The organism is Amaricoccus tamworthensis (assembly GCF_049800875.1).
In the GTDB taxonomy this organism is placed as follows: Bacteria; Pseudomonadota; Alphaproteobacteria; order Rhodobacterales; family Rhodobacteraceae; genus Amaricoccus; species Amaricoccus tamworthensis.
The window spans coordinates 112073-167058 of record NZ_JBNAFV010000005.1 but is presented as its reverse complement, the minus strand read 5'-3'; the positions used below and the strand labels follow the sequence as shown (position 1 = coordinate 167058).

General features: G+C 63.2%; 54 protein-coding genes (2 of these 54 running past the window's edge). 30 read left to right on the top strand and 24 right to left on the bottom strand.

The features are described 5' to 3' along the window. On the top strand, positions 1 to 900 hold the 3' portion of the coding sequence (locus ACP15P_RS11200) for a type II restriction endonuclease (RefSeq protein ID WP_424928545.1). 381 nt of this gene lie to the left of the window's left edge; only the last 900 of its 1281 coding nucleotides appear in the window; its start codon lies beyond the left edge, outside the window; it ends in the stop codon at positions 898 to 900. A gap of 169 nt (positions 901 to 1069) precedes the next feature. On the opposite strand, the gene ACP15P_RS11195 is transcribed toward ACP15P_RS11200, so the two are convergent. Further along, positions 1070 to 1522: a DUF302 domain-containing protein gene (locus ACP15P_RS11195; RefSeq protein ID WP_424928544.1), complete on the bottom strand. Its 453-nt coding sequence runs from the start codon at positions 1520 to 1522 to the stop codon at positions 1070 to 1072. Positions 1523 to 1591: 69 nt separating this feature from the next. Further along, the gene (locus ACP15P_RS11190) at positions 1592 to 2008 is read right to left on the bottom strand and encodes a YchJ family protein (protein ID WP_424928543.1); all 417 of its coding nucleotides are present in this window, start codon (positions 2006 to 2008) and stop codon (positions 1592 to 1594) included. 109 nt (positions 2009 to 2117) lie between these two features. Here ACP15P_RS11190 and ACP15P_RS11185 point away from each other — a divergent pair, with 109 nt between their 5' ends. Further along, positions 2118 to 2294, top strand: a complete 177-nt coding sequence (locus ACP15P_RS11185; RefSeq protein ID WP_424928542.1) for a hypothetical protein — start codon at positions 2118 to 2120, stop codon at positions 2292 to 2294. Positions 2295 to 2401: 107 nt separating this feature from the next. Here ACP15P_RS11185 and ACP15P_RS11180 read toward each other — a convergent pair whose 3' ends face one another. After that, positions 2402 to 2728, bottom strand: a complete 327-nt coding sequence (locus tag ACP15P_RS11180; protein ID WP_424928541.1) for a hypothetical protein — start codon at positions 2726 to 2728, stop codon at positions 2402 to 2404. Between the two features lie 416 nt (positions 2729 to 3144). Between ACP15P_RS11180 and rplM the strand changes: the two genes are divergently transcribed. Both rplM and rpsI read left to right on the top strand, forming a co-directional pair. Then, positions 3145 to 3609 (top strand): 50S ribosomal protein L13, encoded by a 465-nt coding sequence (gene rplM / locus ACP15P_RS11175; RefSeq protein ID WP_424928540.1) that lies wholly within the window; start codon positions 3145 to 3147, stop codon positions 3607 to 3609. 2 nt (positions 3610 to 3611) lie between these two features. Then, entirely contained in the window at positions 3612 to 4094 is a 483-nt protein-coding gene (rpsI, locus tag ACP15P_RS11170) for a 30S ribosomal protein S9 (RefSeq protein ID WP_424928539.1), read from the top strand. Between the two features lie 216 nt (positions 4095 to 4310). On the opposite strand, the gene ACP15P_RS11165 is transcribed toward rpsI, so the two are convergent. The 4 genes from ACP15P_RS11165 to ACP15P_RS11150 form a co-directional block, all read right to left on the bottom strand. Then, positions 4311 to 5708 carry an FAD-binding oxidoreductase gene (locus ACP15P_RS11165; RefSeq protein ID WP_424928538.1) on the bottom strand — a complete coding sequence of 466 codons (1398 nt, stop codon included), beginning with the start codon at positions 5706 to 5708 and terminating at the stop codon, positions 4311 to 4313. Between the two features lie 29 nt (positions 5709 to 5737). After that, complete coding sequence (locus ACP15P_RS11160) at positions 5738 to 7255, bottom strand: heme biosynthesis protein HemY (protein WP_424928537.1); 1518 nt, start codon at positions 7253 to 7255, stop codon at positions 5738 to 5740. Positions 7256 to 7270: 15 nt separating this feature from the next. Next, positions 7271 to 8845, bottom strand: a complete 1575-nt coding sequence (locus tag ACP15P_RS11155; protein ID WP_424928536.1) for a COG4223 family protein — start codon at positions 8843 to 8845, stop codon at positions 7271 to 7273. A 76-nt stretch (positions 8846 to 8921) separates the two neighbouring features. Then, entirely contained in the window at positions 8922 to 9644 is a 723-nt protein-coding gene (locus tag ACP15P_RS11150; protein WP_424928535.1) for a uroporphyrinogen-III synthase, read from the bottom strand. 80 nt (positions 9645 to 9724) lie between these two features. Here ACP15P_RS11150 and tsaD point away from each other — a divergent pair, with 80 nt between their 5' ends. Continuing rightward, positions 9725 to 10822 (top strand): tRNA (adenosine(37)-N6)-threonylcarbamoyltransferase complex transferase subunit TsaD, encoded by a 1098-nt coding sequence (gene tsaD, locus ACP15P_RS11145; RefSeq protein WP_424928534.1) that lies wholly within the window; start codon positions 9725 to 9727, stop codon positions 10820 to 10822. Next, positions 10819 to 11775: an NAD(P)H-dependent glycerol-3-phosphate dehydrogenase gene (locus ACP15P_RS11140; RefSeq protein WP_424928533.1), complete on the top strand. Its 957-nt coding sequence runs from the start codon at positions 10819 to 10821 to the stop codon at positions 11773 to 11775. The genes tsaD and ACP15P_RS11140 overlap by 4 nt, the downstream gene beginning before the upstream one ends. Before the next feature lie 190 nt (positions 11776 to 11965). Here the strand turns inward: ACP15P_RS11140 and ACP15P_RS11135 are convergent, their stop codons facing one another. Then, a complete protein-coding gene (locus tag ACP15P_RS11135) occupies positions 11966 to 12226 on the bottom strand; it encodes a DUF6552 family protein (RefSeq protein ID WP_424928532.1) in 261 nt (86 codons plus the stop codon). Positions 12227 to 12334: 108 nt separating this feature from the next. Here ACP15P_RS11135 and ACP15P_RS11130 point away from each other — a divergent pair, with 108 nt between their 5' ends. The 3 genes from ACP15P_RS11130 to ACP15P_RS11120 all read left to right on the top strand — a co-directional run bounded on the left by ACP15P_RS11130 (position 12335) and on the right by ACP15P_RS11120 (position 15650). Continuing rightward, positions 12335 to 13213 (top strand): LysR substrate-binding domain-containing protein, encoded by an 879-nt coding sequence (locus ACP15P_RS11130; RefSeq protein WP_424928531.1) that lies wholly within the window; start codon positions 12335 to 12337, stop codon positions 13211 to 13213. Positions 13214 to 13386: 173 nt separating this feature from the next. Next, positions 13387 to 15114, top strand: coding sequence for a gamma-glutamyltransferase (ggt, locus tag ACP15P_RS11125; RefSeq protein WP_424928530.1), 1728 nt, complete (start codon positions 13387 to 13389; stop codon positions 15112 to 15114). Positions 15115 to 15230: 116 nt separating this feature from the next. Then, positions 15231 to 15650 carry an EVE domain-containing protein gene (locus ACP15P_RS11120; RefSeq protein WP_424928529.1) on the top strand — a complete coding sequence of 140 codons (420 nt, stop codon included), beginning with the start codon at positions 15231 to 15233 and terminating at the stop codon, positions 15648 to 15650. Positions 15651 to 15858: 208 nt separating this feature from the next. On the opposite strand, the gene ACP15P_RS11115 is transcribed toward ACP15P_RS11120, so the two are convergent. Beyond that, positions 15859 to 16341: a hypothetical protein gene (locus ACP15P_RS11115; protein WP_424928528.1), complete on the bottom strand. Its 483-nt coding sequence runs from the start codon at positions 16339 to 16341 to the stop codon at positions 15859 to 15861. 569 nt (positions 16342 to 16910) lie between these two features. On the opposite strand from ACP15P_RS11115, the gene ACP15P_RS11110 reads away from it, so the two are divergent. Continuing rightward, positions 16911 to 18923 (top strand): putative bifunctional diguanylate cyclase/phosphodiesterase, encoded by a 2013-nt coding sequence (locus ACP15P_RS11110; RefSeq protein ID WP_424928527.1) that lies wholly within the window; start codon positions 16911 to 16913, stop codon positions 18921 to 18923. 31 nt (positions 18924 to 18954) lie between these two features. On the opposite strand, the gene ahcY is transcribed toward ACP15P_RS11110, so the two are convergent. Then, a complete protein-coding gene (ahcY, locus tag ACP15P_RS11105) occupies positions 18955 to 20346 on the bottom strand; it encodes an adenosylhomocysteinase (RefSeq protein WP_424928526.1) in 1392 nt (463 codons plus the stop codon). 118 nt (positions 20347 to 20464) lie between these two features. Next, complete coding sequence (locus tag ACP15P_RS11100) at positions 20465 to 22024, bottom strand: globin-coupled sensor protein (RefSeq protein ID WP_424928525.1); 1560 nt, start codon at positions 22022 to 22024, stop codon at positions 20465 to 20467. Between the two features lie 237 nt (positions 22025 to 22261). On the opposite strand from ACP15P_RS11100, the gene ACP15P_RS11095 reads away from it, so the two are divergent. The 4 genes from ACP15P_RS11095 to ACP15P_RS11080 all read left to right on the top strand — a co-directional run bounded on the left by ACP15P_RS11095 (position 22262) and on the right by ACP15P_RS11080 (position 24769). Further along, on the top strand, positions 22262 to 22843 hold the full coding sequence (locus ACP15P_RS11095; RefSeq protein ID WP_424928661.1) for an HD domain-containing protein: 582 nt from the start codon (positions 22262 to 22264) through the stop codon (positions 22841 to 22843). A gap of 111 nt (positions 22844 to 22954) precedes the next feature. Continuing rightward, positions 22955 to 23860, top strand: a complete 906-nt coding sequence (gene trxA / locus ACP15P_RS11090; protein WP_424928524.1) for a thioredoxin — start codon at positions 22955 to 22957, stop codon at positions 23858 to 23860. 37 nt (positions 23861 to 23897) lie between these two features. Continuing rightward, a complete protein-coding gene (locus tag ACP15P_RS11085; RefSeq protein ID WP_424928523.1) occupies positions 23898 to 24554 on the top strand; it encodes an LON peptidase substrate-binding domain-containing protein in 657 nt (218 codons plus the stop codon). After that, on the top strand, positions 24551 to 24769 hold the full coding sequence (locus ACP15P_RS11080) for a Trm112 family protein (protein ID WP_424928522.1): 219 nt from the start codon (positions 24551 to 24553) through the stop codon (positions 24767 to 24769). Before ACP15P_RS11085 ends, ACP15P_RS11080 begins: the two co-directional genes overlap by 4 nt. Positions 24770 to 24813: 44 nt before the next feature. Here the strand turns inward: ACP15P_RS11080 and ACP15P_RS11075 are convergent, their stop codons facing one another. From ACP15P_RS11075 to ACP15P_RS11060, 4 genes are all read right to left on the bottom strand, one after another. After that, positions 24814 to 26730: a methyl-accepting chemotaxis protein gene (locus ACP15P_RS11075; RefSeq protein ID WP_424928521.1), complete on the bottom strand. Its 1917-nt coding sequence runs from the start codon at positions 26728 to 26730 to the stop codon at positions 24814 to 24816. Between the two features lie 21 nt (positions 26731 to 26751). Continuing rightward, entirely contained in the window at positions 26752 to 27333 is a 582-nt protein-coding gene (locus ACP15P_RS11070) for a hypothetical protein (RefSeq protein WP_424928520.1), read from the bottom strand. Between the two features lie 280 nt (positions 27334 to 27613). Next, positions 27614 to 28195, bottom strand: a complete 582-nt coding sequence (locus ACP15P_RS11065; RefSeq protein WP_424928519.1) for a hypothetical protein — start codon at positions 28193 to 28195, stop codon at positions 27614 to 27616. Positions 28196 to 28346: 151 nt separating this feature from the next. Then, on the bottom strand, positions 28347 to 28943 hold the full coding sequence (locus ACP15P_RS11060) for a TlpA disulfide reductase family protein (RefSeq protein WP_424928518.1): 597 nt from the start codon (positions 28941 to 28943) through the stop codon (positions 28347 to 28349). A gap of 31 nt (positions 28944 to 28974) precedes the next feature. On the opposite strand from ACP15P_RS11060, the gene argH reads away from it, so the two are divergent. The 4 genes from argH to ACP15P_RS11040 all read left to right on the top strand — a co-directional run bounded on the left by argH (position 28975) and on the right by ACP15P_RS11040 (position 34993). After that, positions 28975 to 30369, top strand: coding sequence for an argininosuccinate lyase (gene argH, locus ACP15P_RS11055; RefSeq protein WP_424928517.1), 1395 nt, complete (start codon positions 28975 to 28977; stop codon positions 30367 to 30369). A gap of 172 nt (positions 30370 to 30541) precedes the next feature. Beyond that, complete coding sequence (locus ACP15P_RS11050; protein ID WP_424928516.1) at positions 30542 to 31093, top strand: putative pterin-binding protein; 552 nt, start codon at positions 30542 to 30544, stop codon at positions 31091 to 31093. A 60-nt stretch (positions 31094 to 31153) separates the two neighbouring features. Continuing rightward, on the top strand, positions 31154 to 32437 hold the full coding sequence (gene lysA / locus ACP15P_RS11045) for a diaminopimelate decarboxylase (protein WP_424928515.1): 1284 nt from the start codon (positions 31154 to 31156) through the stop codon (positions 32435 to 32437). 18 nt (positions 32438 to 32455) lie between these two features. Further along, the gene (locus ACP15P_RS11040; protein WP_424928514.1) at positions 32456 to 34993 is read left to right on the top strand and encodes a TIGR02302 family protein; all 2538 of its coding nucleotides are present in this window, start codon (positions 32456 to 32458) and stop codon (positions 34991 to 34993) included. A gap of 12 nt (positions 34994 to 35005) precedes the next feature. Here ACP15P_RS11040 and ACP15P_RS11035 read toward each other — a convergent pair whose 3' ends face one another. Further along, positions 35006 to 36142, bottom strand: a complete 1137-nt coding sequence (locus ACP15P_RS11035) for a zinc-ribbon domain-containing protein (RefSeq protein WP_424928513.1) — start codon at positions 36140 to 36142, stop codon at positions 35006 to 35008. 159 nt (positions 36143 to 36301) lie between these two features. Here ACP15P_RS11035 and ACP15P_RS11030 point away from each other — a divergent pair, with 159 nt between their 5' ends. Genes ACP15P_RS11030 through ACP15P_RS11020 form a run of 3 tightly spaced genes read left to right on the top strand, consistent with a single transcriptional unit; the run spans position 36302 to position 38653 of the window. Continuing rightward, a complete protein-coding gene (locus ACP15P_RS11030; RefSeq protein ID WP_424928512.1) occupies positions 36302 to 36979 on the top strand; it encodes a cell division ATP-binding protein FtsE in 678 nt (225 codons plus the stop codon). Then, entirely contained in the window at positions 36976 to 37869 is an 894-nt protein-coding gene (locus ACP15P_RS11025) for a cell division protein FtsX (protein WP_424928511.1), read from the top strand. The genes ACP15P_RS11030 and ACP15P_RS11025 overlap by 4 nt, the downstream gene beginning before the upstream one ends. A gap of 16 nt (positions 37870 to 37885) precedes the next feature. Then, on the top strand, positions 37886 to 38653 hold the full coding sequence (locus tag ACP15P_RS11020) for a lysophospholipid acyltransferase family protein (protein WP_424928510.1): 768 nt from the start codon (positions 37886 to 37888) through the stop codon (positions 38651 to 38653). On the opposite strand, the gene ACP15P_RS11015 is transcribed toward ACP15P_RS11020, so the two are convergent. Then, a complete protein-coding gene (locus ACP15P_RS11015; protein WP_424928509.1) occupies positions 38621 to 39580 on the bottom strand; it encodes an acetyl-CoA carboxylase carboxyltransferase subunit alpha in 960 nt (319 codons plus the stop codon). The genes ACP15P_RS11020 and ACP15P_RS11015 overlap by 33 nt on opposite strands. Positions 39581 to 40028: 448 nt before the next feature. On the opposite strand from ACP15P_RS11015, the gene ACP15P_RS11010 reads away from it, so the two are divergent. Next, a complete protein-coding gene (locus tag ACP15P_RS11010; RefSeq protein ID WP_424928508.1) occupies positions 40029 to 40262 on the top strand; it encodes a hypothetical protein in 234 nt (77 codons plus the stop codon). Positions 40263 to 40517: 255 nt separating this feature from the next. After that, positions 40518 to 41177 carry a TetR/AcrR family transcriptional regulator gene (locus ACP15P_RS11005; RefSeq protein ID WP_424928507.1) on the top strand — a complete coding sequence of 220 codons (660 nt, stop codon included), beginning with the start codon at positions 40518 to 40520 and terminating at the stop codon, positions 41175 to 41177. Here ACP15P_RS11005 and ACP15P_RS11000 read toward each other — a convergent pair. Continuing rightward, on the bottom strand, positions 41142 to 43019 hold the full coding sequence (locus tag ACP15P_RS11000) for an SLC13 family permease (RefSeq protein WP_424928660.1): 1878 nt from the start codon (positions 43017 to 43019) through the stop codon (positions 41142 to 41144). The two genes, ACP15P_RS11005 and ACP15P_RS11000, sit on opposite strands and share 36 nt — an antisense overlap. Positions 43020 to 43173: 154 nt before the next feature. Between ACP15P_RS11000 and ACP15P_RS10995 the strand changes: the two genes are divergently transcribed. Next, the gene (locus ACP15P_RS10995; protein ID WP_424928506.1) at positions 43174 to 44679 is read left to right on the top strand and encodes an exopolysaccharide biosynthesis polyprenyl glycosylphosphotransferase; all 1506 of its coding nucleotides are present in this window, start codon (positions 43174 to 43176) and stop codon (positions 44677 to 44679) included. Positions 44680 to 44772: 93 nt separating this feature from the next. Further along, positions 44773 to 45684 (top strand): DMT family transporter, encoded by a 912-nt coding sequence (locus ACP15P_RS10990; protein WP_424928505.1) that lies wholly within the window; start codon positions 44773 to 44775, stop codon positions 45682 to 45684. Between the two features lies 1 nt (position 45685). On the opposite strand, the gene plsY is transcribed toward ACP15P_RS10990, so the two are convergent. From plsY to ilvD, 6 genes are all read right to left on the bottom strand, one after another. Further along, entirely contained in the window at positions 45686 to 46279 is a 594-nt protein-coding gene (gene plsY / locus ACP15P_RS10985; RefSeq protein ID WP_424928504.1) for a glycerol-3-phosphate 1-O-acyltransferase PlsY, read from the bottom strand. Continuing rightward, positions 46276 to 47574 carry a dihydroorotase gene (gene pyrC, locus ACP15P_RS10980; protein ID WP_424928503.1) on the bottom strand — a complete coding sequence of 433 codons (1299 nt, stop codon included), beginning with the start codon at positions 47572 to 47574 and terminating at the stop codon, positions 46276 to 46278. The genes plsY and pyrC overlap by 4 nt, the downstream gene beginning before the upstream one ends. Positions 47575 to 47586: 12 nt before the next feature. Continuing rightward, positions 47587 to 48039 (bottom strand): hypothetical protein, encoded by a 453-nt coding sequence (locus ACP15P_RS10975; RefSeq protein WP_424928502.1) that lies wholly within the window; start codon positions 48037 to 48039, stop codon positions 47587 to 47589. Then, positions 48036 to 48482 (bottom strand): hypothetical protein, encoded by a 447-nt coding sequence (locus ACP15P_RS10970; RefSeq protein ID WP_424928501.1) that lies wholly within the window; start codon positions 48480 to 48482, stop codon positions 48036 to 48038. The genes ACP15P_RS10975 and ACP15P_RS10970 overlap by 4 nt, the downstream gene beginning before the upstream one ends. Further along, positions 48479 to 49453: an aspartate carbamoyltransferase catalytic subunit gene (locus ACP15P_RS10965; protein ID WP_424928500.1), complete on the bottom strand. Its 975-nt coding sequence runs from the start codon at positions 49451 to 49453 to the stop codon at positions 48479 to 48481. The genes ACP15P_RS10970 and ACP15P_RS10965 overlap by 4 nt, the downstream gene beginning before the upstream one ends. 134 nt (positions 49454 to 49587) lie before the next feature. Next, positions 49588 to 51429: a dihydroxy-acid dehydratase gene (gene ilvD / locus ACP15P_RS10960; RefSeq protein WP_424928499.1), complete on the bottom strand. Its 1842-nt coding sequence runs from the start codon at positions 51427 to 51429 to the stop codon at positions 49588 to 49590. 390 nt (positions 51430 to 51819) lie between these two features. On the opposite strand from ilvD, the gene ACP15P_RS10955 reads away from it, so the two are divergent. The 5 genes in view from ACP15P_RS10955 to ACP15P_RS10935 are tightly spaced (at most 6 nt apart) and all read left to right on the top strand, a layout consistent with a single transcriptional unit that may run on beyond the window. Beyond that, on the top strand, positions 51820 to 52485 hold the full coding sequence (locus tag ACP15P_RS10955) for a glutathione S-transferase family protein (RefSeq protein WP_424928498.1): 666 nt from the start codon (positions 51820 to 51822) through the stop codon (positions 52483 to 52485). Further along, entirely contained in the window at positions 52482 to 53249 is a 768-nt protein-coding gene (locus ACP15P_RS10950; RefSeq protein WP_424928497.1) for a uracil-DNA glycosylase, read from the top strand. Before ACP15P_RS10955 ends, ACP15P_RS10950 begins: the two co-directional genes overlap by 4 nt. Next, positions 53249 to 53872: a LysE family translocator gene (locus tag ACP15P_RS10945; RefSeq protein ID WP_424928659.1), complete on the top strand. Its 624-nt coding sequence runs from the start codon at positions 53249 to 53251 to the stop codon at positions 53870 to 53872. Before ACP15P_RS10950 ends, ACP15P_RS10945 begins: the two co-directional genes overlap by 1 nt. A gap of 6 nt (positions 53873 to 53878) precedes the next feature. Beyond that, a complete protein-coding gene (gene moaB, locus ACP15P_RS10940) occupies positions 53879 to 54412 on the top strand; it encodes a molybdenum cofactor biosynthesis protein B (RefSeq protein ID WP_424928496.1) in 534 nt (177 codons plus the stop codon). A gap of 3 nt (positions 54413 to 54415) precedes the next feature. Further along, positions 54416 to 54986, top strand: partial view of a DUF2161 domain-containing phosphodiesterase gene (locus ACP15P_RS10935; protein ID WP_424928495.1) — the 5' portion only. The gene runs 134 nt beyond the window's last position; the window shows 571 of its 705 coding nt (coding positions 1-571); it begins with the start codon at positions 54416 to 54418; its stop codon lies off the right edge, out of view.

Below are 54986 nucleotides of genomic sequence, written 5' to 3'. Positions count from 1 at the left end.
GCGCCGAACGGGTCGACGGTGGAACAGCAGTTGCAGTGGCTGTTCGGTGTTGAGGCAACCCATTCAATTGAAACGCTTTTTGGCGATGATCTCGAAACCGGGCCGCTCGATCATCAGGTGCGGGGCATTCTTGAGGATTTGGGGATCGAGGTTTTGCCGGAGGATTCCGGATGGCTCGATCGGATGGTGGAGACGTTCCACGGGGCGTTTCCGTCGACGGCCAGGTTCTCGGATTTCGCGCGTGCAACATTGCCCGAAATGGATGCCAAAGCCGACCCGGATGGGGCGCTTTTGGCGTGGTTTGAGCGGGAGGATGTGCTGTTTCGCGAGCTGGAGCAGCATGTGGTGTCGCAGAGAATCCGTGAGGGTTTTCAATCCGGTAACCGGACGGACGTGGCGTCCTTCGTGCGGTTTTCGCTCAGCGTGAACAACCGTCGCAAGTCGCGCGCGGGATACGCCTTTGCGCATCATGTGCGGGAGGTCTTTTTGCGGTGCGGGATCGCTTTTGAGGCGGAAGTTGTGACGGAGATGAAGAAGCGGCTGGATTTTATGCTGCCGTCGGGGAGCCTGTATCACCGGGAGGATGTGGCGCGGGAGAGGCTGATTGCGCTGGGGGTCAAGACGACCTGCAAGGACCGGTGGCGGCAGGTGCTCTCGGAGGCGGAACACATCCCGCAGAAGTATCTCCTGACGCTCGAAACACGTATATCTTTCAGTCAGTTACAGGAAATGGCCTCGGATGGTCTGCGCCTCGTCATTCCCAAAGCACGGCACTGGGATTTCGGGGGGATGGCGCCGGGGACCGAGCCGATGAGCGTGGCGGAGTTCATTGAAATGGCGCGGGAGCGGCAGACGGAGTTCGGGATTCTGCCTGGTCAGATGGCGTTTGAGGTGTTCTGAGTGGCGCAGTTTGGTGTCAAAGTGGCACAGATTGAGAGTCAAATGGCACAGATTGTGAATCAAATGGCGCAGATTGCACGGGGTTTGGTCAAAAACGGGGGGTTTTTGCTGGGCATTTGGGGGAAACCGCTTCCGTCGCCGACTTCCCCCACCTGCAGGTCGCGTTAACCTATTCCTCGGCAATGGCCGCGTCGGTCAGCTTACCCAGAGCGCCGTTCATGGTGGCGAGATAGGGCGCGTCCGCGTCGATGCCGTGGGTCGCGGCGAGGTCGGCCGGTTCGTGATAGGACAGGCTGACGGAACCGTCGGCGTTTTCGTAGACCACCACGCGGAGCGGCAGGTCGAGACCGGCGGTCGGGGCGGCCTCGATGGCGGGGGTGCCGATTTTGGGATTGCCGAACATGAGCATCCGGGTGGGGCTCAGCCGGGTGCCGATCTGTTCGGCGCCGGCGGCGTGGTCGACATCGGCGAAGACGGTGGCGCCGGCTTCCTCGGCGGCGAGCGCGAGACGGTTGACGGTGTGGTCAACGGAATAGGGGCTCGTCTTGGTGATGAGATCGGCAAGTGCCGGGCTGGCCGTGGCCGTGAGCAGCGCGATGGTGGCTGCGGTTACCGGTTTCATGTGTACCCTCCTGGTTTGGTGACACAGTTCTACCCCCATGAACCAGGGAAGGTTCCAGACAAGTTTTTGTTAACCGCGGATTTTGGCCTGGACGGCGTCCACATAATACCAGCGCCCGTCGATCCGGCGAAACAGGCTGTTTTCGCGATGGGTGCCGGGACCGGCGGGGGTGTAGTAGCTGGCCTTGAAGAGGACGGTGCCCTCGTCATCCTGGGCACGGCCGCGGCGGGTTTTGAGGATTTTGAGGCCGGTCCACTGGTTTTGTGTGGCCCATTCGGCGGTGGCGATGGGGTCGAACGTGGATTGCCGGTCGGGGGCGAGGGTTTTGCGCAGCCAGGCGATGTCGCCACGGCAATGGGCGGTGTAGCGGGAACGCATGAGTTCCTCCGCCGTTTCGGGGCTGGCGGTGCCGTCGAGGAACCGGCCGCAGCAGGCGGGGTAGGGGCGTTTGCTGCCGCAGGGGCAGTTTTGCGGTGTGTCGCTCATGGCGGTGAGCTTTGCCCGAGCCGCAAACGGTCCGCAAGCGCGTTACGGTTTGACAAACGCCGGTGGGCGAAGGATTGAGGTAGACAGGGGATCAGGCTGGGGTGAGACGGTGCTGAGATACATTTTTCTGTTTGTTGCGGTTGTGGCCGTAATTGCGCTCTTTACCCGTAAACCCGGTCCGCGTCGCGTGCTTTATGTGACCATTGGCTTGATGGTGGTCTATACGGTGCTGAAGCTGACCGGGGTTGTGGACGGCATGCGGCCGGACCGGATGAGTGTTTTTTGAAGCGTTGTGCGAAAAACCTGAATCACCCAACGCTGCCTGAAATCGAGGATTTCAACGCGTTGGGTGATGAGAGATTTATCCGGTAATTCGCCAAACGCTGTAGGGAGTCAGGTTTCCCAGGACATGACCGCCACGGACATGATGGCGAGCGTGCCGCCGATAATTTCGCGCAGGCCCAGAGGTTCGCGAAAGACTACATGGCCGAGGGCCGCCATCAGAAGCAGGGTTGAGGCGGAGTAGAAAACCGCGACGGCGGCGAGCGAGTGGCTGCGCATCAGGAAAAACCAGCCGAAGGCGGGCAGGCCGTAGAGCAGGGCGCCGGTGACGAACATGACGGAATTCAGCCCGTCCGGGCGGCTGGAGGCCAGTTTGATGAAATAATCCCCGGCAAGGGTCATCAGCGAGACGGCAACCAGCAGCAGAACGGTGTTCATGGAAGACCCCGCCAGTTGATGGGGCGGAGTATTGGGCAAACCTCTTCCGTTTTCCGGGCATGCCGGAAGTAATCCCGTAAAGGACGCATGTGTGACTACTCTTTTTGAAATATTGGATTGTATGACTGAGAGTATATCCGATTTTTGCTCAATTTTCAATCAGACCGGCGGTAGGGGGCGTGGGCCTGTCCGCAGGATACAGGTGTCTGTAGAGCGGGTGAGGGCGGAGGGAATCGCATCGAATTGTGGGGTACTATAATACCGTATTTTTAACACGATGATTTTGTTTGATTATTTCTGACGAAAGGGTGTTGACGTGGATGCGATTCCGGCTAAAACACGCGCTCGTTCGGTTGACGGGTCGTGGGAATACGCCTGCACCCCGGACCCTGAGCTTAAAAAGATCGGACCTGACAATGAAAACATATTCCGCCAAACCGGCAGATATTGAAAAGAAGTGGGTCATCATCGACGCCGAGGGCGTGGTGCTTGGCCGTCTCGCAACCCATGTGGCCATGCGTCTGCGTGGCAAGCACAAGGCGACGTTTACGCCGCATATGGACATGGGCGACAACGTGATCGTCATCAACGCCGACAAGGTGCAGATGACCGGTAACAAGCGTACTGACAAGAAATACTACTGGCACACCGGTCACCCGGGCGGCATCAAGCACCGCACTGCCGGTCAGATCCTTGAGGGCGCACATCCCGAGCGTGTCGTGATGAAAGCCGTTGAGCGCATGCTGCCCGGTGGACCGCTGAGCCGTGCCCAGATGTCGAACCTGCGCGTTTACGCCGGTGCCGAGCATCCCCATGAAGCGCAGTCGCCGGAAGTGGTCGACGTTGCCTCGATGAATCCCAAAAACACCCGGAGCGCATGAACATGGCTGACCTTTCCTCGCTCGAAGAGCTCCAGAGCGCCGTTGCCGACGCTCCCGCCGCTGATGCGGCTCCCGCGCGTGAGCCGGTTCGTGACGAACTTGGCCGCTCCTATGCCACCGGCAAGCGGAAGGACGCGGTTGCCCGTGTCTGGATCCGTCCGGGTTCCGGCAAGGTGACCGTAAACGGCAAGGACATGAACACCTATTTCGCACGTCCCGTGCTGCAGATGGTGATCGGTCAGGCGTTCAGCGTCGCCGGTGTTTCCGGTCAGTTCGACGTGATGGCGACCGTCAAGGGCGGTGGTCTGTCCGGTCAGGCCGGTGCGGTGAAGCACGGCATTTCCAAGGCGCTGACGCTTTATGAGCCGTCCCTGCGTCCCGCTCTGAAAGCCGCCGGCTTCCTGACCCGCGACAGCCGCGTGGTTGAGCGTAAGAAATACGGTAAGCGCAAGGCGCGCCGGAGCTTCCAGTTCTCCAAGCGTTAATTCGCCTCGGACCATTTGGATTTGGAAAGGGCTGCGGTTTCGCGGCCCTTTTTTTGTGTTTAGAGAGTCGTAATCTTTAGGCGGAGAGGGCAGGGACAACCGCGGGCGAAGCGGAGCGCCGCCCATGGGGGCGGTTGGCGCTGCCCGGCGTTCCCGCCGGGCGGGACGGTTTATTGGGGCATTCCTTGGTTCCGACCGGGCGCGTGAGCCGACACGCTAGATTTCGAAAATCTTCCCGGGGTTCAGGATGTTCTGCGGGTCGAGGGCTTTTTTGATGGCGATCATCACGTCGACCGTGTCGCCGAGTTCGCGGCGGAGGTAGGGCTGTTTGCCCTGGCCGATGCCGTGTTCGCCGGTGCAGGTGCCTTCCATGGAGATGGCGAGGTCGTTGAGCCAGCCGATGAAATCCTTTGCCCGCTCGTATTCCGCCGGGTCGTCCGGCATCACGAGCAGGGAGAAGTGGAAATTGCCGTCGCCCACATGGCCTACGATGGGGGCGGGGAAGCCGAGTTTGTCGGCCTCGCGTTCGGCCTCTGTCACGCAGTCGGCGAGGCGGGAGACCGGGACACACACATCCGTAGCGATGGGCCGGGCGCCGGGGCGCAGGGGCAGGACGGAGAAATAGGCGTCGTGGCGGGCTTTCCAGAGGCGGTTGCGTTCCTCGGTGCTGCTCGTCCAGGCGAAGGCGCTGCCGCTGAATTCGGAGGCGACCTCCCCGAAGGTTTCGGCCTGTTCGGCGACGGAGGCCTCGGTGCCGTGAAATTCCAGCAGCAGAAGTGGTGTCGGTGGCAGATCGAGTTTGGAATAGGCGTTGCAGGCCTGGACCTGAAGCGCGTTCAGAAGCTCGATGCGGGCAATGGGCAGGCCCATCTGAATGGCCGTGGTCACGGAGCGGCACGCGGAATGCACGTCCGGGAAGGAGCAGGTGGCGGCCGAGATTTTCTCCGGGATGCCGTGCAGGCGGAGCGTGATGCCGGTGATGATGCCCAGTGTGCCCTCGGCGCCGATAAGGAGCCGGGTGATGTCGTAGCCGGCGGAGGTTTTGCGGGCGCGGGTGCCGGTTTTGACGATGCGGCCATCGGCCAGCACGGCGGTGAGGCCCAGGATGTTGTCCTTCATGGTGCCGTAGCGCACGGCGTTGGTGCCGGAGGCGCGGGTGGCGGCCATGCCGCCGATGCTGGCATTGGCGCCGGGATCGACGGGGAAGAACAGGCCCTGGTCGCGCAGGGCGTGGTTGAGGTCTTCGCGGGTGATGCCGGGCTCAACCACGCAGTCGAGATCCTCGGAATTGATGCTGAGGACGCGGTTCATGCGCGAAAAATCGAGGCTGATGCCGCCATTGGGCGCGTTGACCTGGCCCTCGAGCGAGGTGCCGGTGCCAAAGGGAATGACCGGGATGGCGTTGCGGGCGCAGATGCGGACGGTTTCCGCGACTTCCTCAGTCGTCTGGGGGAAGACAACCGCGTCGGGCGGCTGGTTTGGAATGGGGGTGGTGGTGTGCGCGTGCTGTTCGCGGATGGAGCGGCCGGTCTGGATCCGGTCGCCATAGAGGTTTTGGAGATCGGCAATGGCCGCGTCGAGGCCGGTTGCGGTGATGGTATCGGACGCGGTCATTGCCGTCTGGTATCCTCGGATGCCTGGGATCAGGCGTTGGTCATGCGTGCGCCGTCGCCGTCGGGACGGGGCGGTGCTTCGACGGTGGTGGTGTCGTCTTCCTCAGCCGGGGCTGCGGTTTCGGCGTCCTCCGTCGTGTCGTCGTCCTCCGATGCGTCCTCGATGCCGTCGGTCTGAAGCGGGCCGAGGATGAGGGGCAGGGCGGCGGACTGGTCGCTGATGACCTCGTTTTCCGGGGTCTTCCACGTGAGGGTGTCGAATGCGCCGCAGGCGTCGCAGACCGGGGTCCAGTCGGCATGGACCTGGTTGCATTTGCTGCAGACCCACTGCGGACCGCGGGAGGCCTCGAGCGCCTTGGCAAGCCAGCCGCGGACCACGGCTTCGGGCGAGCCCTCGCCGCGCTCGATGGCGGCCATGAGCGAGAGGCTGCGGGTGGTGGGCTCGGTCTCCGCGAGGTCGCCCAGAGCCTTGCGGGCGGCGGGGAAGTCCTCGGCGGTGAGCGCCAGTTCGGTGCGCAGAAGTTTGCTCTCGATGTGGTTGGGGTTGGAAGCGATCAGCACCTCGAACCGCTTGCGGCGCTGCTCCGGGGTTTCGTCCGGAACGATGGCGGCGAAGGCGGCGGCGAGATCCGGGTGCGGATTGACCGACCAGGCCTTGGTCAGGACCTTGTTGGCCTTGCGCTTGGATCCGGCCTCGGCATGGACATGGGCGGCCATGGCGGCGGCGGGCACGAGCGTGGGCGCCAGCTTGATCGCCTGAAGCGCCGCGTCGTTGCGCCGCGCGGTGTTGCCGGCGGCCTGGGCGGCGCGGGCGTCCGCGAGCGACAGGACGGCATCCCGGCGGTTGCCCACGTCGCGGGGCAGAAGGCGGGTGTGCATGGAGGCGTTGAGGGTTTCGCGGGCGCCGGACCAGTCCTCCTCACGCGACTGCAGCTCAAAGAGCTGGGTCAGGAGCGCGGGGTTGCCGGGCTGGATCGCGAAGGCCTTTTTGGCGAGGGCCAGGGCCTTCTCGGTGTCGCCTTCCTCAAGTTGCTGCTGCATCAGGCCCTTGATACCGACGAAGCGCGTGCGGTCGTTTTCGAGCAGGGCCTTGTACTGGGCGGTCGCCTTTTTTCTGTCTCCGGCGAGTTCCGCGGACTGTGCGGCGAGAAGACCGGTCAACTCGGGACGGTTGAGCAGTTTGTCAGCCTTGGTGGCTTTTTTCTGGGCAAGTTTGGCGTCGCCGGAGGCCAGTGCGATCATGCCGTCGGAAAGCGCGTCATAGCCGCGTTTTTCGCGGTTGCGGCCGAAATAGCGGCTGATTGCGGTCTCGTCGCCCAACAGGAAGCGGAAGGTCGCGAGCAGAAGCCCCGCGATTTTCAGCAGGAGCCAAGCGGCGAGCAGGAAAACCACAAGCGCGATGATCGCGCCCATGGGCGAGAGGAACCACTCGCGGCCCGCGACGGCGATTGCGATTTCGCCGGGGGTTTCCAGCACGATGCTGAGGCCGAAGGCGAGGGCGATGGCCAGGCCAAGGAACAGGAATATTTTGATGAGCTGCCAGATCATGTCGGTGCCCCCCTCTTAATTTACGGCCGGAAGGCTGCTGCGAAGCTCGGCGAGCCCCTGATCAGCCGCCGCGCGCGCCTCGGCCCGCTGGAGCCAGCCGCTCATGGCATCAAGCGCCTCGGTGGGCAGTTTTTCGGCCTCGGCCAGTGCGCCGGCGAGATCGTCATTGCGCAGCCGGTCCTCCATGCGGGAGAGAACGGCGTCGGGGTCCATGCCATCCTGCGGCGTCAGGGAGCGGGTTGCCACCTGGGCCTCAAGATAGGCTTTGGAGCGTCCGATGAAGCCCTCTTCCGCTGCGGTGGCCATGATGGTCGCGCGGATGGCGTCATGGGCCGCGTCCGGGAAGCTTTCGCGCAGCATCAGAAGCGTGGGTGCGCCGGTTTCGGCCGCACCAGCCAGACCCTCGGGCACGGTGATGCCGCCCGCCTCAAGCCGGCTGACCGGTTCGGCGAAGGGCTGGGCCGATGACAGGGCGGCGGCGACCTGGGCCGCGTCGGCCTCAATGGCGGCGGCGCTGAGTGCCTCGGTGGCGTCGGACTGGATCTCATCGACCTTTGCCTGGGCCGCGTTGATCGAGCGGTCGGCGGTGGCCGCGACCTCGTCAATGCGGGAGGCAAGGGCGCTGACCTGGTCGGAGAGTGAGCCAAGTTCGCCGCGAAGCCCCTCAAGCTCGGCGCGGTAGACGTCGATCTGGGCCACGGCCTCGGAGGACAGCTCGCTCGATTCGGCGATGCCACCGGAGAGCTGCTCCTTCATGGCGCCAAGTTCGGAGATCTGACCCTCGACGGTGCTTTCCAGCCGCGCCAGCGTCTGACGGGTGCTGACGATGTCGAGATCGGCCATTGTGGCCTCAAGCTCGGCGATTTTTGCGTCGGTTTCCGTGGCGAGACCGGCGATGGCGGAGGCCACGACGCCCTCGATGTCGACTTCCTCGACGGCGACGAGTTCCGCGACCTCGGTGGTGACGGCATTGAGCTCGCTGTCGACACGGGCCTCAAGTTCGGCAATGCGGTCGAGCGTGGAATTGGTGCCCGGTGTCAGCCAGTTGGCCACGGGCGCCATACCCGAGGGCAGATGCGGCGCGATTTTAGGTGCGCCCCAGATGCCGATGGCCGCACCAATGAGCAGCAGAACCAGGAATTTCAGCGCGCGGGAGGCGAAGCTGGGCTGGTGAACCTCCTCGTACTCGTCGTGATGCGCGTCGTGCTCGGGCTGTGCGGATGGTTCCTCCACCGGCTCGGGCTCGGACGTTTCGGGCTCCTCGACAGGCGCGGGCGTGTCGTCCTCGACGAGGGCAATCGGGTCCTCGGAGTGTTCGAGCTCGTCAATAATGGAATCGTCCGTGTCGCCGGTGACGGTATCGTTGGTCGCGTCCGGCGTGTCGTCGCCCGGTGTCCCGTCCGGGTCGTCGAGGCTGTCGGTGAAAATGTTTTCGCCGTCGGTATCGGAGCCGTCCGCGCCATCGGCGGTATCGTCCGATTCCCCAAAAATATCGTTGGCGGAAGTGGTTTCCACCGTATCCTCAGAGGTCTCCCCGGTGGTGTTTTTGTCCTCTGTGTCGTCCCCAGTTTCGGTTTTTTTACTTACCATAGACCTCTTCCCCACGTGCGGCACCGCACAAACATTTACCAGGCGAATGAAAAATTGTGAACCGGCAATGCCAGTTTCAAACGGGGCCGGGCCAAAAGTCCAGCAGAATCCGGAGAATCCCCTCACGGTCAGGGTGTTTGGCCGTGAGCCTGTCGGCAAGGGTGAGGTCTCCCAGTGCCGAATCCGCGGCCGGACTCAGGGAAACCGCGGTGCTGTGGCTCAAATCCCAGTCATTTTCGCGCGCCAGGTCCGCGAAAACCGCAGCCGTGCGAGGGGAGAAAAAGGTCAGAATGTCGATTTGGCGCGTGGCGAGCATTCGGGCCGTGTGGCTGTCGGGACGGGCGGGTCCCTGGCTGTAGATCTCCGCGGCGCGGGCGGGAATGCCCTGTGCTTTCAATGCGCCGGTGAGGTCGCCCGCGGCGTGCCTGCCGCGCACATGCAGCATTTCGCCGGCTGTGTGCTCGGTGACGGCCAGGCGGGTCAGGGCGTGGACGTCGCCATCGGCGGATTTGGCGGAGAAACCGGCCCTGCGGGCGGCGGCGGCGGTCATGGCGCCAACGCAGAGCGCGGGGATGCTGCGGTCCGGGGTGCGGGCCGCGAACTGCTCAACGCCGTTGGCGGAGGTGAAGAGAAGGTGTGTGATGCCGGTGAGGTCGAGTTCCCCGGGGACCGGTGCGATGGTCAGGAGGGGGGCGGTGACGATGCGGAACCGGCCGGGCGCCTCGGCCTCAAGCACGTCCGCGAAGGCGCGGGACTGGCGTTCGGGCCGGGTCAGGAGCAGGGTCGGGGGCTGCCGCACGGGGGCGTCCTTTGCGTTGCGCGGGGGTCTTATCCGGTGTTACCTGCGCCCGTGTTCAGGTGCAATCGGTTGGGAGTGGCATGGCGCGGGCGGTAACGGTTCTGGGTCTGGAAAGCAGTTGTGACGACACGGCCGCGGCGGTTGTGCGCGGCGTGCCGGGGCACACCGTGGGAGAGATTCTGGCCTCCGAGGTCTGGGGTCAGGACGGGCTGCACGCGGAGTTTGGCGGCGTGGTGCCGGAGATCGCGGCGCGCGCCCATGCGGAGCGGCTCGACGTGGTTGCGATGCGCGCGATGGAGGCCGCGGGTGTCGGCTTGAATGACATGGACGCGATTGCGGTGACGGCGGGGCCGGGGCTGATCGGTGGTGTGATGTCCGGCGTGATGTTCGCCAAGGGGTTGAGCGCGGGGTCGGGGTTGCCGCTCTATGGGATCAACCATCTGGCGGGGCATGTTCTCACGCCGCGGCTGGTGGAGGATGTGGCCTATCCGTATCTGATGCTGCTGGTCTCCGGGGGGCACTGCCAGTTTCTGGCGGTTGAGGGCCCGGACCGGTTTCGGCGCATGGGCGGGACGATTGACGATGCACCCGGTGAGGCGTTTGACAAGATTGCGCGGCTGCTGGGCCTGGCGCAGCCGGGTGGACCGGCGGTGGAGGCTGAGGCGAAGTCGGGTGACGGGGCGCGGTTTGGGTTTCCGCGACCCCTGCTGGACCGGCCGGGATGTGACCTCTCGTTTTCGGGGCTGAAGACCGCGGTGCGGCGGGCGCGGGATGCCCTGGTCGAGGAAAAGGGCGGGATCACGCGGGCGGACCGGGCGGATATCTGCGCCGGGTTTCAGGGCGCGGTGGTGGATGTTCTGGCGAAGAAAACCGCGCGGGCGCTCGATGCCTTTGCGGAGACACACGGGCCACGGGTTTTGGCGGTGGCTGGCGGTGTGGCGGCGAATGCGGCCATTCGCGGCGCGTTGCAGGAGATCGCGGCGGCAAAAGGGTTTGGCTGGTCGGCGCCGCCCCTGCGGCTCTGTACGGATAACGGCGCGATGATCGCCTGGGCGGCGGTGGAACGCATGGCGGTGAGCGGGCCGGATGATCTGACGCTGGCGGCGCGGCCGCGCTGGCCGCTTGATACGGAGGCGGTGCCGATGCTGGGCTCGGGCAAAAGGGGGGCCAAGGCATGATCGGGGTGATCGGTGCGGGCGCGTTTGGCACGGCCCTGGCGGCGGTGCAGGCCCAGGCGGGGCGCGACGTGGTTCTGTGGGGCCGGGATGGCGCGGTGCTGGAGACGGCGCGGGGCGATGGCGTGTCACCGAAGCTGCCCGGTGTGACCCTGCCGGAGGGGCTGCGGTTCAGCGATGATCTGGCGGACCTGGCCGGGGCGGAGGTTCTGCTCCTGGTGGTGCCGGCGCAGCAGACGCGGGTGTTCCTGGCAGAGCATGGCCTGGCCCTGCCGGACGTGCCGCTGGTTCTGTGTGCCAAGGGGATCGATGCGGAGAGCCTGCGGCTGCAGTCGGATGTGGCGGAGGAGGTTCTGCCCGGGCGGGTGCTGGCGGTTCTGACCGGACCTGGGTTTGCGGGCGAGATCGCGCGGGGTCTGCCCACGGCGCTGACGCTGGCCTGTGGCGAGCATGGGCTTGGGCCGGCGTTGCAGCATGATTTGTCGACGCCCCGGATGCGGCTTTACCTGACCGATGACGTGGTTGGCGCGCAGATTGGTGGCGCGCTGAAGAACGTGGTGGCGATTGCATGTGGCATGGTCGAGGGCGCGGGGCTGGGGGCCTCGGCCCAGGCGGCATTGATGACGCGGGGCTTCGCGGAGATGACGCGGCTTGCGGTGGCGATGGGGGCGGAGGCCACGACGCTCGCGGGGCTGTCGGGTCTGGGGGATCTGTCGCTGACGTGCAACTCGCGGCAGTCGCGGAATTTCTCGGCCGGTTATGCGATCGGCGCGGGCGAGGTTGTCGGTGACGGTACGGTCGAGGGTGTGGCTACGGCGCGGGCGGCACGGGATCTGGCCGGACGGTTTGGGGTCGAGATGCCGATTGCCGCGGCGGTTGCGGATGTCCTGGGTGGCGCGATGACGATGGAGGCCGCGATGGACGGGCTTCTGGCGCGGCCCTTGAAGGAGGAGTAAGGGTTTCTTCGCGCGATAAGCCGTGCCGACGGCGGGCCGGGGGGCGGCGCGGTTTTATGGTGGGGTTTGCTTCTTTGGGTGTCGGTAGGCGGTGACGTTGGAGGAGCGACGGCTCTGTGGGGCCGGTCCGTCGCTGGCACGGCGGGGTTTCACCCCTTGATTCCGTGCCGGTGGGATCGGGACGTTTTCGTTACCCCTGGGTCATGCCGGCGATCATGGCGGCGAGGGCTACGGCGTGGATGAGCATGATGGCGCGGTCATTCCAGAGGATGCCGACGGCGAACCAGCCTAGGACGCCGGCGAGGAAGAGGTAAAGGTTCCAGGGCGTGAGGCTGAAGGCGGTGGCCGCGTAGCCCAGGATCTGGATTACGGAGGCTATCCATTTCACGGCGAAGGTGATGCGGTCCCGGGTGGGCCGTGCGGCGGTGACGTTGGTGGTGTGGGACGACATGCTGTGGCCTCCGTTTGTGCGGTGTGGTGTTGAGGCCGATATACGCGCGGGCGGCGCGGTTTGCGCTTCAGAATTGATGTTTCGTGACTGCAGGAATACTACTGTCACATGGACAGACTTCCTCCCCTGAACGGATTGCGGGCCTTTGATGCAGCCGGGCGGTACCTGAATTTTCGGGCGGCGGCCGACCGGCTGGGGGTGACCCAGGGGGCGGTGGCGCAGCAGGTGCGGCAGCTGGAGGCGCATCTGGGAATGCCGCTGTTTGAGCGGTTGCCGAAGGGGCTTGCGTTTACCTCCGCGGGGCGGAGCTATCACGCGCGGGTGGCGGCGGCGTTTGAGGATCTGCGCATGGCGACCGAAGGGGTGATGGCCGAGCCCGACCGGGTGTCGGTCAGTCTGCCGCCCACATTTGCGGCGCGGTGGATGGTGCCAAATCTGGGCGAGTTTGCGGCGGCGCATCCGAATATCGAGCTGCGGGTGCTGTCCACGGAAAAGCTGTTGAGTTTTCATGCGGATGGCGTGGATGTGGTGGTGCGGCTGGGCCTGCCGCCGGCGGCGGCGACGCTGGATGTGGTGCGGCTGTTTCGTCAGAACGTGATTGTGGTGTGTTCGCCCAAAATCCTGGAGGGGCGGGGGTTGCCGCTGAGTGGTGAGGAACTGTTAGAGCTTCCGCGTCTGCATGACAGCCATGATGCCTGGCCGGAGTTTTTTGAGCGGCTTGGCCTGCGGGACCGGGGGCGGCGGGGGCTGCGCTTCAGCCAGGCGGCTCTGGCGGTGGATGCGGCCGTGGCGGGGCAGGGCGTGGCGCTGATCAGCCGGTTTCTGGTGGCACGGGAGCTTGCGGAGGGCAGTCTGGTGCAGGTGATGCCGCAGATCCTGGAGAGGCAGCAGAATTACTATCTGTTGGCGCAAAAGGGCCCGTCGCGCCGTCCGGCGGTCGAGGCGGTGTTTCAGTGGCTGAAATCGCGGGCTGAACCGGAGGCGTGAGGCGGTGCGCCCGCCGCGTCGGGAAATGTTCACCGGGGGGCGATTGACACTTTCACGATCAACCGATTGACTGACCCCATGACGCCGGCAGGGCGGGGAAAGGGCCAGGAGCCCGGTGACTGCCGGGGTCTGAAGATGGACGATTGAATCCTGACTTTACTGGAGGAAGAACCTTGAAACATCTGATTGGGAAGACCCTCGCGGGGGCGCTTGCCGTGGCACCGGTTGCGGTGACCGCGCAGGAGGCCGCGATTTATTCCGGGTCGGACCGGCATCACCCGGTCTGGGCGGAGAATGGCATGGTTGCGGCCCAGGAGGCTCTGGCGGCGCAGATCGGGCTCGATATTCTGGAGCAGGGGGGCAACGCGATGGATGCGGGTGTCGCGGTGGCTCTGGCGCTGGCGGTGACGTTGCCGCGGGCGGGCAACCTCGGGGGTGGCGGGTTCATGATCGTCCATGACGCCGAAAGCGGCGAGACCCGGGCGATTGACTACCGCGAGATGGCCCCCGCGACGGCGGACCGGGACATGTACCTGGATGAAAACGGCGACGCGGTGTCGGAACTGTCGCGCTTCCACGGCAAGGCCGTTGGCGTGCCGGGAACGGTTGCGGGCATGCAGATGGTGCTGGAGAAATATGGCACCATGACCCTGGCCGAGGTCATTCAGCCCGCGATTGATCTGGCGGAGAACGGGATCACGGTGACGGCGGACCTGGCCGACAGTCTGATCAACCTGGAAAGCCGTCTAAAGAAATGGCCGTCCTCGGAGGCGATCTTCTACAAGGAGGATGGCAGCTTCTATCAGCCCGGTGACACGCTGGTCCAGGCCGACCTGGCCGCGACCATGAAGCGGATTGCCGAGCAGGGCGTGGACGGGTTTTACACCGGTGAGACGGCCGAGAAGATCGCGGCCGCGGTGCAGGCCGGAGGCGGCGGCATGACCGTTGAGGACCTCGGCAATTACAAAGCCGTGGACCGGGAGCCGGTGACGGGTACGTACCGGGGCTATGAGATTGTCTCCATGCCGCCGCCGTCCTCGGGGGGTGTGCATATCGTGCAGATGCTCAACATCCTTGAGGAGTATCCAATCGGGTATCTGGGGCATAATTCCTCCGACACGATCCATCTGATGGCTGAGGCGATGAAATACGCCTATGCGGACCGGTCCGAGTATCTGGGCGATCCGGACTACGTGGATGTGCCGGTGGATGAGCTGACCTCGAAGGACTATGCGGCGTTCCTGCGCGGTCAGATCAGCCGCAACCACGCCATGCCGTCGAGCGGGATCAAGCCGGGTGATCTGGCGCCCTATGAGAGCGACCAGACCACGCATTTCTCGGTGGTGGACAAGGACGGCAACGCGGTCTCGAACACCTATACCATCAACTTCTCCTATGGTTCGGGCATGGTGGCCGATGGCACCGGGGTGTTGATGAACAACGAGATGGATGACTTCGCGGCCAAGCCGGGTGTGCCGAATGCCTATGGTCTGATCGGTGGCGACGCCAATGCGGTTGAGGCGGGCAAGCGGCCTCTGTCGTCCATGAGCCCGACCATCGTGAAGAAAGATGGTGAGGTGTTCCTGGTGACCGGTTCGCCCGGTGGTTCGCGGATCATCACGACCACGATGCAGGTGATCATGAACATGATCGACCATGGCATGAACGTGGCCGAGGCGACCCATGCGCCGCGCATCCATCACCAGTGGCTGCCCGATGAGATCCGTATTGAGGAAGGCATCAGCAACGACACCATCGCGAACCTGGAGGCGAAGGGTCACACGATCAGCCTTCAGGACGTCATGGGCTCGACCCAGTCGATCATGGTTGATGGTGAGGCCGGTCTGTTGCTTGGCTCGTCCGATCCGCGTCGCACGGGGGCTGCGACGGTCGGGTACTGATCCTGACGCTGTGATTTCCGGCCGCCGCTGTGGTGGCCGGGTGACGGACCGGGGTGCGATTGCGGCCCCGGTCCGAATCGTTCTAGATGGCGCGGAATTTTTTCCGGAGCACATGAATGAACTACTGGCTTTTCAAATCGGAAGCGTCGACCTGGAGCTGGGAACAGCAGATCGCCAAGGGCGAGGAGGGCGAGGAATGGGACGGGGTGCGGAACTACCAGGCCCGGAACAACATGCGTCAGATGAAGCTGGGGGATCTGGGGTTTTTCTATCTGTCTCAGAAGGAAAAATCGGTTGTGGGCGTGGTCGAGGTCTGTGCCGAGGCGCATCCGGACAGCACCACCGATGACGAGCGTTGGGAATGCGTGGACATCAAGGCGGTGGGGTCGTTTGAGCGGCCGGTCAGCCTGGATGACTGCAAGGGTGATCCGCGGCTGAGCGACATGGTTCTGGTCAACAACACCCGTCTTTCCGTTCAGCCGGTGACGCCGGAGGAGTGGAAGGTCGTGTGTGAGCTGGGTGGGTATAAGGGGTGAGGGTGTGTCCCTAATGTTAGGGACGGGTCTGTTTACGCGGGCGTCGACGTTTCCGCTTTTGAAACGAGGGCATCGCTGACCTCGGGGGGCGCGATAGCGCCTCCCATGGGGGAGGTCGGCGCTGCCCGGCGGTGCCGCCGGGCGGGAAGATTGAAGCGGCGCGACCTCTTTTCATAGCTTTGCCAACCACCCGGCCAGGGAGTCTGGTTCAGGCCAGCGCTGATGCCAAGCGGTCGAGGGTGGCTTTTTCGGCGTCGGAGACCTTAACGCCGCCGAAGCCAAGGAAACCGCCCTCGGTGCCGGCCTCGGCCACGTTGTTGGCAAGTTCATTGATCCAGGCGCGGAAGGCCTCGATCTCATCAGGGGTTTTCTGTGCCACGAGAGTCGAGATGGCGGCGAGTTCGAGCAGGGCGGCTTCGACAATTTCCTCGGGCTTCTTGCCCTTTACCTCGGAATGAAGGGCGTTTTTGGCCATGGTGCGGCCTTCGGAGGTCTGAAATTCGGCGATAATTTCGCCCACGAGGCCGCCGGGGGCGTTTTTATCGGTGATGGAACCCGCAACGGCGGTGCTTTCCTTGATGGCGCCCCAGAGTCCGCCTGGGTCGGCGGCGGTGACGGCGATGCCCGCGAGCATGGGTGCGCCAACGACGCGGGACCATTCCTCTTCAGTAAAGTTTTCACGTGACGTCATAATTCTCTCCCGGTACGCAGCGCTGAAAATTGCGCCGGACATCAAGACTATCCCAGGATTGCAATGATACAAACCACTGCGCGTTTGGTGTGAAATGAAAAATGGTCGGAAGAACGCCCCCCTCAAAGAGTTCTTCCGACCAATGTGTGCGGCCCGATAACCAATACCCGGGGTCGAAAAATACGGAACCACTGGAGGACCCCACCTCCACAATGGGTTCCGCTCTACGCCGATCATTTTCCGAGATCCCGAAGGCGCGCACTACCGCAGGTCCGAAGACCTTTGGTGCAACACAATCCACTGAAGGGGAATGCCAAGGGGGAAACGATGGTGATAAGCGGGCGTTTCTTGCCACAGCCATCGATTGGGCCAATATGGACGATTGGTCGTGAAAGTCAAGAATTTGATCCTGATAATTGTATGAAAATCAGAAGGTTAATCGGGCTTAACCACGATTGCTATTTTCCGGGTGACGGGGGCACCGTCATGTTGGCGCGGAAAGGGAATTTTAGTTTGTTCCTTCTACGTTCCCCGTTGGTGGGCACACAGGGTGTCGTGGGGAAATTCGAATGGTACTGCCGGATTACTTTGGGCGCGTGCGTGACGTGCTCCTGGAAATTCCTGGGGTCGAGGACGTTAAAGCCGTCCTCAAAAAGTCCCGTGCGGGTTCCGTTGTGAGTTCGGTCAATGCCGTGACGCTCGCGGTTGCGGTCTGGGGGAACCTCGGCAGCCCGTACCTGATGCTCTGGTGCCTGTTTACGCTTTCGATCAGCTATGTCTCCTACTACAGCACCAAACGGGCGCTGGCGCGTGAGGTCCGTGCGGTTTCGGCGCGTGGTACGCGGAAGATCGTGCTCTACACTTTTTGTGGTGGGCTGCCCTGGGGGATCATCGCATGTGGCGCGATCATCCATGGTGACGGGTATGATCAGATGATCACGTTCAGCGCCGCCACGGGAATGACCGCCGGTGCGACCTTCATGCTTCACAGGGTCACTTCGGCCTGTGTGAGCTATGCTGCCGGGGCCGTGCTGCCGCCGGTTTTGACCGGGCTGTTTGTCGCCTACTCCGCATACTGGCCCATTGCGGTCTTTGCCGTGATGTTTGTGGTGTACCTTACCATAGCCGCTCGAAAGTCCGGGAACACGGCGCGGGAGCGGGACCGGTCGGTGCACAGCCTGTCCGGTGCTTTGGACGAGGTGAAGGCGACCAAGGCGCGTATGACGCATATGGTCTATGTGGATCACACGACCGGAATGCCCAACCGCACGGCCTTTGTGGAGCGTCTGGCGGAAGAGGTCGCGAATGCGGAGAAAAACGCCTCCTGGTTTGCGGTTTTCATGCTCGATCTGGACCGGTTCAAGAACGTCAATGACACGCTGGGCCATGCGACCGGGGATCTGCTGTTGGCGGTGATCAGTTCCCGTCTGCGGGAGGTTTTGGCGGAGGAGATTTTCGTGGCCCGTCTGGGCGGTGACGAGTTTGCGGTGATCATTCCCGATGGGCCGACCGATGTTGATCTGGATACGACAGCCAGAAGCATAATCGACAAGGTCTGCGAGGTGGCGCAGCTTGAGGGGCGGCAGGTGTTCCCGGCGACGTCGGTGGGTGGCGCGCGCTATCCGGAGGATGGTGTGGATGCCGAGGAGATCCTGAAACGCGCGGACACGGCGCTCAAACGGGCCAAGGAGCTGGGGCGGGGGCAGTTTGTGCTGTTCAGCCCGGAGTTGAACCAGGAGATGGAGCGTACCACCTGGCTGGAAAGCGAGCTGCGCAAGGCGATCGACCGGGATGAGATTGAGGTGTTTTACCAGCCGAAGGTCGATATTTTCGCGGGACGGCTTGCCGGGGTGGAGGCTCTGGCGCGGTGGAACCACGAGGATGGGCGCATCTCGCCGGACGTGTTTTTCCCGGTGGCGGCCGATTGCGGCCTGTTGCCGCAGCTGACGCGGTCAATTCTGGCGCGCATCGCCGATGACATGCGGGCCTGGGACGAGGACGGTGTGAATGTGGGCCGGGTGGCGATCAACGTGCATCCGCTGGACCTGAAGACGCCCAATGAGCTGCTGGCCAATCTGCGCACGCTGATGGAGGCGGGGATTGATCCCAGATCCGTTGTGCTGGAAGTGACCGAGGGGTGCTTCGTCGGGCGCGGGACGGATTCGGCGCCGGTGGTGCTCGACACGATCAACGAGCTTGGTTTTGAGCTGTCGCTGGATGATTTCGGGACGGGGTATGCGTCCCTGTCGCATCTGCGCAAGCTGCCGGTGGCGGAGATCAAGATCGACAAGAGTTTTGTGGCCGGCATCTGCCGCAACCGTCCGGACCGGGCGATCGTGGCCGCGACCGTGGAACTGGCGCGGGGGATGGATCTGCGGGTTGTGGCCGAAGGTGTCGAGACCCGCGACCAGCTGGTGCAGCTGCGCGCCTTTGGGGTCGAGGTCGGTCAGGGCTATTACTGGTCACGGCCGGTGACGGCGAAAGAACTTGTGAGCGAGGCGCGTCACGGCATCTATTGCGGCGGCCAGCCGGTGCGAAAGGCCGCCGGAGGTGAGGACCACCACTGGTCCGGCCTGCCCTGACCCCTGGGTCAGGACCGGCCGTTTTGATGGGTCAGTACCGGTAGTGTTCCGGTTTGAAGGGGCCTTCGGGGGTGACGCCGATGTAGCTGGCCTGTTCCTCGCTGAGGGTTGAGAGCTTCACGCCGATTTTGGCGAGGTGCAGGCGGGCGACCTTTTCGTCCAGGTGTTTGGGCAGGACGTAGACCTCGTTTTTGTATTCGTCGCCTTTGGTGAACAGCTCGATCTGCGCCAGGACCTGGTTGGTGAAGGATGCTGACATCACGAAGGACGGGTGGCCGGTGGCGTTGCCGAGGTTGAGCAGGCGGCCTTCGGAGAGCAGGATGATGCGTTTCCCGTCGGGGAAGCCGATCATGTCCACCTGGTCCTTGATGTTGGTCCATTTGTGGTTTTTCAGCGACGCCACCTGAATTTCGTTGTCGAAATGGCCGATATTGCCGACGATGGCCATGTCTTTCATCTGACGCATGTGGTCGATGGTGATGACGTCGCGGTTGCCGGTGCAGGTGATGAAGATGTCGGCCTTTGAGCAGGCCTCGTTCATGTCCACGACCTCGAAGCCGTCCATTGCGGCCTGAAGGGCGCAGATGGGATCGACCTCGGTGACCTGGACGCGGGCGCCGGCGCCGCGCAGGGAGGCGGCGGAGCCTTTGCCCACATCGCCATAGCCAAGCACGACGGCGGTTTTGCCGGCCATCATGGTGTCGGTGGCGCGGCGGATGCCGTCCACGAGGGATTCCTTGCAGCCGTATTTGTTGTCAAATTTCGACTTGGTGACGCTGTCGTTCACGTTGATGGCCGGGAAGGGCAGGCGGCCGGCTTCCATGAGCTGGTAGAGGCGGTGGACGCCGGTGGTGGTTTCCTCGGAGACACCCTGGATTTTCTCGCGCTGCGCGACGAACCAGCCGGGGGAGCGGGCGAGGCGTTTGCGGATCTGGGCGAAGAAGGCGATTTCCTCGTCGGAGCCGGGGTTTTCGAGAAGTTCGGTTTCGCCTTCCTCGACCCGTGCGCCGATCAGGATGTACATGGTCGCGTCGCCGCCGTCGTCGAGGATCATGTTTGCACCCTCGTCGAAGTCGAAGATGCGGTCGGCGTAGTCCCAGTATTCCTCGAGCGTCTCGCCCTTCACGGCGAAGACCGGGACGCCGGAGGCGGCGATGGCGGCGGCGGCATGGTCCTGGGTGGAGAAGATGTTGCAGGACGCCCAGCGGACCTGAGCACCAAGCGCGGTGAGTGTCTCAATGAGCACAGCGGTCTGAATGGTCATGTGGAGCGAGCCCGCGATGCGCGCACCGGTCAGGGGTTTGCTGTCGCCAAACTCCTCGCGGAGGGCCATGAGGCCGGGCATTTCGGATTCGGCAATGTCCAGTTCCTTGCGTCCGAAGTCTGCAAGGGAAATGTCTTTGACGATATAATCTGCGGTCATGCGAGGTGCTCCATCGGGCAGCTACGGTGCGTTGCCGGTGGGCTTTATCAGTGCCGTATCAAAACGACAACCTACACGGTACCGGCCGGAGTCGGGAGCGCGTGCAGGTGTTTTTCCCTCAACTGGCCCGGCGCAGGGGCTCGGGCCCAGCGGTGGCGGTGTTCCTGCCGGTGTCGAATTCCTCAAGCAGGGCGGAGATGTGGCGCACCTGTTCGACGAGGGACACAGTGGCCTCGCTGGTGTCGTTGGCCATGTTGGCGTTGTGCTGGTTGCCGCGGTCGATTTCGGTGACGGAACCGTTGATCGCATCGAGGGTCAGGGCCTGTTCGCGGGTGGCCGTGACGATGGAGCCGATATGTTCGTTTATTTCGAGCACGCGGCCGGAGATGGTGCTGAGCGCGGTGCCGGTTGCGTCGACGAGGCCGACGCCGCTCTGGATCTGTTCGACGGAGCTGGAGATCAAGCTGCTGATTTCGCGGGAGGCGTCGGCGGCGCGTTGTGCAAGGTTGCGGACCTCCTGGGCGACCACGGCGAAACCGCGTCCGGCCTCACCGGCGCGGGCGGCCTCGACGCCCGCATTGAGGGCGAGAAGATTGGTCTGAAACGCGATGTCGTTGATGACCGTGATGATCTTGGAGATCTCGTTCGAGGAGGTGGTGATTTTCTCCATCGCTTCGATGGCGTCCCTGACCACGGCGCCGGATTTTTCGGCGTCGGTTTTTGTGCCGCTGACGAGTGAGCCCGCCTCGTCGGCGCGCTGGCTGGTTTCGCGGACGGTCTGGGTGATTTCCTCAAGGGCCGCGGCGGTGTTTTCGAGCGAGGCGACCTGCTCGGCGGAGCGGGAGGCAAGGCCGTCGGCGGATGAGCTGATTGTGGCGAGCTGGGCGTTGATGGTTTCAACCGACGAATCGATGCCGTCGATGGTGGAGGCCAGTTCCCCGAGAGCACCGTTAAAGTCGTCGCGGAGCTTGTGATAGGCTGGCGGCAGGTCGTCCGTGATGCGGAAGCCCAGCTGTTTGTGTGCGATGGCGTCGAGGGCCGCGCCGAAGCAGGATGTGACCTGTTCCTGTTCGCGGGCCTTGGCCTCGGCCTCGGCGCGTTTGGCTTTTTCGGCCTCCTCCGCGTAGACGGAGATCGCAATGTCCATGTCGAGGAACGCGGCCTTGACCACATTGGCAAGGGCGTAGGCGAAGTCGGCCGGACTGGAGGTGTCCGCGTGAGTGTCCTTACGCAGGAAGCCCTGTTTGGCGGGCTTTGCCGGTTTGGCGAAATGTTCCTCGATGGCTGAGCGGATCAGATGTTCGACGATGAGGGAGTACCCCTCGATGTACCAGCGGGGCTCGAGGCCGATTTTGGCGTGGACCTCTCCGATTTTGGTGACGTTTCTGAGGTAGTCGTCGCCGAAATCACCGTTGAGGATGTTGGTCCAGTGGCTGGCCTGGGCCCGTTGCGCGCGACCGATCTGGGCGTCGCCGGCGAAGAAGCGGCTGACCTCGGGGGTGGCGCGAAGGGTTTCGTAGAATTTTTCGAGGCCGCGCGGGACTTCCCGCCCCAACAGAGGGGCAAGCGTGCGGATGGATGCGCTGGCCCGTTCGTCGATACCCATGAATTCGAGACGTTTTTCCATACCACCGGAACGCTGTTTGAAGTCGGACTCACTGTTGGTACTCGTGGACATGGTCGCCTCTGCGGTTGCTGCGGTTCTGGAACGACGTTTGGTTTAATATGTAATGGACTGTGGAAAACCTATTGAGCTTATTGGTGGATTTTTTCTTAAGGGCTCAAATTAGATACCGGTTCATTACGGTTTCGCGCAGGGTGCCGCGGTACTGGACAACCCGGCGGGTGTCGGTCTAGTCAGCCTTCTGCGGACATTTTCGAGGGATGTATCTTGGCGAAGCGGGCCTGGCAGCGGATGTTATCGGGACGGCGGCTGGATCTGTTGGATCCGTCACCGCTGGACGTGGAAATTGAGGACATCGCCCATGGCCTCGCCTTTGTGGCGCGGTGGAACGGGCAGACATCGGGGGAGTATCCCTATTCGGTGGCGGAGCATTCGCTGCTGGTTGAGGAGATTTTCCGGGCCGCGAACCCGACGGCGGGGCCGCGATGGTGTCTGGCGGCGTTGCTGCATGACGCGCCGGAATACGTGATCGGCGACATGATCTCGCCGGTGAAGGCGGCGGTGGGCGCGGATTATGCCGAGCTCGATGACCGGTTGACGGCGGCGGTGCATGTGCGCTTCGGGCTGCCACCGGTTCTGCCCAAGGGGATCAAGGCGAAGATCAAGCGGGCGGACCGGATGTCCGCGTGGATGGAGGCGGTGCAGATTGCGGGCTTTACCCATGCGGAGGCCAACCGGTTCTTCACCGCGCCGAAGCCCGAGGAGATCGCGGCAATGCCACTCAGGCTGCGGGCGCCGTCCGAGACGCGGGCGGGGTTTGTAGCGCGTCATGGTGAGCTGTTGGCGGAGATTGAGGCGGCATCGGGGGCCTGAGCGCCGCCGCTTTGCCCTTGACCTGCGCGTGAGGCTGCACCACCTGTAGCACGAAACCGGCGCGGGTGTTAGTTTGCCGCGCCATGAGAACGCTGACGGGGACCGATTCACATGGAAATCAATCTGACACCGCCTGATACGGCCGATCTGATCAAGGACAGCAGTGAGGCGACATTCATGGCTGATGTTGTCGAGGCGTCCCGTGAGGTTCCGGTCATCGTTGATTTCTGGGCGCCGTGGTGTGGCCCGTGCAAAACGCTTGGTCCCGCGCTTGAGGCGGCGGTGACGGCGGCGCGGGGCAAGGTGAAGATGGTCAAGGTCGATGTGGACCAGAACCAGCGCATCGCCGCGCAGATGCAGATCCAGTCAATTCCGGCCGTGTTTGCCTTTGTCAACGGTCAGCCTGTGGACGGTTTTATGGGCGCGAAGAGCCCGGCGGAACTGAAGGCGTTTGTCGAGAAGCTCGCATCCATGAGCAATGGCGGCGGTGGCGGTCTGGAAGAGGCCGTGGAGGCCGCGGATGAGATGCTGGCCGAGGGTGCGATTGCGGATGCGGCGCAGACCTATTCGGCCATTCTGGCGGAAGACAAGGAAAACCTCGGCGCGATTTCGGGCATGGCGAAAGCGTATATCGCCATGGAGGACCTGGAGCGGGCGAAATCCATTCTGGAGATGGCGCCGGCGGACAAGCAGGGTGATCCGCTGATCGCGGGTGTTCTGGCACAGATCGAACTGGCCGAAGCCGGGGCCGATGCCGGAGAGACGGCGGAGCTGGAGCGGGCGCTGGAAGCTGATCCGAACAACCACCAGGCGCGGTTTGATCTGGCGATTGCCTATATGGCGAAGGACAAACCGGAAGAGGCGGTTGAGGCTCTGCTCGAACTGTTCCGGCGGGATCGCGAGTGGAATGACGCGGCGGCCAAGGAACAGCTGTTCAAGATATTTGACAGTCTGGGGCCAAAAAGCGACCTTGCGAAGAACGGGCGGCGGAAACTGTCCTCACTGATTTTCGCCTGACCGGACCGAAACACCGACCCGGAGGACACCGTTCCGTATGGTAAAAACGTTCAGCTTGGCCGATCTGCCCGCGACCATTCCGGTTTTTCCCCTGCCTGGGGCGCTTCTTCTGCCCCATGCCAGACTGCCGCTGAACATTTTTGAGCCGCGTTACCTCGCGTTGCTGGAGGACACGTTCAAGACGGATGACCGTCTGATCGGGATGGTTCAGCCGCTGGCCCATCAGAAGGAGGGGTCAACGCCGGCCCTGCACCGGATTGGATGTGCAGGGCGGGTGACGGCGATGCAGGAAACCGAGGACGGGCGGTATCTGGTGACGCTGGCGGGCATTTCGCGGTTTCGCATCCGGGAAGTTGAGGACGGGTTTCGCCCCTATCTGCGCTCGAGTGTCGACTGGTCGGATTTTGAGCGCGATCTGGGGCGGGAGCCGCCGGATGAGGGGTTTGACCGTCCGGCGTTTTTGCGGTCGCTGTCGAAGTATTTTGAGAAGAACCGGCTGTCGTCCGACTGGGACGCCATGAAGGAGGCGGATGAGGAGTTGCTGATCAACTCCCTCGCCATCATGTGCCCGTTTGAGCTTGAGGAAAAGCAGGCGCTGCTGGAGGCGCCGACGCTCGCGGACCGGCGGGAGATCCTGGTGACGCTGATGGAATTTGCCGTGCGCGGCGGTGGGGATGACGGGAAGGTTCAGTGAGCGAAACGGACGACGACGTGCCGGCGGAAACGCGGGTGGGGAACAGGATTGACCGGAAGCTTTTGGAGTTTCTGGTGTGTCCGCTGACCCGTGGGCCTCTGGTCTATGATTTTGAGAACCAGGAATTGATTTCCAAGGGCGCCAACCGGGCGTTTCCCATTCGCAACGGTATTCCCGTGATGCTGGTCGAGGAGGCCAGGATTCTCGACGACTGAGTGGTGCGGCCTGCCGCCCGCGTGGCCGGCGGCAGGTGGCGTGATCAGGCGGAGAGTTTGAAGTCTTCCGCGTCGTCGTCCTGTTCGGTTTCGACCGTTTCCATCTCCGTTTCCGGTTCCTCTGCGACGAGACCGGCGGCGCAGGTGAAGTAGGCGACGAGCTGGGTCAGTTCCTCAAGCTGGCGGTTGAGGTGTTTGGCCTGGCTTGAGCTTTCCTCGGCGATCTGGGCGTTGCGCTGGGTGGTTTCATCGAGGTGGCCGACGGCGGAAGAGATTTCCTTGACCTTGTCGGACTGGTCGATGGTCTGTTCCGAGATCTGTTTGACGGCGCCGGTTACGATTTCGATGGTCTCGATGATGCCGTCGAGGGATTCACCGGCCTGTTTAACGAGGCTGCTGCCCTCGTCCACGCTGGCGGTGTTGTTGCCGATGACGGTTTTGATGTCGCTGGCGGCCTCGGCCGAGCGCTGGGCGAGGGCCCGGACCTCGGAGGCGACCACGGCGAAGCCCTTGCCGCTTTCACCGGCGCGGGCGGCCTCGACGGAGGCGTTGAGAGCGAGCAGATTGGTCTGGAAGGCGATGTTGTCGATCATCGAAATGATGTCGGCGATTTTGTTGGAGCCTTCCTGAATGTTGTCCATGGCGCTGACGGCGCGCGCCACGACGCCCTTGCCGTTCTCGGCTTTCTGCTGGGCCTCATTGGCGCGTTCGGCGGAGGTGGCGACGTTTTTGGCGTTGGCCGTGACCGCGTCGGAGAAGTCGCGCATGGTGGCGTTGGTTTCCTCGAGCGAGGCCGCCTGCATTTCGGCGCGGTTGGCGAGGTCGGTGGAGGCGTGGTTCACGTTGGAGACCGCGGTTCCGATCTCGTCATTGACGATGCTCAGGCGCCCGATGGTGGAGTTGAGGGTTTTCACGGTGGAGGTCAGAGCCTGCTTCACCACCGCGTACTGGCCGTTGAACTGGCCGTCAAAGGTCACGGTGAGGTCACCGCGGGCGACGGACTGGGCGACCTTTTCGGTTTCATCGAGGAAGCTTGAGACCTTCTCGCAGACGGTGTTGAGCGTTTCCGCGAGGCTGTTGAGGACAGGTTCGCTGAAATTGGCCTCAACCCGTTTGGAGAAGTCGCCCACGAGGATGGCCTTGGCGACGTTGCCGGCGCCGGTGTCGAGGGTGTTTAGCATTTTCTCCCGCTCGGCGGCGGCCTGTTCGATGGCTGCGCGTTCGCGGGCCTCGGCGGCTTTGGCGTCGTCGAGTTTTTTGCGGAAGGCCTCGGTCTGGCGGGCCATGGAGCCGATTTCGTTGCCGCTGGAGAGGTGGGGGACATCGACGTCATAGTGGCCCGCGCCCATTTCCTGCATGACGCCGTTCAGGTCGTTCACGGGTTTTACGACGAGGCGGTTGACGAGGGGCATGGAGACCGCCGCCGCGACGGCCGCGATGATCAGGCCGCCGATTGTCAGGGCGATGATCTGTTTCACGCTCTGTGCGTTCATTGCGGCTTTGGACCACTGGACGGAGACCATGCCGACCGTGTCGTTGTTTTTGCCGAAGGTGGCGGGGGCTACGACGAGGGTCGTGTCGCCTGCTGCCGCTTCAGGGCTGGTGGGGATCACGGTGCCCTCGGGCAGATCGGCGGGGAGGTGGGCAACCACGTTGCCCTCGGCGTCGGTGGCGGCGATCCAGGTGACATCCTCCCCGAAGCTGCCGGCGAAGCTCTCAAACGAGCCCAGAAGGTCTTCGGACTTGCGGAACTTGACCGCGCCGCCAACCGTGCTGGCGAGCAGTTCGGTGGAGACGCTGGAGCGGCTGTCGAAGGCCGCGCCAATTGCCTGGCGTTCCTGCCATGAGGAATAGGCGGTGAGAGTAACGACGGACGTCAGTATCGCGGATACGATCACGAGGATCAGCGTCTTTCCGAGGCCGAACCCGGCGTCACTCCGTTTCCTGGGTAGTCTAACCATGGTACTCTCTCCGTACTTGGATTACTCGAGCAGTTCGAGGTTGATGCCGAAGGTGGCCGCGCCGATGACCTCGGCGGTGTCGGGGTCGGTTATCGCGACCGAGACGGTTCTCTGGAAAGCGAGCGAGCTTTCGTCGAGTTCAACCTGACCGATGTAGATTGAGTCCGCTCCGTTGCCGAAGCTTTGCGTGAAATGGACCTCGTCACCCTGCCAGTAGTCGGTGGTGACCGCGCTTTGGGCGACGTTGAGGCCGCGTTTGTCCATGATGAAGGCTTCGGTCACGAGACCGCGGCTTGAGGCCTGGAGTTCCGCGAGATGGATCGAGGCGGAGCGTTTCAGCACGTCCTGGATCAGGTCGTTTTCCGGGGCGTCAATGCCGGAGCGCCATTTGCGGTCGAGTGCCGCGATGTCCTCTTCGGTCAGGTTGAGGGTGGCCGCGTTCTGGTGTCTGAGTGTCTCGATGACGCTTTCGTCGTAAACCCAGTCGAGAAGTTCGGTTGTGACGAGGTCCTCAAGACGTTCGCCATAGGCGTCCGCGTGGGCGGTGTACACCGTGGCAAGGGCGCAGGCTGCCGCCAGGGAGGCAAACAAACCGAATTTCATGTGGGTCTCCTGATCATCCGTGACTTAACCGCATGGAACCGTCTAAGTATGGTTAGTGGTCCGTGTGCGTTAAGTATCAATAAACCGTGTTATGTTTTCTGCCCAAAAATTGTCTAAAATCTGGGCGAATTCCGGTTTTTAGGGGGTGTGTTGGCCGGTTTTTCGGAGTTTGGTTACTTTAGTATTTCCAAAATACAGGCAGGTATTTCCAGGCCACGGGCGTTTGTGCCGGTGGATTGCCCGCGGACGCACTCGCCCACGGGCTTTGGATGGTGTGATCTTACTCGAGCATTTCGAGATTGATGCCGAAGGTGGCCGCGCCGATGACCTCGTTGCTGTCGGGGTCGGCGATGGCGACGGAAACCTGGCTCTGGTAGGTCTGCGAGCTCTCGTCGAGTTCGACCTCACCGATATGGATGGCGCCGGCGCCGTTGCCGAAGCTCTGCTGGAACTTGTCCTCGTCACCCTGCCAGTAGTCGGAGGTGACGGCGCTCTGGGCGACGTTCAGGCCACGGTTGTCCATAACGAAGACCTCGGTGACGAGGCCCTGGCTGGCTTCCTGTTTCTCGGCGAGGTGGACGGAAGCGGTGCGGGAGAGAACGCCGTCGATCATCGTGGTGCTGGACGAGCCGACCTCGGCGCGCCAGGTCTGGTCCATGCCGTCGATGTCGCTCTGCGTGAGGCCGGCGTGCTCCTCGTTCTGGGCTTTCAGGGCGCTGATGAGTTCGGGGTCATTCAGCCAGCCGAGCAGTTCGGCCTCAACAAGGGATTTCAGCTGGTCGTCATACTCACTGGCGTTTGCCATGGGGCTGAATGCCGCGATGCAGGCGGTGGCTGCGGCGGCTACCAAGCGAAACTTCATTGGGTGTCTCCTGATCCTTGAGGGGGAAGCAAAGGCGTTTTTGCCGGTATTGCCCGCAGGTAAAGGTCAGGTCCGTTAAGTATCCTTGAATCAGAACATTTGTAATTACATGAGTTTGACTAAAAAACGAGCATAAGCGTACTCGCCGGTTCTACCCGGTCTGACCCTCCAGTTCGGTCAGGTAGGTGATGATTGCCTTTGCGCTGTCGGAATTCCAGTCGGCACCACCGGTGAGGCGGCCGATTTCCTGGCCCTCGCGGTTGACGAGAATGGTGACGGGAAGGCCGCGCACATGGGTGGCCTGGGCCAGTTTGCTTTTGGGGTCGAGCCGGGTGGCCAGTGCGGTGATGCCGTATTCCTCGTTGAAGCGGTCGATCCCGGCGAGGTCGTTGCGGCCGGTGGCGATGGCGATGACCTCAAACTCGGGCCCGCCCATGTCCTGCTGGAGCGCGTCGAGGGAGGGTTTTTCGACGCGGCAGGGGGCGCACCAGGTCGCCCAGAAGTTTACGAGACGGATGCTGCCGTTGGACTCGGAGATCCGGATCTCGCCGCCATCCTTGTCGAGGTAGGGCTCGGCGGGCAGGTCCTCGGGTTCCGAATGCACGATGAGTTTGCGCATTTCGCCCTCGCGCAGGGCCTCGACCTCGGTTTTCTGATCGGGGGTCAGCACCTGTGCCGTGGCAGGGTTTGCGAAGGCGGCCAGCCCGGTGTAGAGCATGGCGCAAATCAGGGTGGACAGACGGTTCATTCGGACTTTCCCGGATCTGGCGGATTGAGGCATGACTGACAACAAGACTTCCAACGCAATGTGGGGCGGCCGTTTCGCTGCCGGACCGGACGCCATCATGGAGGCGATTAACGCGTCCATTGATTACGACAAACGTCTTGCGGCCCAGGACATTACGGCGAGCCGCGCACATGCGCGGATGCTCGCAGCCACCGGAATTATCACTGATAGCGACGCCACCGCCATTCGGGAAGGCCTGCTCACGGTGTTGTCAGAGATCGAGGAGGGCGGCTTTCCCTACTCGAAGGCGCTGGAGGACATTCACATGAATGTCGAGGCGCGGCTCAAGGAGATCATTGGCGAGCCTGCCGGTCGGCTGCACACCGGACGGTCGCGCAATGACCAGGTGGCCACGGATTTCCGGCTGTGGGTGCGGGACCAGTGTGATGCGGCGGCCAACGGGCTGGAGGCGCTGATGCGGGCGCTGGTCGAGCAGGCCGAGGCTGGCGCGGACATGGTGATGCCGGGTTTCACCCATTTGCAGGTGGCGCAGCCGGTAACCTGGGGCCATCACATGATGGCCTATGTTGAGATGTTTGGCCGCGATCTGGGGCGTATGCGGGATGCGCGGGTGCGCATGAACGAGAGCCCGCTGGGTGCGGCGGCGCTGGCCGGGACGTCCTTCCCGATTGACCGCTATGCCACGGCGGAGGCGCTTGGCTTTAAGCGGCCGATGGCGAACAGCCTGGATGCGGTGAGTGACCGGGATTTCGCGCTGGAGTTTCTGTCGGCGTCGAGCATCTGTGCCACGCATCTGTCGCGGTTTGCCGAGGAACTGGTGATCTGGTCCTCGGCGCAGTTCCGGTTTGTGACGCTGTCCGACCGGTTCTCCACCGGCTCGTCGATCATGCCGCAGAAGAAGAACCCGGATGCGGCGGAACTGATCCGGGCCAAGGTCGGGCGGATCAACGGGGCGCTGGTGGCTCTGTTGACGGTGATGAAGGGGCTGCCGCTCGCGTATTCCAAGGACATGCAGGAGGACAAGGAGCAGGTTTTCGATGCGGCGGACAGTCTGATGCTGGCGCTCGCGGCGATGGAGGGCATGGTGCGGGACATGGCGCCGAACCCTGACAGCCTGCGTGCGGCCGCGGGGGCCGGGTTCTCGACCGCGACGGATCTGGCCGACTGGCTGGTGCGCGAACTGAACATGCCGTTCCGCGACGCGCATCACGTAACCGGCGCTCTGGTAAAAATGGCCGAGGACAAAGGTGTTGATTTGCCGGATCTCAGTATTGAAGAGATGAAAACCGTGCATTCTGACATTAAACCTGAAGTTTACGATGTATTAGGAGTAGACAACTCTGTGGCGAGCAGGGCAAGTTATGGTGGTACGGCGCCGGATCAGGTGCGCGCTCAGGTTGCCCGCTGGAGGAATATTCTCAAGTGACGCGGCCCTGGCGTACCTTAATCGGGGTCTGCCTCGTTTTGTTGCTTGCGGTGTCCTGCGGTAGGAAGGGCGACCCCGTCGCTCCGGAGGCCGTTTCGGAACAGCCTGACTGACGGGCGGGCCCAGGGATGTCCGGTGTGCGTTCGTGCAACCTGGAACATGAGGCCCATTGATGCTGTCCACTCCAAGAAAATACCTTGCAACCGGAGCGACCCTTGCCCTGCTGGCGCTGGGGACGCCCGCGCTGGCGGAAGGTCCGACGCTGCTGACCATTACCGGCTCCGTGGAAAATGCGAACCGCGGTGCCGTTGACCCGGAATTCGACAAGCTGTTCTCGTTCAATGACATTTCCTTCGACAAAGCGATGGAGGTTGATCGCGAGACGCTCCTCAAGCTGCCGCAGGTGACGGTGAAGACCGACTTTCCAAAGGGGGGAGAGATGGTCGAGTTTACCGGGCCGACGGTGGAGGACGTGCTGAAGCTGGCCGGGGCCGAGGGTGACATGGTGACCATTCAGGCGATGGACGGGTATGCGGTCGATATTCCAATGGACGAGCTGATCGAAAAGGGTGGTGTTGTGGCGCTGTCCCGTGACGGTCGGGATTTTGGAATTGGCAATTTCGGGCCGACGCAGATTGTTTTCCCGCGGGCCGAGCGCGCCGATCTGGCGGACATGCCGGATGACTGGTGGGTCTGGCAGATCTACCATATCTCCGTAGACTGACTTGAACCACGACGCGACGCGGGCTAACTGGACGCTTCTGTTTTCCTGGGTCGTGTCGCAATGGATCATTTTCTTTACAAAAACGGTGTGCTTCACGCCGAGGATGTCGCCGTACCGGAGATTGCGGCGGCTGTTGGTACACCGTTCTATGTCTATTCCACCGCGACACTGACGCGGCATTACCAGGTTTTTGAGGATGCCCTCAAAGGCATGCCGCATGTCATCTGCTATGCCATGAAAGCCAACTCCAACATGGCCGTTTTGCGCCTGATGGCGGGGCTCGGCGCGGGCATGGATGTCGTGTCGGGCGGGGAATTTCGACGGGCGATTGCGGCGGGCGTGCCGGGTGAAAAGATCGTGTTTTCCGGCGTGGGCAAGACGCGCGAGGAAATGCGGCTGGCGCTGGAAAACGGCATTCGCCAGTTCAACGTGGAATCCGAGCCGGAAATGCGGGTGTTGAGCGAGGTGGCGCAGTCCATGGGCGTGCGCGCGCCGATTGCCATTCGGGTGAATCCGGATGTGGATGCCAAGACCCACGCGAAGATTGCCACGGGCCGGTCCGAGAACAAGTTCGGCATTCCGATTTCCCGGGCGCGGGAGGTCTATGCCGAGGCGGCGGCGCTGCCGGGGATCGATGTCGTGGGCATTGACGTGCATATCGGCAGTCAGCTTGTGGATCTGGAGCCCTACCGGGCCGCGTTTACGCTGGTGGCGGAGCTGACGCGGGCGTTGCGCAGCGACGGGCATGACATCCGACGCTTGGACCTCGGTGGAGGTTTGGGCATTCCGTATCAGCAGAACAGCAACCAGGCGCCACCCCTGCCGTTCGACTATGGCGAGGTCATTCGCAGCACGGTAGGCGATCTGGGTTGTGAAATTGAGATCGAGCCGGGGCGGCTGATTGCGGGCAATGCCGGTATTCTCGTGTCGAGCGTGATCTACCGCAAGAACGGAGAGGGACGGGATTTTCTGATTCTGGATGCGGCGATGAATGATCTCATCCGTCCGGCGATGTATGATGCCTGGCACGATATCGTGCCGGTGACCGAGCCCGCGGCGGGTGTTGTGCCGGCGGAGATCGATATTGTCGGGCCGGTTTGCGAATCCGGGGATACTTTTGCAAAAGCGCGTCCCATGCCGCCGGTGGCGGAGGGTGAGATGGTCGCGTTCCGCTCGGCCGGTGCTTACGGTGCGGTAATGTCGTCGGAATACAACTCGCGTCCGATGATTCCGGAGGTCCTGGTGTCGGGTGATCAATTTGCCGTGGTGAGGGCAAGACCGACCTATGAAGAGATGATCGAACGCGATACGGTTCCTGAATGGATCACCGAGAACCGGGGGTAGGCTCCGGTTCACAGACCAGTGGAGGCGACGTCGCGGGACAGTCAACTGCCACCTGAATCGAGACGGGCCATCCGCCGTACGCGGATCGGCATGTTTCTTGAGTCCTTCGCGCGGGCCTTTTGGCCGGCGGGGGCGTGTCTGGCGGTGTTCTGGTCCGCCATCGCCTTCGGGGCCGCGGCCGATCTGGACCGGGTGGAGCTGCTCTCGCTCATGGTCGTCGCGGTTCTGGTCATTCTGGGCCTGGTGGTCTGGGGCTTTCGAAAATTTCACTGGCCGTCACATGACGATGCGGTTGCGCGTCTGGACGGGACCCTGCCGGGGCATCCGCTTGCGGCGCTGAGCGACGTGCCCGCGCTGGGCGGGGATGACCCGGCGGTGCAGTCCGTCTGGGCGGTGCATATGGAGCGGATGCGGGCGGTGGCCCGTGGCGCGCGGGCGGTTCCGGCGGATCTGAATCTGTCGCGGCAGGACCCTTGGGCAATGCGGCTGGCGGCGGTGGTGTGTCTGATCGCCGCGGTGATTTTTGCGCGGAATACGGAAGTTGTTGAGACGATCGTGGCCGGTGTCTCGCGGGAGCCCGCTGCGATTGCGGCGACCGGGCCGGAATACGAGGGCTGGGCCGAGCCGCCCGCCTATACCGGGCGCCCGACGCTTTACATGCCTGAGATTTCCGGTGACGGGCCCGTGGATGTGCCGCAGGGCACGGTCGTTACGCTGCGGGTTTACGGCAGTACGGAGCGGTTTGCCCTGAGTGAAACCGTGTCGGGTGCGGAGGCGGTACCCCTCGCGGAGGCGGCGGATGGGATCGCCATTGCCGAGTTCGAGGTGCGCGGGTCCGGTGAGGTGGTGCTCGACCGGTCGGGCGACACGGTTGGGACCTGGTCCTTCGGCGTGATTGACGATGCGCCGCCGAGCATTGAGCTGGCGGGTGAGGTGACCCGCGGCACCGGTGGGGATCTGACGCTGCCGTTTGCGGCTGAGGATGACTATGGCGTGGAGACGGCGCAGGCCGAGATCACGCTGGATCTGGGCGCGGTGGACCGGCGCTACGGTAATGCGGTGGAGCCGGAGCCGCGCGATCCGCTGGTGGTTGATCTGCCGCTGCCGCTGTCGGGGCAGTCGGAGGAGATCCGCGAGACCCTGGTGGAGGATTTCTCGACCCACGCCTGGGTTGGTCTTCCCGTGACGATCCGGCTGACGGCGACCGATGCGGCGGGGCAGACGGGTGGCGCGGATGTGGCGGTGGCGTCCATGCCGGGCAAGAATTTCTATGATCCGATGGCGGCGGCCCTGGCGGAGCTTCGCCGGGACCTGATGTGGTCGGTTGAGAACGGCCAACGGGTGGAACAGGTGCTGCGCGCCGTGACGCACCGGCCTGATGATTTTTTCCACAATGCCAGCGCGTATCTGATCACGCGGACGGCGCTGCGCCGTCTGTCGGTGGCGGTGGATGCCGGGGATGTGCCGGGCGTCCGGGAAGAGGTTCAGGACGCGCTGTGGAAGGCCGCGATGCTGCTGGAGGATGGAAGCCTGGGCGATGCGGCCGAGCGGCTGGCGCGGGCCAGGGAGCGGTTGCAGCAGGCCCTGCGCAATGGCGCGTCCGACGAGGAGATTGCGCAGCTGATGGATGAGCTGCGCGACGCCACGCGGAACTACATGGAGCAGATGGCGCGCGAGGCCCTGGAACGGGGCGACATGGAGATGGCCGAGAGTGATCCGGGCCAGAGCATGTCGCAGGACCAGATCCAGGAACTGATGGACCGTATTCAGGAGCTGTCGGAGCAGGGACGCCGGGCGGAGGCCGAGGCGCTGCTCGACATGCTTCAACAGCTGCTCGACAACATGGAGATGCGCTTCGCCCAGGGCGGTGGTCAGGGTCAGCAGGGCCAGGGCGACCAGAGCATGCAGGAAATGATGGATGCACTGCGCCAGCAGCAGGGTCTGGCGGATGAGAGTTTCCAGGAATTGCAGCGCGAGTTTGGGCAGAGCCAGCAGCCCGGCGAAGGTCAGCCGGGCCAGGGCCAGGGTCAACAGGGGCAACAGCCGGGTGGTTCCCAGGGTGGGACAGCCCAGGGTCTGAGCGAAAGGCAGCAGGCGCTGCGTGATCTGGTAGAGGGGCTTGGTCAGGGGCTTCCGGGCATCGCGGGTGAGGATACGCGCCAGGCGCTGCGCGATGCGGAGGAAAGCATGGGCCAGGCTGCGGACGATTTGGCGCAGGGCGATCTGTCCGGGGCGCTCGACAACCAGTCCGACGCGATTGATGCGCTGCGCGACGGTATTGGCGAGTTTGCCCAGGATCAGCGCCAGGCCGCGGGTCAGGGGCAGGGCAATGAGGGCAATGGCACCGGACCCTTCGGCAACAACCAGTCGATTGACCCGCTGGGCCGGTCGTTCGGTGCGGATGGACCGGTTGGCACGCGTGAGCATATGCTGCCGGACGCGGATTCGGCGGCACGGGCGCGGGAGCTTTTGGATGAGATCCGGCGGCGGTCGGGTGACCAGTCGCGGCCGCAGATTGAGCTTGATTACCTCAAGCGGCTGCTGGACCGGTTTTAGGGCGTAAAGGCGTCAGCCTTCCTTGGGGAAGACGATGGCCATGGCGCGGCGGAAGCCGTCGACGACCTCTTCCAGCCCTGCGAGAACCGGGCCGACGGCCGGGAAATCCGAACTGACGAAGCCCGCAATCACGTAGAGGATCAGAAGGAGCGCGAAACCGGCGACCGGAACGGCGAAGCCGCGCAGGAAGCGGTTTTCCTCCCGTTCTTCGGGTTCTTCGGCAATCAGTGAGGCGAGGCTTTCGGTTTCGCGGGCGGCGGCATTGGTTTCCGCGTCGCGGGCGCTGGATTTATTGCGTTTCTTCTTCTTGCCCCTGGACTTTGGTTTCGCCGGTTTGTCCTCGGCTTTGGCCTTGTCGCGGGATTCCTCTTTGGGTTTGGAGGTCGCGGATTTTTTGGGCTTTTCGCCGTCAGGTTTTTTGGCTTTTTTCTCTTCGGAGCCGGTGTTTTCGCCTGAGTCGACCTCTGGCGTGGCGGCGGGTTTTTCCGCGGCCTCTTTCGGTTCGGGTTTGGGCTCGGCGGGTTTTGCGTCCTGCTCGGGCTTGACAGTGTCTTCGACAGGTTCGGGTTTTGGGCGTGGTTTGGCCGGCGTTCCCATGACCGAGGTGGGCGCGGGCTCGAGACGTTTGCGGTCCGGTTTGGGTGGGTTTTCCACCTTCTGGGACATGAATTTTTCAAGGTCGGCCGGGTCCACATGGCTTTCGCTGGTAGTGTAGTCGGCCTTGGGCGTGGTGTCCGGTTTTTCCTCTTTGGCGGCTTCGGCCGGTTCGGGCTTTTTCGGCTCCGGTTTCGGCTCTTCGACAGCAGTTTCCGGGGCCGGTTCCGGTCTTTTGGGTTCCGGCTCGGCCCCGGATTTCGGCTCCGGGGAGGTGTCATCGACCATTGGGGCCTCGACGGCCGTATCCTCGACCGTTTCGGCATCCGTGACGGGGTCGTTCGCGTCCTGGCGGTCGTGGACGACCTTCAGGTGTGGTGCGCGGGCCTCGAGGCGTTTGAGGATTTCCTTTTCCTCGGTAAGCCGGGCCTCACGCCGGTTGGTGGCAAACCAGCGGGTGTGGCAGGCGGAGCACTGAACGTGACGGCCCCCGTCAGGCACCATTCCAGCCGGAGCCTCGTACTCCGCATTGCAGTTTGGACAGACCAGATACATTCCGTTACCGCTCCACTGGCCGCCCTGGTTAAATTTTTTATGGGGTCGGCCGAATCGTTTGTTTTGTTCTAACGATCACCTTCCAGGTTTCCAAGGCAGGAGGCGTTGCACCGGGAAACTGCGACGTTATAACTCGTGAAAATCGCGTCGGAGGAAAGAGTGATTCAACTGGAGGACGCGGGATTTCGGTATGGCCAGACCGGCTTTCTACGGAAACTCAACCTCAGTATCGGCAATGGCGGGTTCTGTATCGTGCTTGGTCCCTCGGGTGCGGGCAAGACGACCCTGGTGCGGCTTTGTATCGGCGAACTGGACCCGGTGCTGGGCCATGTTCTGCACGACGGGCGTATTGTCACGCGGGCCGATCGCAGGGGCGTTGCGGATCTGCGGCGCAGATACGGGATCCTGGCGCAGGACTGCCGGTTTCTCGATCACCTGAACGCACGGGACAATGTGGCGCTGGCGCTTCGGGCGGCGGGTGTTGATCCGGCGGGGCGGCGGCAGGATCTGGATGCGCTGTTCGAGTGGATTGGGCTCGGCGGCCGACAGGAGGCGATGCCGCCTGAAATGTCGGTGTCGGAGCGCAAGCATCTGGCGCTGGCGCGGGCGGTGATCCGCGATCCGGAGATGATTGTGGCCGATGATCCCTGCAACGGGCTGGATGACGCGTCGGCGTGGTCGCTGCTTGGGCTGCTGGTGGAGTTGAACCGGATGGGCAAGGCGGTGCTGATGACCACCCAGGACCATCAGTTCGCGCGGGAGGCGGCGAAGCTGGTGCCGGTGGAGCGGCTGCTCCTGACCGGGGACGGGTTCCGTCCGGCGGAGGATGACGCATGAAATTTTCCGTTCCGTTTGGGACCGGGGCCGCCCCCGTATTGCCGTTTCGGGCCGCGAACCGCCGGGAGCGGGCGCCGCTGGCGCTGGCCTGTGCGGTTCTGGCATTTTTTGCGGTGCTGCTGCTGTGCCTTGGCCTGACATCGGCGCGTCTGGCGGAAACCTGGGGCGGTGGCCGGTCAGAGGCGGCGACGTTGCAAATTCTGGGCGACCCGACGCTGGTGGAGGAACATTCGCGGGCCGCGCTGGAGATTTTGCGGGACACGCCGGGGGTTCTGGGTGTCCGGATGATCGATATAGAGGAACAGCGCGGGCTTCTGGAGCCGTGGATTGGTGCGGATGTGTCGCTCGACAGCCTGCCCCTGCCGCTCCTCATGGAAGTGGAGACGGACCGGACCGTGCTGGATGTGGACGGCCTGCGGGCGGCGCTGGATGCTGCGGCCCCTGGGTCGGTGTTTGACGATCACCGGTCGACATGGCTGCCTCTGATTTTCACTGCGCGGTGGCTCATGGTGTTTTCCGGCTTTGCGCTGATCCTGCTGACCGCCGTGTTCATGGGCGTGATCGTGCAGGCGGTGCGGTTGCGGCTGGCGGAGAACCGTGGGGATATTGGCGTGATTTATGGCCTCGGCGCGGAGGACGGCGAGGTCGCGCGGGGCATCAGCCGTGATCTGCTGAAAACGGTGGCTGTCTGGATTGTGGCTGGCACGGCTCTGGCCGGTATTTTGGTGTCGATGCTGCCCCAGGGCAGTGAGCAGGGCTTTTTCCTCGTTGGGATTGCGCCGGTCGGCTGGGAATGGATCTGGCTGCCTTTGGTTGCTCTGGTGGCATTTCTGCTGGCCTGGGCGGGCGCAGGCGTTACTGTGCGGCGGTGGCTGCGGCGTAACTTTTGAGAAAGGCCGGATTTGAATGCTTTTGATCCGATCCCTGATCTTTGACTTTTTCCTCTACGGTCTGATGCTGGTGATGGGCATTCTGTGCGCTCCGTTGGCGCTTTGGTCGGTGGGTGGGGCGTACTGGAGCATTCACGCCTATTGCCGCACGGTTCTGTGGCTGTTGCGGGTGATCTGTGGACTTAAGACGGAGATCCGGGGGGAGGTGCCGACGGAAGAGGTGATTGTCTGCTCCAAGCACCAGTCGTTTCTCGATATCATTATGCTGGCCCATGCCCTGCCGCGGGTTCGGTTTGTCATGAAGAAGGAACTGCGCTGGGCGCCGATTTTGGGTCTTTATGCGTTGCGGATCGGGTCGACGCCGGTGCATCGCGGGCAGAAGTCGAAGGCGATGAACGACATGGTCAATCACGTGTCGCAGAAATCCTCCGCGCCGGGACAGCTGGTGATCTATCCGCAGGGGACGCGTGTGGCACCGGATGCGCGGGTGCCGTACAAGGTCGGGGCGGGTGTGCTCTATGGGCGCATGCACAAACCCTGCGTGCCGGTGGCGACCAATGTGGGCGTGTTCTGGGGACGGCACAGTATATACCGGCGGCCTGGTACGGCCGTGGTGGAGTTCCTCAAGCCGATGCCGCCGGGCATGAAGATCGGCGAGTTCATGGTCGAGATGGAAAATACGGTCGAGGAGAATTCCGACCGTCTGATGCGTGAAGCCGGGTTTGATCCCGGCCCGCGTGTTCCTGCGGTCCTACGACAGCGGCAGGCGGGTTCCGACGTTTAGGTAACGCTGGCGGCGGGCGTGCCGCAGGTCGTCGCCGTTCATGCCCGACACTTCCGTGAGCATTTCCGCGATGGCCTGACCAACGCTCTGCACGGCGGCGTCGCGGTCGCGCTGGGCGCCGCCACGGGGTTCGGGAATGATGCGGTCGGTGACGCCAAGGCCCTTTAGATCCTGTGCGGTGAGTTTCAGTGCCTCGGCCGCCTCACGCATTTTCTCGGCATCCTTCCACAGGATCGAGGCGCAGCCCTCGGGCGAGATCACGGAATAGATCGAGTGTTCCAGCATGGCGAGCCGGTCCGCGGTGGCGAAGGCCACGGCCCCGCCGGAGCCGCCCTCACCGATGATGACGGAGACGAGCGGTACCTTAATGGTCAGGCATTTCTCGGTCGTGCGGGCGATTGCCTCGGACTGGCCGCGCTCTTCCGCGCCCTTGCCGGGATAGGCGCCAGGCGTGTCGACAAGCGTGATGACGGGCAGGCCAAAGCGGTCGGCCATGTCCATGAGGCGGATGGCCTTGCGGTAGCCCTCGGGGCGGGCCATGCCGAAATTGCGCTCGATGCGGGACTTGGTGTCGTTGCCCTTCTCGTGGCCAATCACCATGACGGGACGGTCGTGGAACCGGGCGAGGCCGCCCATGACGGCGTGGTCATCCGCAAAGTTGCGGTCACCGGCCAGCGGGGTCCATTCCTCGAACAGGGCCTCGATATAGTCGATGCAGTGGGGGCGCTCGGGATGCCGTGCAACCTGGCATTTGCGCCATGGGTTGAGGTCCTTGTAGAGCTCGTCGAGCAGCGAGTCCGCCTTGGCGTCAAGCGCCGCGGCTTCCTGTTCCACATCCATTTCGGAATTGGTGCGACCGAGCGCCCGGAGTTCCTCCGCCTTGCCCTCGATTTCCGCGAGACCTTTTTCAAAGTCGAGATAGTTCATGAAATGGTTCCCTGACTGCTCTGGCTTATATGCCTTTGCCCGGTCGCCTTTGCAACCAGCCAGGAACACGGCGTGTGTTCAAAGATTTATGGGGTGTAGGGGCCTGAAAGTGGAAAATGTTGCCACATCTGTCGCTGCGGTTGGGCGGTGGGGTTATCGGCGGAAGGTGATGCGGAGGGAACAGGATGCGAACGGATGGTGCTTGGACGGGAATCAGTGAGCGTGTTGAGGCGCCTGCGTGGTTTTTCTGATGTCGGAAATGGCTGAGTAGCCGGGGATTTGAGAAAAATTGTTTGTATTTTTAGCAGGATGTTTCAGTTGCGTTCCGCGGTGTTTTGGCCATTTCGGGGGGTGGTGTTTTCACTTTTTTAAGACCCTTTTGTAACTGCGATCACTGAAGATTAACCTTTTGGGTGTTAGCTTCCTTACAGTGGAAAGGAGGCATGAGATGCCCTTAGATTACGACGTTGCAAGGGTGCCAAAGCAAACAAGTCTGCGGGCTGAGGTTCTCGAACTGATATCCGAGCAGGCAAGCCGTCCCACACTGTCCGATGGTGAGTTTCGGGCAAAACTTCGGCATCTGGTGGTGTGTAACCGCCGTCCGGCCGAGGAACTTTGGGACAAGTATCACTCGGACCGTTCAGGCACACGCGCCGAGGTATACAGCAAATACTGCTACTGAGACGTCCGTAACCGATCAGGTTTCGGCACCGTATGAGCCGGGTGCGCCGCGTTTTTGACCCTTTGCCGGGTTGTGGGACCGACGCACCGCGATGGACCGCTCCAGAGTGTTCAAATCTTTACAAATCCTTTTGCACAATCGGTAAACCACGCTGCGTCGGGACGGGCTGATTGCCTCTTGGGCCTTGTTAAACACGTTTTCGGCCTTAAATTTGCTTCAGTCAGCAATCTGCCAGCCAATGACCGGAGGTTCGTGTTGCCCTGTTCCAAACGTTCGTCTGCCCGTGGACGGCCAAGAGCATTCGATATCGACAAGGGTATCGAGGTTGCCGGGCGCATGTTCCGTGAACGCGGCTATGACGGCGTGGGTGTGGCCGAACTGGTCAAGGCGATTGGCATCAAGCCCCCAAGCTTTTACGCGGCCTATGGCAGCAAGAAGGCGCTTCTGGCCCAGGTTCTTGAGCGCTATGGCTCCCATGACGGCAGTTTCGTGCATCGTTTGTGCTGCCGCAACAGTCCGCTGGCTGAAACGGCGGAGAAGCTGTTTGAGTCCGCGGCGCGGGCCTATACCTCCGACCCGTCGGCGCGTGGGTGCCTTGTGATGGAGGGCACGCGCAACTGTGGCGATCCGGAGGCCTGTGCCCTGACGGACAAGGCTCATTCGGAACTGCATGACGAGTTGGTGACCTGGATTTCGCATCAGGCCCCGCAGGCGGCGTCGGAACTGGCGGACTATGTTCTGGTGGTTCTGGCGGGCATGTCGGCGCAGGCGCGGGCCGGTACCGGTCGCGATGTTCTGCTGACCTCGGCCCGGATCGCCTCGACAGGGTTCAGGGCGGAGCTTGACCGGCTGGGCGTTGCCGCCGTCGAGGTGAACGGCTCAGAGGCCCCAGACCAGAAGGATCATCGGAACTGATACGACGGTGACGATGATCTCCACCGGCAGTCCGAGTTTCCAGTAATCCCCAAACCTGAAACCGCCTGGTCCCAGGATCAGTGTATTGTTCTGGTGCCCGATCGGCGTCAGGAAGGCGCAGGAGCCCCCAATAGCCACGGCCATGAAAAACGCGTCCGGGTTGACGCCGAGCGCCTGTGCCGAGCCCCAGGCGATGGGGGCCATGACGGCGACGGTGGCGGCGTTGTTCATAATGTCCGAGAGGGTCATGGTAACGATCAGGATCAGCACGAGTGCCAGAACGGGTTTGCCCCAGGCGATTTTGGTCACCAGAACGTTTGCGACCACATCCGCCGCACCTGTTGAGAGCATGGCACCCGCCACGGGCAGCAGGCAGGCGAGGAGCACGATCACGGGCCAGTCGATGGCCTCGTAGACCTGGCGCAGCGGGATGGCGCGGGTGACCATGGAGGCCAGAACCCCGGCAATGAAGGCCACGGGCGCGGCCAGCAGGCCGGTCGCGGCGGCGAGGACCGAGGCAAGCAGGATACCCGCCGAGAGCAGCATCTGGCGGTTGTCCTTGAGGCGGAGTTCACGCCCCGCGAGGGGTAGAAGGCTGAAATCCGTGGCGAATTCCGAGATCGCCTCATCGGAGCCGTGCAGCAGGAGCACGTCACCGGCCTGAATGGCCGTGGTGCGCAGCCGCCCGACGCTGCGGACACCCTGGCGGGAGATGGCGACGAGGCTGATGTGGAAGCGGGCGCGGAGGTTTACGCCCTGGGCTGAGAGGCCGATCAGGATGGAGTTTGGCGGAACCACCAGTTCGACGAGCGAGGTGTGGTCGTCATCGACGGCGACCTCGCGCGGTTCGGACGGTTCGTCGGTGTCGGTCTCTTTCGTCTCGGGCTCGCCGTTTTCGGCTTTTTCCTCTTCCTCCTCCTCGGCCTGCTGGGCGGGGGTGGTGGCGGAGAGGGCAAGGTCGAGGCTGTTCAGCGCGTTGGTCATGACCGCCGGTTCGCATTCGACAATCAGGATGTCGCCCTCGCGGACGGTCAGGCCGGGGCGGGGGGCGCGCAGGCGGACCTGCCGGCGAACGACGGCCAGAACCTGAAGATGCGCATCGGGCACGGCCTCCTCAATCTGGCGGACGGTGCGGTCGATCGAGGAGGAACCCTCGCCCACCAAAGCCTCGGTGACGTAGGCGCCGGAGGTGAACCCCTCCACACCGGCGCGTTTGCGGACGGGCACGATGCGCCAGCCGATGAGGATGATGAACAGGACACCCACGGCCGCCACGGTGAAGCCGACCGGGGCGTAATCGAACATGGAAAAGGCCTGGCCGGTGGTCTGTTGCCGGTAGCCGGAGACGATGAGGTTGGGCGGGGTACCGATAAGGGTGGTCATGCCGCCCAGGATCGAGCCGAAGGCCAGCGGCATCAGCAGGCGGCCGGGGGGCATGTCGAGTTTCTCGGCGGCCTTTATTGCCACGGGCATGAGCAGGGCCAGGGCGCCCACGTTGTTCATGAAGCCCGAAAGCGCTGCGGCGATTGTCGTCAGGCCCGCGATCATGGTGAGTGGCGTGGCGTCCGAGGGCAGGATTTTCCGTGTGAGCGCGTCCACGGCGCCGGAATTCTGAAGGCTGCGGCTCAGGACCAGAACGCCGGCCACGGTAATGACGGCGGGGTGGCCGAATCCGGCGAAGGCTTCCTCCGAGGGAACCAGTCCGGTCAGAACACAGGTCAGCAGCGCACCCATCGCCACCATGTCGTGCCGCCAGCGGCCCCAGGCGAACATGGCCACGGTGGCGGCGAGAATGGCGAAGAGTGTGATCTGTTCCTGGGACATGGGCGCAAAGTGGCACAGGCTGGTGCCGCGTCAATGGGCAAAATGCCGGTGCAGGGTTTAGGGAAAATTCAGCCCTTGCGTGAATAAGGGGCCGATGGTGCTGCGCTGCGGCACAGGCAGGAATGCGCGTGGGAATGTCTATTTACTGGTGCGACGGCACCCTGGGTCCGGTATGAAACAGAGTGAAATCCTGAAAAGCGACAGTGTTGAGCCCCCCGAGGGCCAGGGCGGTAACGGCAGTCTGGGTGAGACCGCCCGGCAGATTGCGCTGAGCCTGCGGAAACCGGCCATGTCGCCTTTGCCGGTGTTTTTGTTTGCCGGGGCGCTGGATGTGGTGAGCGTGGCTCTGGCGCTTTGGTTCGCGGGTTATATGGCGGCGGGGTCCGGATATGCGGCCCTGGCCTCTGCGGCGACCGGGGTGTTGGTCGGGCTGCTTGCCGTGTTGGTTTTGCGGCTTGTGGGGCGGTATCAGCTTCAGGCATTTCGCGAGGTGTTGCAGAATTCGGGCTGGATCATGCTTGCCTCCGTGACGGGGCTGGTGTTGCTGTCGGCCTTTGGTTTGCGTGACGGGCCGTTTTTTGCGGAGGTGCTGGCGGCGCTGATCTGTCTTCCACTGGTGGTTGTGCCGGCGCGGACCTGTCTGTCGTGGCTGGCGAACGGGATTTTGGATTACGGCCTGACCGAACGGCGGGGCGTGCTGGTGGGCGGCGGCAGCGGGGCTGCGGAACTGATCCGGACGCTCAACGGCAACGAGGAAAACGACATCCAGATCCGGGCGATTTTCGACGACCGGTCCGATGCGCGCTCGCCCAATGTGGTGATGGGCATACCGAAGATTGGCAATGTGGATGACCTGGTGGTGTTTTCGCGGCTGGCGGAGATTGACGTTTTGATCATCGCCCTGCCTCTGGAGGCGGAACGGCGCATACGTGAGATTTTGGAGAAGGTCCGGGTGTTGCCGCTCGATGTGCGTCTGGCGGCGTATAATGCGGACCAGGAATTCAGGCGACGGTTTACCCGCGTGCGGTCCACCAATGGCATGATCCGGCTGCTGAGCCGTCCGCTAAGCGGATGGTCGGGGCTGGTGAAACGGGTGATGGATGTGGTCGTGGCTCTGATTGCGATTGTGGTTTTGTCGCCCATTCTTGTGATTACCGCCTTTTTGATAAGGCAGGAGGATCCGGGTCCCGTGATCTTTAAGCAGATCCGGCATGGCTACAATCACAAGCCGGTGGAGATCTGGAAGTTCCGGTCGATGTATCTCAACCAGATGGATGCAACGGCGCGGAACGTGGTGACGCGGGGCGATCCGCGGGTGACAAGGGTGGGCCGGTTTATCCGCAAGTGGTCGATTGACGAGTTGCCGCAGCTCTTCAACGTTTTGCGCGGAGAGCTGTCTCTGGTGGGACCGCGACCGCATGTTGTGGATGCGGTGTCGAGCCAGCAGCAGGCGTTTGAGGAGATCGTTTCGGGCTATGCCGCACGGCACAAGGTCAAGCCGGGCGTGACCGGCTGGGCGCAGATCCATGGTTTGCGCGGAGAGATTGACGCGCCGGAGAGCCTGCGTCAGCGCGTGGAGCATGACCTCTATTACATCGAGAACCACACGATCTGGATGGATCTCTATGTGCTGCTGATGACGCCACTTTGCCTGTTGAATACCAAAAACGCCTATTGACCGGCCTGGCTGCTCCTTGAGCAGGAAACGGGTCGTGTTTCGGGTTTCGGTATTGCACGGGTATTTCCAGTGTAATTACAGGAGCGGCCCGTCATGTCACCATCCCAACCCGTTTTGGACGTGAAATCCTGGGTTCTGCTGCTGACCCTGGCGGCGGTCTGGGGCGGGTCGTTTATCTTTGCGGAGATTGCCCTGCGCGAGGTGCCGCCGCTGACCATTGCGCTGCACCGGGTGTTTTGGGCGTTGCCGGTTCTGGCGCTGGTCGTGGTGGTGCGGCGAGTGCCGGTGCCGCGGGCGCCGCGCGTGTGGGGCGCGTATCTGGTAATGGGGGCGCTGAACAATGCCATTCCGTTTTCGTTGATTTTCTGGGGTCAGACGCGGATCGATGCGGGGCTGGCGGCCATTCTCAATGGGACGACAGCGCTGTTCGGAGCGGTGGTGGCGGGATTGCTGCTGGTCGATGAGCCGCTGACGGGGCGCAGGATTGCCGGGGCCGGTTTGGGACTGGCGGGTGTGGCGGTGATTATGGGGCCGCAGGCTTTGACCGGGTTTGATCCGGGCAATTTGGCACAGCTGGCGGTGCTGGGCGCGACGTTGTCCTACGCCTTTGCTGGTGTCTGGGGGAAGGTGGCGTTGCGCGGGCAGCCGCCGCTGATGAACGCGCTGGGGATGCTGGCGGGCAGTACGGTTTTGCTGATCCCTACGGTGTCGCTGGTCGACGGTGTGCCGGTGGTGTCGCTTTCAGCGGGTGTCTGGGGCGCGTTGCTGGGCCTGGCGGTATTGTCAACGGCGCTGGCTTACGTGCTGTATTTCGCGATTCTGGCGCGGGCGGGGGCGGCGAATCTGCTGCTGGTGACGCTGCTCATTCCGCCGTTTGCGATTGCGCTGGGCGCGGCGTTTCTGGGTGAGCGGCCCGGGCCGGGGGCCTTGGCGGGGTTTGCTGTCATCGCGCTGGGCTTTGCGGTGACGGATGGGCGGCTGTTGCGGCGGAAAACCCGGACCTGAGTTATTTTTTCGCGCCGATCTTTGGTTCGGTGCCGGCGCGGAGGCGGGCGATATTTTCGTGGTGACGCACGAAGACCAGCACGGCCAGAACGACGCCGAGCCAGATCGCGTGTGGGGCACCGAACACCCACATCCAGACCGGGCCGGAGGCGGCGGCGACAAGGGCCGAGAGCGACGAGAAGCGGAAGGCAAAGGCCGTGGCGAGCCAGGTCAGACAGGCCGCGAGACCCGCCGGGAAGGACAGCGCAAGCAGGACGCCGAGGAAAGTGGCGACACCCTTGCCGCCCTTGAAACCGAGCCAGACCGGGAAAAGGTGGCCAAGGAAGGCGAAAAGGCCCGCAACCACGGCGGCGGTTTCGCCGAGGAAATAGCGGGCGATCAGGACCGCGACGCCGCCCTTGGCGCCATCGAGCAGGACGGTTGCGAAAGCGGCGGCCTTGTTGCCGGTGCGCAAGACGTTGGTCGCACCGATATTGCCGGAGCCGATCTTGCGCAGGTCACCGAGGCCGAAGGCGCGGGTGATGACGATGCCGAAGGGAATGGAGCCCAGCAGATAGGCGGCTATGGCTGTAACGATCAGAAACAGGAGGGTCATGCGTCGGGTCCATACACCTGTTCGCCGCTGACGAAAGTGCGCAGGACGCGGCCCTGGAGGCGCTGTTCGTCGAAGGGCGTGTTTTTCGATTTGGAGCGCAGTTTGAAGCGGTCGACCACAATGGGCTGGTCCGGGTCAAATACGATCAGGTCGGCGGGTGCCCCCACGGTCAGGCGTCCGGTTGGCAGGCCGAGACGTTTTGACGGATTGAGCGACAGGGCGCGGAAGAGTGTCGGCAGGTCGAGCGCGTCCGCGTGGTAGAGGCGCAGGGCCGCGGGCAGCAGGGTTTCGAGGCCCACGGCCCCGCTGGCGGCCTCGTGGAAGGGCAGGCGCTTGGATTCCTCGTCCTGCGGGGTGTGCATGGACGAGATGATGTCAATCAGTCCCGAAGCCACGGCCTCGACCATGGCAAGCCGGTCATCCTCGCAGCGCAGGGGCGGCTTGAGCTTGAAGAAGGTGCGGTAGTCGCCAACGTCGTATTCGTTGAGGGTCAGGTGGTGGATGTTGACCCCGGCGGTCACGTCGAGACCGGCCGATTTGGCCCGCTGCAGGGCCGGAAGGGACGCGGCGGTGGAGAGGTTGTCGGCGTGGTAGCGGGCGCGGGTCATTTCCACCAGGGCAAGGTCGCGCTCGAGCCCGATGCGTTCGGCCATGGGGGCCACACCAGGCAGGCCGCGCAGGGAGGCGAACTTGCCGGAGGTCACCGAGCCACCGGAGGAGAGTATCGGTTCCTGCGGATGGGCGATGACGAGCGCGTTCAGCGAGCGCGCATAGGTCAGGCAGCGGGAGAGCACCTTGGTGTCGGAAATAACATGGTCGCAGTCGGTGAAGGCCACGGCGCCCGCGTCCTTCAGGAAGCCGATCTCGACCATTTCCCGTCCCGCGCGGTTTTTGGTCAGCGATGCCATGGGCAGCACATGTACCGGTGCGGCCTCATTGGCGCGGCGGGAGACGAATTCGAGGGTTTCGGGGCTGTCGATGGTGGGAATGGTGTCGGGGCGGGAGACCATGGTGGTCACGCCACCGGCGGCGGCGGCGAGGCCCGCCGTGCGGAAGCTTTCCTTGTGCCGTTCGCCCGGTTCGCAGATTTTCACGCCGATATCGACGATGCCTGGGGCCAGACATTTGCCGCCAACATCAACCACGCCCTCGGCAGGCAGAACCTCCATCGAGCCGTCATCCTGGCCCTGAAGAACCTCGACAATCATGCCGTCGGCGATCCGGATGGCCCCGAGATTGGTGGTGCCGTTTTCCGGGTCGATCAGTCGCGCGTTGGTCAGGAGTGTGTCGGTCATGCCTGGGCCATCTTACCTGTGTTCATTCAGGGCCTCGTTCATTTGCCTGCGCTTCTCTTCGGCATTGGCATTTGCCTGGAGGTAGAATTTCGGTCCGTCTTTTGGAATAACCGTGATCGTACTTCTCTTTCCACCAAACCGGGCAATGCCATTCACCGGAAGAGGAGGTTGTCCTTTTCGAAGAAACCGCTTGCCGGTTAGCAGCCACTGCTGCCTCGGAATGATGAAATAGGCGGTCGCGAAAACGATGATCGGTCCAACCAGGTAAGCGTTCATGCTGAACGAAAACCGGGTAATGATTAACAGGCCGATCATGCAGATTGCCCAGGAAACCGCGATTTCCCGGACTACCGTTGTCATGTCAAAGCCACCCTCCACCAGGACAGTCTCATTCGTTTCCAGCCTTGGTGGCCAGGTGTCGAATTTCGGATTGGTCGTGGCATCTTTCGTGCCCATACCGCTCATTTTAGCGCCTCATTCAGCCGGGCGCGGGTTTCGCGGGCGTTTTCAATGCCGATAAGGCGCTGATTGGCCCCACGTTTGGTGACAACGGTGATGTTGCTGCCCCAACCGGCGAAGCCGTGGATCATCTCTCTTGGAATGGGACGGCGGCCCTTAACGTGCAGGGCCTGGCTGGTGAGGAGCCATTCCTGTTTTGCGGCGGTGAAGTGAATGGCGATCACCGCGAAGATGCAGCCGATGATGTAGGGAAACGCCATGTTTCGGCCATCACCGAGGCCCATCACTGTTGGCAGGCCAAGCATGATGACACCCAGTCCGATCCACCATTTCGCAGCGTCCCTGGCCCAGGTCCGCCAGTCGAAGCGGCCCTCGACGGCAACGCATTCGCCGGAGGCGAGGTCTGGAGGCCAGTTCCCGGATCTGGCGGAGTATGCGCTGAGGCTCATCCCGGTGACATCCCGTGCGCCGGAATTTCATGGCCCTGGCCGCTCCCGGCTTTCAAGTTGCGGGCCAGAAGGTGCATCGCGGCCATGCGGACGGCCACGCCCATTTCCACCTGTTCCTGGATGACGGAGCGGTTGATGTCGTCGGCCAGGATGCCGTCGATTTCCACGCCGCGGTTCATCGGGCCGGGATGCATGACGATGGCGTCGGGTTTGGCGTAGGCGAGTTTTTCCGGGTCGAGGCCGAAGCGGTGGTAGTATTCGCGCTCGGAGGGGATGAAGGCGCCGTCCATGCGTTCCTTTTGCAGGCGCAGCATCATGACCACGTCCACGTCCTCAAGGCCTTCGCGCATGTCCTCGTAGACCTCGACGCCAAGCTGATCGACCTGGGAGGGCATGAGTGTCGGCGGGCCGATCAGGCGGATGCGGTTCTCCATCAGGCCGAGCAGCAGGATGTTCGACCGCGCTACACGGGAATGGGCGATATCGCCGCAGATCGCCACGTTCAGACGGTGAAGCCGACCTTTGGAGCGCCGGATGGTCAGGGCATCGAGCAGCGCTTGTGTGGGGTGCTCATGCCGCCCGTCGCCCGCATTCAGAACGGAGCAGTTCACCTTCTGCGCCAGCAGGTTACACGCCCCGGACGAGGGGTGGCGCACGACCAGAAGGTCCGGGTGCATCGCGTTGAGCGTCAGCGCGGTGTCGATCAGGGTCTCGCCCTTTTTCACCGAGCTTTGCGCCACGGCCATGTTCATCACATCGGCACCAAGGCGTTTTCCCGCAATCTCGAAGCTCGACTGCGTGCGGGTGGAATTCTCGAAGAAAAGGTTGATCTGGGTCAGACCCTGGAGCGCGTCGGCGTGTTTGTCCGGCCGGCGGTTCAGGTCCACATAGCGGTCAGCGAGGTCGAGGATCTCCTCCACTTCCGGACGTGTCAGCCCCTCAATCCCCAACAGATGACGTTGTGCGAACAAGGGCCCCTCCAGCAGCGGTTTGTGCCTCTATACCAGCCAGGCAACCAGGGGCAAGGGGCGGGGTGTGTCCGCCCCGGCCAGAGCGGCGGAGCGGACACGGATTTTGATTTTCAGGTCACAGTCTTGCCTGACCCTTACGGATCAAGGCGGACCGCACCTTGGCTGGCGTTGGCGACGAGCGAGGCATAGGCCCGCAGGGCGCGGCTGACCTTGCGTTTGCGCGGTTTGGCCGGTTTCCAGGCGGCATCGCCTTTCGCGTCCATTTCCGCACGGCGGGCGGCGAGGTCTTCGTCGCTCAGCGCCACGTTGATGGTGCGGTTGGGGATGTCGATCTCGATTGTGTCGCCTTCCACCAGCAGGCCGATATTTCCGCCCTCGGCCGCTTCCGGGGAGACATGACCGATTGAAAGGCCCGAGGTGCCGCCGGAGAAACGGCCATCGGTTATCAGCGCGCAGGCCTTACCCAGCCGCATGGATTTGAGATAGCTGGTCGGGTAGAGCATTTCCTGCATGCCCGGTCCGCCGCGTGGGCCTTCGTAGCGGATGATGACCACGTCGCCGGCTTCGATTTCCTTGCCGAGGATGCGGTTTACGGCCTCCTCCTGGCTTTCGCAGATTTTGGCGGGGCCGCTGAATTTCAGGATGCTCTCGTCCACACCGGCGGTTTTTACGACGCAGCCTTCCTGGGCGATGTTGCCAAAGAGAACGGCGAGACCGCCATCCTGGCTGAAGGCGTGTTCTTTTGAGCGGATAACGCCGTTTTCGCGGTCGGTGTCGAGGCTGCGGTAGCGGCTGGCCTGGCTGAAGGCCTCCGTGGTGCGAACGCCGCCGGGGGCGGCGCTGAACAGCTCATGTACGCGGTTTTCGCGGGTGCGGACGATATCCCACTGGTCAATCGCCTCGCCCATGGTGGGCGTGTGAACGGTGCTGGTTTCGCGGTTGATCAGGCCCGCGTTGTCTAGCTGGCCCAGGATGCCGAAGATGCCACCGGCGCGATGGACGTCCTCCATGTGAACGTCTCCCACCGCGGGCGCGACCTTGCAGAGGCAGGGCGTGGTGCGGCTCAGTTTGTCCATGTCATCGAGAGTGAAATCCACCTCACCTTCCTTGGCGATGGCGAGAAGGTGCAGGACCGTGTTGGTCGATCCGCCCATGGCGATGTCGAGTGACATTGCGTTCTGGAAGGCGGCGTGGGTTGCGATGCCGCGGGGCGTGACGGTGCGGTCGCCGCCCTCGTAGTGGCGTTTGGCGAGGTCCACGATGCGGCGGCCTGCCTCAAGGAACAGAGCCTTGCGGTCGGCATGGGTTGCGAGCGTCGAGCCGTTGCCGGGCAGGGCGAGCCCCAGAGCCTCGGCGAGGCAGTTCATGGAGTTCGCGGTGAACATGCCCGAGCAGGAGCCGCAGGTGGGGCAGGCGTTGATCTCGAACTCGTTGACCTGCTCGTCGGTCATGTCCGGATTGGCGGCCTGCACCATGGCGTCCACGAGGTCGACGGCAATCTCCTTGCCGTCCATGTCGACCTTGCCGGCCTCCATCGGACCGCCGGAGACGAAGATGGCGGGGACGTCGAGGCGCATGGCGGCCATGAGCATGCCCGGCGTGATCTTGTCGCAGTTGGAGATGCAGATCATGGCGTCGGCGCAGTGGGCGTTGACCATGTATTCCACGCTGTCGGCGATGATCTCGCGGGACGGCAGGGAATAGAGCATGCCGTCATGGCCCATGGCGATGCCGTCATCCACCGCGATGGTGTTGAACTCCTTAGCCACGCCGCCCGCGGCCTCAACCTCGCGCGCCACCATCTGGCCGAGATCCTTGAGGTGAACGTGGCCGGGGACGAACTGGGTGAAGGAGTTGACGATGGCGATGATCGGTTTGCCGAAGTCGCCATCCTTCATTCCCGTGGCCCGCCAGAGCGCACGTGCGCCCGCCATGTTCCGTCCGGAGGTCGATGTTTTTGAGCGATAGGGTATCATGTTGTCTTTCCAGCCCGCGGTGTGTCTTTGCCGGGGTTCTTATTCCGATTTTTTGGGAAAGACCATTGGGGGTGGTGAGACCAATATACTCGTTGGTGCGGAGAAGTCCGGGCGCGGAATCAAGGGGCGACCAGCCCCGCCGTGCCTGCGCCGGACCGTCCCCTGGGACGGCGCACTTTCAATGTTTGTGTTTCACCTCAGGGAAGAGGTGCACGACGCCATAAAACCGCGACGCTCACCCGTTAAGGGCGCCGCCCCCCGGTCCGACGCAGGCACGGCTCGTCGCGAACGGTCCAAATGTCCTGAAAGGCGGACCGATGCGTTTCGACTCACTTCCGCCCCACACCGCCCCTGGTTGCGCGGCGCATACCAATGGTGCAAAAGCGGGGGATGACCCTGCCCAGGCCCGAACTTCTGGTGGAATGCCGGCCGGCGCCCAATCCGCGCCGGGTGCGGATATTTTTGGCTGAAAAGGGTCTGGAGATCCCCACGGAGCAGGTCGATATCATGACCGGGGCGCATTTTGGCGATCATGCCGGGCGGGTCGGGACGTATCATGTGCCAGCGCTCAAGCTGTCGGATGGCAGCTGGCTGACCGAGAGCATGGCGATTTGCCGGTATGTTGAGGCTTTGGTGCCGGAGCCCTGTCTGATGGGCGCGGACGCGCTGAGTGCGGCGCGAATCGAGATGTGGCAGCGGCGGGTGGAATTTGAGCTGTTTTCGCCGATTGCCCAGGTTTTGCGGCACGGGAACCCGAAAATGGCTGTGCTGGAGGACCAGTGCCCGGAATGGGCCGAGGCCAATATACCACGGGTTCACAAGGGGCTTGCCATGCTGGAGCGGCGGCTGGGCGAGAGCCTTCACGTGGGTAATGAAGATTTTTCGGTCGCGGACATCACGGCTGTTGTCGCGCTGGATTTCCTGCGGACGATTCGAATTGAGATACAGGAACAGGCCACGGCCACGCGGGCCTGGTTTGAGAAGATGGGCGAGCGGCCGTCGGTGATGGCCTCGAGGGCGAAGCCTGCGGCTGCGACGGCGGAGGTGGCCGGGTGAACGGGCTTGATCCCGCGCGGGAGGCGGATATTGCGACGCTCCGCTGGCTGGTGGAGCTGGGCGTTGACGAGGCGATTGGTGAAGAGCCGGTCAACCGGTTTGAGGAGCCAAAGCTGCAGAGCCAGCCGCTCACCACGCCACCAAAGCCCAAAGAGGACGTGGTCATCGATACCGCGCCCATCGCTGCGGCCTGCGACACGCTCGATGCGTTGCGGAATGCGGTGGAGCAGTTCGAGGGGTGCGACCTGAAGAAGGGCGCGCGAAACCTCGTGTTTTCGGGGGGGAAGCCCTGGAGCAGGGTTATGGTCATCGGCGGCTCGCCCGACCGGGATGAGGACCGGGCCGGGGCGCCATTTGTGGGCCGTGCGGGTGAGATGCTCGACCGGATGTTCGCGGCCATTGGCTTGTCGCGGGAGGCGGAAAACCCGGAGCAGGCTTTGTATCTGACCTCTCTGCTTCCGTGGCGGCCGCCACAGGGACGCCAGCCGTCGGCGCGGGATATTGACATGATGCTGCCGTTTCTGGCGCGGCATGTGGAGTTGGCCGAACCGAAGGTTGTGGTTCTGATGGGCGATCTGGCGGCGGGCTCGGCCCTGAAAACGCAGACCCGAATTACCCGGTTGCGCGGGACCTGGGGGGAGTTTGGAGGACGCCCGGCGATACCGATGTTCCACCCCGAGGCGCTCCTGCGCGACGGAAGCCGCAAGCGGGCGGCGTGGTCTGATCTTTTGGAGATCCATCACAGGCTGGAGGCGATCGGTTGATTGGCATTGAGCCTGCGGTTTTTCTGACGTTCCTGCCGGCGGCACTGGCGCTCAATCTGACGCCCGGGGCGGACATGATGTTTTGCGTCAATCTGGGCCTGCGCGGCGGGGCGGCTCCGGCCTGGCTGGCATCGGCGGGGGTTGCCCTTGGGCTGATGGTGCATGTGACCATCGCGGGGCTGGGGCTTGGCGCGGTTGTCGCGAAATGGCCGGTGGTGTTCGACGTGGTGCGCTGGGTTGGTGTGGTGTACCTGCTTTGGCTGGCCCTGCGGATTTTGCGCGGTGGTGCGGAGGAGGACGCGCCGCGCAGGGGGCGTCTCTCCCAGGCCTTTACCGGTGGGTTGATCGTCAATCTGACGAACCCGAAAGTTATTCTGTTTGTACTGGCCTTTATTCCGCAGTTCGTGAACCCGAATGCCGGGACCACTTTACAGCAGTTTCTGGTGTTTGGGGCCGTGCTGGGACTCGGCGGGCTGATCGTTAACGGACTGGCGGGATCATTGGCCGGAGGGGTCGGGCAGCGTGTGGGTGGCTCCCGGCGGATGCAGCGCGGGTTGCAGGTTGTGACGGCCTCGATTTTCGGTCTGCTGGCCCTGCGGCTGGTGACGATGAAACAGGGATAGGATCGCATGGTGGAGCAACGTGAATTCATTCCGGTCCGGATTGCCGTGCTGACGGTTTCGGACACGCGTTCGCTGGCGGAGGACCGGTCCGGTGACGTGCTGGTCCAGAGGCTGACGGATGCGGGTCATCACCTGGCGGATCGCGATATTATCCAGGATGAGCAGGCCGCGATTGCGGAGAAGCTCAGAGTGTGGATCGCGGATGAGGACGTCGATGTGGTGATTTCCACCGGCGGCACGGGGCTGACGGGGCGGGACGTGACCGTGGAAGCGCATGAGAGCGTCTACGAGAAGCATATCCCCGCGTTTTCGACCATGTTCACCATGGTTTCGGCCGAGAAAATAGGGACATCAGCAATCCAGAGCCGCGCCTGCGCCGGGGTTGCGGGCGGTACGTATCTCTTTGCGCTGCCCGGCAGTCCTGGTGCGTGCAAGGATGCCTGGGACGGGATCCTGGAGAAGCAGCTCGATTACCGGCACATGCCCTGCAATTTTGTCGAGATCATGCCGCGTCTTGAGGAACACAAAAGGCGCAAGTGACCGATGCGTGAGACCGATCTCTATCCACCGCTCAAGCGGTATCTTGAGGCGCAGGGATATGAGGTGAAGGCCGAGATCGGGGACTGTGACCTGCTGGCCGTGCGCGGGGATGAACCGCCTCTCGTCGTCGAGATGAAACTGACGTTTTCGCTGGCCCTGGTGATGCAGGGCGTGGCGCGGCAGGCTTTGTTTGAGCATGTGTATCTGGCCGTGCCGGTGTCATCCGACCGGGGCTGGAAACTGCGTTACCGGGATATTATCCGCCTGTGTCGCCGGTTGGGTCTGGGTCTGCTGGCGGTGAAGACGGACGGGGAGGGCACGGTGGAGGCCCATCTCGATCCCGGTCCCTACCAGCCGCGACGCAATGCGAAGAAGGCCGGGCGGCTGCTGCGCGAGTTTGAGCGGCGGGTGGGCGACCCGAACGAGGGTGGCAGTACCGGGGTGAAACGGATCACGGCCTACCGGCAGGACGCGCTGCGCTGTGCTGCGTATCTGAGCCTGAACGGCGCTTGCAGGGCGGCACTTGTGGCGCGCGATGCGGGTGTGCCTCGGGCGGCGGTGTTGATGCGGGCGG

Bases quoted from the DNA above. Each gene is read 5' to 3' on its own strand.
- ACP15P_RS11135 (WP_424928532.1), bottom strand. From the start codon at position 12,226: ATGTCGTCCCACACCACCAACGTCACCGCCGCACGGCCCACCCGGGAC.
- trxA (WP_424928524.1), top strand. From the start codon at position 22,955: ATGGAAATCAATCTGACACCGCCTGATACGGCCGATCTGATCAAGGAC.
- tsaD (WP_424928534.1), top strand. From the start codon at position 9,725: ATGGCGCGGGCGGTAACGGTTCTGGGTCTGGAAAGCAGTTGTGACGAC.
- ACP15P_RS11085 (WP_424928523.1), top strand. From the start codon at position 23,898: ATGGTAAAAACGTTCAGCTTGGCCGATCTGCCCGCGACCATTCCGGTT.
- ACP15P_RS11100 (WP_424928525.1), bottom strand. From the start codon at position 22,024: ATGTCCACGAGTACCAACAGTGAGTCCGACTTCAAACAGCGTTCCGGT.
- ACP15P_RS11035 (WP_424928513.1), bottom strand. From the start codon at position 36,142: ATGTATCTGGTCTGTCCAAACTGCAATGCGGAGTACGAGGCTCCGGCT.
- ACP15P_RS11060 (WP_424928518.1), bottom strand. From the start codon at position 28,943: ATGAACCGTCTGTCCACCCTGATTTGCGCCATGCTCTACACCGGGCTG.
- ACP15P_RS11165 (WP_424928538.1), bottom strand. From the start codon at position 5,708: ATGACCGCGTCCGATACCATCACCGCAACCGGCCTCGACGCGGCCATT.
- ACP15P_RS11015 (WP_424928509.1), bottom strand. From the start codon at position 39,580: ATGAACTATCTCGACTTTGAAAAAGGTCTCGCGGAAATCGAGGGCAAG.
- ACP15P_RS11020 (WP_424928510.1), top strand. From the start codon at position 37,886: ATGCTTTTGATCCGATCCCTGATCTTTGACTTTTTCCTCTACGGTCTG.
- ACP15P_RS11190 (WP_424928543.1), bottom strand. From the start codon at position 2,008: ATGAGCGACACACCGCAAAACTGCCCCTGCGGCAGCAAACGCCCCTAC.
- ACP15P_RS10955 (WP_424928498.1), top strand. From the start codon at position 51,820: ATGACCCTGCCCAGGCCCGAACTTCTGGTGGAATGCCGGCCGGCGCCC.
- argH (WP_424928517.1), top strand. From the start codon at position 28,975: ATGACTGACAACAAGACTTCCAACGCAATGTGGGGCGGCCGTTTCGCT.
- ACP15P_RS11025 (WP_424928511.1), top strand. From the start codon at position 36,976: ATGAAATTTTCCGTTCCGTTTGGGACCGGGGCCGCCCCCGTATTGCCG.
- ACP15P_RS11070 (WP_424928520.1), bottom strand. From the start codon at position 27,333: ATGAAATTCGGTTTGTTTGCCTCCCTGGCGGCAGCCTGCGCCCTTGCC.
- ilvD (WP_424928499.1), bottom strand. From the start codon at position 51,429: ATGATACCCTATCGCTCAAAAACATCGACCTCCGGACGGAACATGGCG.
- ACP15P_RS10975 (WP_424928502.1), bottom strand. From the start codon at position 48,039: ATGAGCGGTATGGGCACGAAAGATGCCACGACCAATCCGAAATTCGAC.
- ACP15P_RS11095 (WP_424928661.1), top strand. From the start codon at position 22,262: ATGTTATCGGGACGGCGGCTGGATCTGTTGGATCCGTCACCGCTGGAC.
- ACP15P_RS11050 (WP_424928516.1), top strand. From the start codon at position 30,542: ATGCTGTCCACTCCAAGAAAATACCTTGCAACCGGAGCGACCCTTGCC.
- ACP15P_RS11110 (WP_424928527.1), top strand. From the start codon at position 16,911: ATGGTACTGCCGGATTACTTTGGGCGCGTGCGTGACGTGCTCCTGGAA.
- ACP15P_RS11010 (WP_424928508.1), top strand. From the start codon at position 40,029: ATGCCCTTAGATTACGACGTTGCAAGGGTGCCAAAGCAAACAAGTCTG.
- ACP15P_RS10995 (WP_424928506.1), top strand. From the start codon at position 43,174: ATGAAACAGAGTGAAATCCTGAAAAGCGACAGTGTTGAGCCCCCCGAG.
- moaB (WP_424928496.1), top strand. From the start codon at position 53,879: ATGGTGGAGCAACGTGAATTCATTCCGGTCCGGATTGCCGTGCTGACG.
- ACP15P_RS11160 (WP_424928537.1), bottom strand. From the start codon at position 7,255: ATGATCTGGCAGCTCATCAAAATATTCCTGTTCCTTGGCCTGGCCATC.
- ACP15P_RS11195 (WP_424928544.1), bottom strand. From the start codon at position 1,522: ATGAAACCGGTAACCGCAGCCACCATCGCGCTGCTCACGGCCACGGCC.
- ACP15P_RS11130 (WP_424928531.1), top strand. From the start codon at position 12,335: ATGGACAGACTTCCTCCCCTGAACGGATTGCGGGCCTTTGATGCAGCC.
- ACP15P_RS11120 (WP_424928529.1), top strand. From the start codon at position 15,231: ATGAACTACTGGCTTTTCAAATCGGAAGCGTCGACCTGGAGCTGGGAA.
- lysA (WP_424928515.1), top strand. From the start codon at position 31,154: ATGGATCATTTTCTTTACAAAAACGGTGTGCTTCACGCCGAGGATGTC.
- ACP15P_RS11140 (WP_424928533.1), top strand. From the start codon at position 10,819: ATGATCGGGGTGATCGGTGCGGGCGCGTTTGGCACGGCCCTGGCGGCG.
- ACP15P_RS11115 (WP_424928528.1), bottom strand. From the start codon at position 16,341: ATGACGTCACGTGAAAACTTTACTGAAGAGGAATGGTCCCGCGTCGTT.
- ACP15P_RS11180 (WP_424928541.1), bottom strand. From the start codon at position 2,728: ATGAACACCGTTCTGCTGCTGGTTGCCGTCTCGCTGATGACCCTTGCC.
- rplM (WP_424928540.1), top strand. From the start codon at position 3,145: ATGAAAACATATTCCGCCAAACCGGCAGATATTGAAAAGAAGTGGGTC.
- ACP15P_RS11075 (WP_424928521.1), bottom strand. From the start codon at position 26,730: ATGGTTAGACTACCCAGGAAACGGAGTGACGCCGGGTTCGGCCTCGGA.
- ACP15P_RS10970 (WP_424928501.1), bottom strand. From the start codon at position 48,482: ATGAGCCTCAGCGCATACTCCGCCAGATCCGGGAACTGGCCTCCAGAC.
- plsY (WP_424928504.1), bottom strand. From the start codon at position 46,279: ATGACCCTCCTGTTTCTGATCGTTACAGCCATAGCCGCCTATCTGCTG.
- pyrC (WP_424928503.1), bottom strand. From the start codon at position 47,574: ATGACCGACACACTCCTGACCAACGCGCGACTGATCGACCCGGAAAAC.
- ACP15P_RS11155 (WP_424928536.1), bottom strand. From the start codon at position 8,845: ATGGTAAGTAAAAAAACCGAAACTGGGGACGACACAGAGGACAAAAAC.
- ACP15P_RS10990 (WP_424928505.1), top strand. From the start codon at position 44,773: ATGTCACCATCCCAACCCGTTTTGGACGTGAAATCCTGGGTTCTGCTG.
- ahcY (WP_424928526.1), bottom strand. From the start codon at position 20,346: ATGACCGCAGATTATATCGTCAAAGACATTTCCCTTGCAGACTTCGGA.
- ACP15P_RS11065 (WP_424928519.1), bottom strand. From the start codon at position 28,195: ATGAAGTTTCGCTTGGTAGCCGCCGCAGCCACCGCCTGCATCGCGGCA.
- rpsI (WP_424928539.1), top strand. From the start codon at position 3,612: ATGGCTGACCTTTCCTCGCTCGAAGAGCTCCAGAGCGCCGTTGCCGAC.